Raw genomic sequence first — 48,665 nt, 5'->3', positions numbered from 1 at the left:
GCACCCTGGTCGACGACGACAATCCGCTCAACGCCGGCTGCCTGGAGCCGCTACAGATCCTGACCCGCGAGGGCTCGAAGCTGGCGCCGCTCTATCCAGCCGCCGTGGTCGCCGGCAATGTCGAGACCAGCCAGCACGAGGTCGACGCGCTCTATGCCGCGCTGGGGGTCATGGCCACCGCCCAGGGCTCGATGAATAACTGCACCTTCGGCGACGAGACCCGCCAGTACTACGAGACCATCTGCGGCGGGGCCGGCGCCACCGCGCTCCAGGCCGGAACCAGCGCCGTCCACACCCACATGACCAATTCCCGGCTGACCGACCCTGAGATCCTCGAGCGCCGCTTCCCGGTGCGGGTCGAGGCCTTCGCCATCCGGCGAGGATCGGGCGGCGCCGGCGCCCAGCCGGGCGGCGAAGGCGCCTATCGCCGGGTGCGGTTCCTGGCCCCCATGGAGGCGGCCCTGCTCTCCACCCGCCGCGAGCACGCCCCGCAAGGTCTGGCGGGCGGCGGGCCGGCCTTGCCTGGCGCTCAGCGTTTGATTGCGGCCAATGGCGCGGTAAAGGAACTCCCCGGCTGCTTTTCGCTTAATGTCGCGGCTGGCGATATCATCGAGATCGAAACTCCCGGAGGCGGGGGATTCGGCCCGGCCACCCGATCATAATTCCGAGGTTCTATGTCCGCGCTTCTCTTTGCTCTCGCTCTTCTCGCGCAAGATCCAGCCGCCGCCACGGACGGCGCGGCGCCCACGCCCGCGCCTGAGGCCGCCGAATTGCCGTATCCGGCCGGCGCGCCGCGCGACGACTACGGCCTGGTCTCCTGGTGCCACGGCGCCCTGACCGGCTATGTCGAGCTGCACGACCGGGTGATGCCCGAAGTGAAGCGGATCGAGACCACCTATCGCGCGCCGGGCTCTTCGCTGGCGGCCGACATGAAGGTCTATGCCGACATGAACAAGCAGGCCCAGAAAGATCTGAAGCTGTTCGCCAACGCCATGGAAGCGGCCGAACGCGCCAGCATCAAGCCGCTCAACACCATTGGCGCGGCCGCCGTGCAGCGCGGACGTGGAAGCTGGTCGGCGGCGGCGAACCTGCCGCCCGCCCGCGTCGCCCAGGAATGGATGAGCTGGACCCCCCCGGCCCGCTGCGCGCCCACGGCTCAGCGACTGGAGAAGAACGCCAAGCTGCTCGGCGCGGCGTTCGATCCCGGCGCGGAAATGGCCCCTGCCGATCCGATGGCGGTCACCGCCGTGACGAGCGAAACCCCCGTCAATCCCTGATCGGACGCCTTTCGGCCATAGAGCCGACAGACCACCTCGATAGTCCGGTCGCGGGCGGGTAAGGTTACCGGCCCGCCGCCGCGGCTTGAAAAGAGACCTGATTGCCAACCGTCGCGTTTGTTAATCCGAAGGGCGGCGCGGGCAAGACCACCGCGGCGCTGCTGCTTGCCCTGGGCTTGAGCGAGATGGGCCTGCGGGTGGCCATGATCGACTCCGATCCCAACAAGCCCCTGGTCCATTGGGCTTCCCTGCCCGGCCGACCGGAGAAGATCAGCGTCCACCCGGCGCCGATGATGGAAGACATGCGCGACGCCCTGCGCGAGGCGCAGCGCAAACAGCCCGACTGGCTGATCCTCGACACCGAGGGCTCGATCCGCGGGGCCATGGCCTTCACCACCCTGCGGCTGGACCTGGTGGTCACCCCGCTGGCCGCCTCCCAGCTTGAGGCGATCCAGGCGATCAAGGCCGCCGAGATGGTGCTGCAGTTCGGCCGCCGCGCCGGCCAGCCCCTGGCGCACCGCGCGCTGCTGACCCGCGTTCCAGCCGCCCTGCGTCCGCGCTCCCTGAAGGAAGTGGTCGAGCAGCTGCGGACCAACGACATCGAGATCCTTTCGATCCCGCTGATCGAGAAAGAAGCCTTCCGCGTCCTGTTCTCGGTGGGCGGCGGCTTCGATCAATTGGCCCGCAGCGGGGTCAGCGGCGTGCCCGCCGCCCGCGCCAACGCCGACGCCTATCTGCAGGCGATTCTGGACCTGCTCCAGAAACCTACCCAAGCCTGAATTTCCGCCCCGGAAAACTTACAGGGTAAACGATAGGATTCGTTCAGAATCCCGTTCTGAGACGACAAGGGCCGCCGTACCCAGTCGTTGAAAGTCATTTCCGCGCCCCGTGACCCGAAAGCGACACTTTTGCGCGTTGCGTCAATTTGACAGTCGCGACGAAAACAAACCCTGAAAAATAAAGACAAATTCGTCTGTTTTTTGAGTCTGCGGTACGTTTTCCAGAAACAAAACGCCGCCAATCCAAAGTCAATTCACCATCACAGCAAAATCGACTTCAAACACCGTCGCTTTTTGAGGCCGTTAGAAAAAATGCGCTTGTGTACGCGACGTCACCCTGCATTTTCCGCCGCATATTCCATGACGATTCCAATTGATAACATGGTTATACATTAGGAGAACGTATGCTGCATTGTAGATACCTCGCTGGAGCCTCCCCCCTCGCGCTCCTGGCGGTTCTAGGTTTCGCGGCCCCGGCCAACGCGCAAGATTCAGAAGTCGCTGAAGTCATCGTCACCGGCTCGTTCATCGCCGGCACGCCCGAAGACGCCGCCCTGCCGGTCAACGTGATCGGCGCCGACGAAGTCCAGAAGCAGGGCTCGCCCTCCACCGTCGATCTGATCAAGTCGATCCCCGCCGTCTCCGGCGCCATCGGCGAGTCCAACCAGTTCGCCGCCGGCCAGACCACGGGCGCGGGCAACGTCAACCTGCGCGGCCTGGGCGCCGAACGCACGCTGGTGCTGTTCAACGGCCGCCGGATGACGATCTCCCCCGGTGCGATCTATGTGGACACCAACCTGATCCCCTCGGCCGCTATTGGCCGGATCGAAGTGCTGAAGGATGGCGCGGCCGCCACCTACGGCTCGGACGCCGTCGCCGGCGTGGTCAACTTCATCACCCGCAAGAACCTCAGCGGCCTGGAAGTCTCGGCCGGCTACTCGCTGATCGACGGCTCGAACGGCGACTATAATGTCAGCGCCGCCTATGGCTGGCAGGGCGAACGCGGCGACGTGCTGCTGACCGCCGGCTACCGCAAGCGTTCGGAGCTGCCCGTGACGGAGCGCGACTTCGCGCTGCGTCCGTTCGCGGACAACCCCCAGGGCGGTTGGTCCACCTTCGGCAATCCGGGCCTCTACCTGTCCAGCGCTGACGGCGGCACGTCCTTCCGGTCGCCCGTCCTCGACCCCGCCTGCGGGGCGATCTCCGGCCCGGTTTCGGCCTCCGGCTGCCAATTCCAGTTCATCGGCTTCAACAACCTGACCGAAGAAGAAGATCACTGGCAGCTCTATGGTGAGATCAACTTCGATCTGACCGAGAACACCAAGTTCCACGCCGAAGTGCTCTACTCCGGCCACGCGGTCTCGGCCGAGAACTCCTCTCCGTCCTATCCGCCGAACAACTTCCCCAGCTCGGACCTGACCACCAAGGGCCAGGGCTACGGCTTCTTCATCCCCAACACGAACCCTGGCCTCCAGGCCCTGATCGCCTCGGGCGGCCTGACCCCGGCCCAGGCGGCGACTGCGTCGGCCAACGGCCTGTTCACCTCCCTCGCCTGGCGTCCGCTCGGCGTCGGCGGCAACCCGCTGTTCGGCGGCAAGGGCAAGGAAGACAAGCGCGAGTTCGACGCCTACCGCGTGTCGGCCGGCCTCAAGGGCAAGTTCGACGTGATGGGCGGCATCGGCTGGGACGCCGCGCTGACCTACATGGACAACAACAGCGACATCTCCACCCCCGACATCCTGGTGGGTAAGATGCAAATGGCGATGCGCGGCCTGGGCGGTGACAACTGCACCGGCGGCGTCCCCGGCCAGAGCCGCTGCCTGTGGTTCAATCCCTTCTCGTCGGGCACCGCGGCCAATGCGGTCGATGGCCGGACGAACCCGAACTACAACGCCGCGACCGCCAACAGCCTGGAAGTCCTCGACTACATCTTCGACGAGTACGCCTATAAGATCCGCTCGCAGATGTTCACCGCCGACCTGGTGTTCAACGGGCAGTTGCCGATCGACTTCGGCGCCGGCCAACTTGGCTGGGCCGTGGGCGGTCAGTATCGCTGGAGCGGCGTCTCGAGCCGCAATAGCAACAACACCAACATCGCGATCAGCCCGTGCGCCGACTCCTCGGTGACCCCGGGCGCCACCTGCGCCGAGCAGAACGGTCCGTTCAGCTTCTTCGGCGGCCTGGCCGACTACGACCTCGACCAGTCGGTCGGCGCGGCCTTCGCCGAATTCCAGATGCCGTTCACCGACGCCCTGACCGGCACCTTCGCGGTCCGCTACGAGGACTACGGCGGCAACATCGGTTCGACCACCAACCCCAAGGTCGCTCTGAAGTGGCAGGCTGTTGACTGGCTGGCGTTCCGCGCCTCGGCCGGCTCGACCTTCCGCGCTCCGCCGACCACCCAGGTCGCCAACACGACGGTCACCAGCCTGGCCTACACCACGGCAGCCGGCGGCTATCGCGCCTATGACCGCTCGGGTAACGCCGATCTGAAGCCGGAAAAAGCCAACACCTTCAATGTCGGCGCCCTGTTCGAAATGGGTGACTTCCGCGCGACGCTCGACTACTGGCGCTTCGACTTCAAGGGTCCGATCGACTACGAACGCGGCGCGAGCATCGTCAACGCGATCTTCCCGAACGGCTCGTCGACGACGCTTCCGAACAACTGCGCCAACCCCGCCTATGCCGGCCTGGTGTCACGCGTCAGCTTCATCGGCGGCTGCGCTCCGGCGAACATCAACCGGGTCAGCACCAACTACATCAACAGCTCGGACATCAAGACCAGCGGCATCGACTTCGCCGCGAACTACAAGATGCGCGATGTCTACAGCGGCGATCTGAGCTTCGGTCTCGATATGACCTACGTGCTCGAATACGTGGTTGATGAGACCACCCTCGAAGGCGTCGTGGTCGCGCCGGAGCGGGACTACACCGGCACCATGGACTACCTCGGCTATGGTTCGCAGCCGCAGTGGAAGGCCACCGCCTTCGCTGAATACAGCCGCGAGAACCACAACCTGCGTTGGACCGTCCGCTACGTCGACAACATGATCGACACGCGCGGTAACACCACGACCTTCGCGACCAACCAAAACGGCCGCAAGATCGACGCCTCCATCACCCATGACCTGAGCTACCGCGTCTTCCTGCCTTGGGAGACGACGCTCACCGCCGCGGTGATCAACGTGTTCGACAAGGATCCGCCGTTCGCTCGACTGGACCTCAGCTACGACCCCTTCACGGCTAATCCGCTGGGTCGCTACTACAAGCTGGGTCTCACCAAGAAGTTCTAGAGGTCTTCCCCCTCAGAGAACGACAACTGGGCGGCTTCCTCGGAAGCCGCCCTTTTTTATGCCTCGCGGCAGGGTCCGGCGCCGCCCCTGAAAGACCTGCGATCGCCCAAACCGGGGCGAGAATCTCTTTACGCGGGCAAACATCGCGGCGGCTCGCCGCGTTTCGGGCCCAAAACTGCCACTGCATGAGGCAGATCGGCACATTTTTGCGCGCCGTGGCACAAACGCGACACGGTTGAACAAACCCCTAATATTACCGGTATCGCTAAAAACACCGACTGAATTCTATAGATAAAATGAGCACATTTTCGCCCGTCGGGTTTGTTTTCACCATTTTCCACGCCTTGTAAGAAAATAGTTTCCCCGATTTCACCGCGAACGCAGGTCAAATATCCGCGTTTTTCAGTTGTGCCTGGAAAATAGGCTTGCGTTGCTAGCCTTTGACCTCAATGTGCCGGCCGCATTCTGTCGCAATTCCGATAGATAACGCAGTAATATTAGGGGAAACGAATGCTGCATTGTAGATACCTCGCCGGAGCCTCATCCCTCGCGCTCCTGGCGGCTCTGGGCTTCGCCGCCCCGGCCAACGCTCAAGACGACGCCTCGGAAGTCTCCGAAATCGTGGTCACCGGCTCTTTCATCGCCGGCTCGCCTGAAGACGCCGCCATGCCGATCAACGTGATCGGCTCTGATGAAATGCAGAAGCAGGGCTCGCCGAGCACTGTGGACCTGCTCAAGGCGATCCCGGCTGTCTCGGGCGTCCTGGGTGAAGCCAACCAATACGCCGCCGCTCAATCGACCGGCTCCGGCAACGTGAACCTGCGCGGCCTGGGCGCCGAGCGGACCCTCGTGCTGATGAACGGCCGTCGGATGACGATCTCGCCCGGCGCGATCTATGTCGACACCAACATGATCCCGACGGCCGCCATCGGCCGCATCGAAGTCCTGAAGGATGGCGCGGCCGCCACCTACGGCTCGGACGCCGTCGCCGGCGTGGTCAACTTCATCACCCGTCGCAACCTGTCGGGCCTGGAAGTCTCGGGCAACTATTCGGCCATCCCCGGTTCGGACGGCGACTACGGCGTCAGCGCCGCCTACGGCTGGCAAGGCGACAACGCCGACATCCTGCTGAGCGCCGGCTATCGCAAGCGCACGCAACTGCCGGTCACCGAGCGCGACTTCGCCATCCGTTCGTTCGCCGACAATCCGCAAGGCGGCTGGTCCGGCTTCGGCAACCCCGGCATCTATCGCTCGAGCGCGACCACCGACTTCACGACGACGAGCACCTTCGTCGATCCGGGCTGCTCGGCGATCTCCGGCCCGCTCAACGCCGCCGGCTGCCAAATGCAGTTCATCGGGTTCAACAACCTGATCGAGGACGAGGATCACTACCAACTCTACGGTGAGATCAATGTCGACCTGACCGAGAAGACGAAGTTCCACGCCGAAGTCCTTTACGCGGCCCACGAAGTCGCCAACGAGCACTCCTCGCCGTCCTACCCGCCGAACAACATCCCCACCTCGGCGCTGACGACCAAGAACCAAAGCGGCTTCTACATCCCGGGCTCCAACCCCGGCCTCCAAGCCCTGATCTCCTCGGGTCAGATCGGCGGAACCCAAGCGGCCAACGCGACCGCCAACGGCCTGCTGACCACCATCGCCTGGCGCCCGATCGGCGTTGGCGGCAACGACCTGTTCGGCGGCGGCGCCAAGCATGACCGGCGCTACTTCGACACCTATCGCGTGTCGGCCGGCCTGAAGGGCGAGTTCGACTTCGCTGGCGGCATCGGCTGGGACGCCGCTGTCACCTACATGGACTCCAACGCCGAGATCGCCACCCCGGACATCCTGGTCGGCAAGCTGCAGATGGCCCTACGCGGCCTGGGCGGCGACAACTGCGCTGGTAACACTCCCGGTCAGAACGGCTGCCTGTGGTTCAACCCGTTCTCCTCGGGCGTCCAACAGAACGTCATCGATGGCCGCGTGAACCCGAACTACAACGCCGCCACCGCCAACAGCCGTGAAGTCCTCGACTACATCTACGGCGACTACGGCTACAAGCTGCGCTCGCGCATGTTCACCGCCGACCTGGTGTTCAACGGGCAACTGCCGATCGACTTCGGCGCGGGCCAACTGGCCTGGGCCGCCGGCGCGCAATACCGTTGGAACGGCGTCGAGCGTCAGAACAACGACCAGACCAACATCGCGGTCAGCCCCTGCCCCGACTCCTCGGTGCTCCCGGGCGCCACCTGCGGCGCTCAGAACGGTCCGTTCAGCTTCTTCGGCGCCCTGGCCGACTATGACCTCGACCAATCGGTCGGCGCGGCCTTCGCCGAATTCCAGATGCCGTTCACCGACACCCTGACCGGCACCTTCGCGATCCGCTACGAGGATTACGGCGGCAACATCGGGTCGACCACCAACCCGAAGATCGCTCTGAAGTGGCAGGCCACCGACTGGCTGGCGTTCCGCGCCTCGGCCGGTTCGACCTTCCGCGCTCCGCCGACCACCCAGGTCGCCAACACCGTCACCACCAACCTGTCCTATACGACGGCGGCCGGCGGCTATCGCGCCTTCGACCTCTGGGGCAATCCGGACCTGGATCCTGAAAAGGCCAAGACCCTCAACCTCGGCGTTCTGTTCGAACAAGGCGACTTCCGCGCCTCGCTCGACTACTGGGCGTTCGACTTCGAAGGTCCGATCAAGAGCGAAAGCGGCTCGCAGATCCTCAACAAGATCTTCCCGAACGGTCCGACCGGCGCCAACAACTGCGGCCTCGCGGCCTATGCGGCTCTGCAATCGCGGATCAGCTTCGCTGGCGACGGCTCCTGCTCGGCTGGCAACATCAACCGCATCCGCCACTACTTCGTGAACGGCCCGGACATCAAGACCAGCGGTCTCGACTTCTCGGCCAACTACAAGCAGCGTGACGTCTTCGGCGGCGACATGAACTTCGGCGTCGACCTCACCTACGTGCTCGAATACGTGGTCGCCGAAACCACCATCGAAGGCGTCGTGACCGCCGGCGAAACCGACTATGTCGGCAAGATGGACTACCTCGGCTACGGCTCGCAGCCGCAGTGGAAGGGCAGCGCCTTCGCCGAATACAACCGCGGTGAGCACAACGTCCGTTGGACCGTGCGCTACGTCGACAACATGATCGACACCCGTGGCGGCACCTCGACCTTCGCGACCAACCAAGCCGGCCGCAAGATCGACGCCTTCGTCACCAACGACATCAGCTACCGCGTGTTCCTGCCTTGGGAAACGACGCTGACCGCCGCGGTGATCAACGTGTTCGACCAGGACCCGGGCTTCGCCCGTCTGGACCTCAGCTACGACCCCTTCACGGCCAATCCGCTCGGCCGTTACTACAAGCTGGGCATCACCAAGAAGTTCTAGAGGCCTTCCGCCTCCAGAACGACAGAAGCTGGGCGGCTCCCTTGGGGGCCGCCCTTTTTTTGTTCGTAGGCGTCCAGGTGCGCATAGCAGACGTCCCAGTAGGGCGCGCCGCCGAACCGCTCGATCAGGAGCTCCGTCAGCGCCCGAACCTTGCCCGGCATATGCCCGGCCGGCGGCGGCCGGACCACGTACAGCCCGCCCTCCGGCATCGGGAAGTCCAGCAGCAGCGGCACCAGTTCGCCCCGCTCGATCGCCGGCCCCGCCAGGAAGGTCGGCAGCATCGCCACCCCCAGCCCGGCCGTCGCAGCCGCCAGCAGCGCCTGGCCGTTGTCGGCCTTGAACCGGCCTTCGGGGCGCAGGGTGATGGTCTTGCGCCCGTCCTGAAACCGCCAGACCTCGGAGCCCTGCATCAGGGCCTCGCAGCCGCTCAGGTCCTCCGGGCGCCGCGGCGAGCCATGGGCCGCCAGGTAGGCGGGGCTAGCCACCACCGCGACCTTGATCGGAGCAATCTTGCGGGCGACCAGGCTGGAGTCCTCGAGCGTCCCTAGCCGCACCGCCACGTCATAACGCTCGCCGATCAGGTCGACATAGCGGTCGCTATAGGAGGCGTCGATCTGCAGCTTCGGGTGACGCACGGCCAGTTCGGCCAACACCGGCGCCAGGTGGCTCATGCCGAACGACAGCGGCGCGGCCACCCGCAGGCTCCCAACGATCTCATCGCCCCGCTGGGCCAAGGCGTCACGCGCGGCGTCCAGTTCAGCCAGCACCCGCTCGGCGTGCTCCTTGAACTCCACCCCGGCCTCGGTGACCGCCACCCCACGCGTCGTGCGGCTCAGCAGTTGCGCGCCCAGCTCGGCTTCCAGCCGCGCGACCCGGCGACTGACCATCGACTTCGACAGCCCCAGCCGCGTCCCGGCCCGCCCGAACCCGCCGGCCTCGGCCACCTCGACAAAAGCCCTGATGTCATCCAGCTCCACGGCGGCGTTCCCCATACTGCAACAATCTGGTGCCGGATATGGGGCTACTGTTGCAGGATTGGAACCCTCACCTTCCAGCTGTCATTCAACAGCGACCCCTGGAGGGGTGCCATGTCCAACATTCTCGTTCTCAACAGCAGCGTCAGCGGCGAGGCCTCGGTTTCGCGTCTTTTGGTCGCCGACGCCGTCACCGAACTGACCCAGCGCGACCCGTCCGCCAAGCTGGTCTTCCGCGACCTCGCCGCCAACCCGATCCCGCACCTGACGCCGCAAACCGTCGCCGGGGTGCGCGCCCAGGCCACCACGCCGGCCGAGCAAGCCGCCCGCGCCCTGTCGGATGAGTTGATCGCCGAACTGCGCACCGCCGACACCATCGTCATCGGCGCCCCGATGTACAATTTCAGCATCCCCACCACCCTGCGCAGCTGGTTCGACCACGTGCTGCGGGCCGGCGAGACCTTCAGCTATTCCGAAGCCGGCCCCAAGGGTCTGCTGGAGGGCAAGAAGGTGATCGTGGTCGAGTCCCGCGGCGGCCTCTACAGCGAAGGTCCTGGCCAAGCGATCGACTTCCAGGAGCCCTATCTGCGCCAGCTCCTCGGCTTCATCGGCCTCGCCGACGACCTCACCTTCATCCGCGCCGAGAAGATCGGCTACGGCCCCGACGCCCGCGACCAGGCCCTCGCCGACAGCCGCGCCGAACTCGCCAAGCTGCCGGCCTGAGGCGGGCGCGGTTCCCCTCTCAGATCGTCATCCCCGGGCTCTTGTCCCGGGGATCCATAAACACAATCGCTACAGGCAAGTCTCCAACCTCGGAGTCTATGGATGGCCGGCTCAAGAGGCCGGCCATGACGAGCGGGGGGGGGAGAGGAACGCTCCCTAGACCTCCCGCCGCATGAACACCCGAGCGCTCTCATCCAGACCGCGCGCCTCATGCTCGGCCCGGATTTGCGCCATGCCGGCCGTCAACGCCTCGACGTCGGCGAACCCCAGCCGCCGATAATAGGGCGCGTTGAACGGCACGTCCGTGAAGGTCGAGAGCGTCAGCGCCGGCCAACCCCGCGCGCGCGCAACCTCCGCCACCGCCTCGATCAACCACGCCCCGATCCCGCGCCGCGCGTGCGAGGGCAGGACGTCGATCTGTTCGATGTAGCCGCAGCCCTCGACCTCCCGGAACATCACGAAGGCCAGCGCCTCTCCGCCCGCCTCAGCGACCAGCAGGCCGCCGGCCGCGATCCGCCGCGCCAGGGTCTTCGCGTCGGTCGGCTCGTCATCGGCCAGCGCCGCGCGCGCCGTGCCGAGGAACCGGCTGGCCGAAGCGCGCTCGATTTGGCGCACCCGTTCGATTTCAGAGGTCATAGCCGCCCGCAGGCGCAGGTCGTCGGTCATCGGAAGTATCCGGAATTGGAATGGATCCCCAGGGCGGCCTATCGCCGCCCGCTCAAAGCGCTCGCGCAGTCGCGGTTCAGGCTTTCAAGGATCGTGAACTCCGGAGGCTCGCCGAATTTGTCGGCTGCACTTACATAGTGCCGCAAACAGCCTCGCGCCAAGCAGCCAGGATCGCCCCGATGGAAACCCCCCGACTGATCTATTTCGCCGATCCCATGTGCTCGTGGTGCTACGGCTTTTCCCCCGTCATCCAACAGATCCGCGAGACCTTCGGCCGCGCCCTGCCGATCCAGGTGGTGATGGGCGGCCTGCGCCCTGGAACCGACACCCCCACCACCGACGCAGCCAAGGCCGAGCTGAAGACCCATTGGGGCCACGTCCACGAAGCCACCGGCCTGCCCTTCGACGGCGCCGTGCTCGACCGCGAGGGCTTCCTCTACGACACCGATCCGGCCGCCCGCGCCGTGGTCCGGGTTCGGCGCCACGACGGCGAAAAGGCGGTGAGCTTCCTGCGCCGCCTGCACCACGCCTTCTATGCGCAGAACCAGAACGTCACCGATCCGCAGGTCCTCGCCACCCTGGCCGCCGAGTTCGGCGTCGAGCGCGAGGCGTTCCTCGCCGACTTCGACACCGACGATCTGAAGCACGAAACCTGGAACGACTACGCCACCGCCCAGCGCGCCGGCGTCACTGGCTTCCCGACCCTGGTCGGCGGTCCCAATGAGGAAGGCGCATACGGCGTCGTCAATCGCGGCTTCCAACCGGGCGATCAGGTGCTGGCCGTTTTGCACCAGTGGCTGGGCACGGACGCCTGAGCATGGCCAAGGCGCCGGGCTTCCTCAACCCAAGGCCTCAGATCTCGAGGTCGTAGCCGGCCTCGCGCCAGGCCTTCATGCCGCCGTCCAGCGCCACGGCCCGGCCATAGCCGAGATCGCGCAAGGTGGCCGCCGCCAGGGTCGAGATCTTGCCGAACTCGCAGCAGGTGACGATCCGCACCGTCGGGTCGGGCAGTTCGGTGTTCACCCGCAGTTCCAGTTGCCCGCGCGGCAGGTTCACCGCCCCGGGAACATGGCCGGCCTCGAAGGCGTCCTTCTCGCGCACGTCCAACACCACCAGGTCGCGGCTATTGCCCCCGGTTCGCGCTTGTAGTTCGGCCATCGACATGAAGGGCGCCTTGGCCGAGGCCTCGGCCAGCAACTGCGCGACGGTCTTGCCGCCGCTCATATTGGTCCGCAGCGCCTCGGTCAGGTGGGTCGGCGCCGACAGATCCAGGCTTTGCATCATCTCCACGAACGCCGCCCGCTCGGTTTTCCGCAGGCGCGGATTGTCGGCGATCTCGGCGGCCAGCGTCGAGTGCGAGCGGCCTTTGTAGTCATGGGCTGGGAACACCATCAGCTCCGGCGGCAGCTTGAGCAGCTTGTCGAACAGGCTCTCGTGCAGCGCATGCGGATCGCCGCTCGGCAGGTCGGTCCGCCCGGCGCCCCCGATCAGCAAGGTGTCGCCGGTGAACACCCGGTCGGCCATCACCAGGCACATCGAGTCCCGCGTATGGCCCGGCGTGTGCAGGGCCTGCAGCCGCAGGTCTCCCACGATCAGCATGTCGCCGTCGTCGAGCCGGATGTCGGCGAACGGCGCGGGGCTCAAGCGGTGCATCACCACCGGCGCCCCCAGCGCCTTGGCCAGTTCGCGGCTGGCGGAGAAATGGTCGGCGTGGGTGTGGGTGTCGATCACATAGCGGACATGCAGTCCAAGCTGGCTGACCAGTCCCAAATAGCGGTCGATCTGGCTGAACTCCGGATCGATCAGCGCCGCCGCCCGCGTCGCCTCGCAGCCCACGAGGTAGGATTGGCAACCGCCGGTGACAATCTGCTCGAAGATCATGCGTCTGACCCTGAAAATTCGCGCCAAAGGCTCGCGCCGATCGCCGCGCGCGGCAAGCCTCTATTGGAGCCTACTGCGGCGTCGCGGCGCTGACCGTGCCAGCGGCTGCGTCGCTCATCCCGTCAAGCTGATGGCCCAGGCTCTCGCGGGTCGCGGGGTCCACGAGCGCTATCGGCGTGCTGATGATCACGCCGGCGGCGGAGCCGACGAACTTGGTCGCCCCGATCGCCAGCGCGCTGACATGATCGCCGATCCCCACGCGGGAATCGGTCAGGGGCTGACCCTCGATCAGCCGCTGACCGATCAGCTTCACGACATCGGGGCTCTCGGCGAACTTCGAATGGTTCAGCCGGTCGCCGGTCCGCAGCTTGGACATGTCGATCACCGTCACGCCGGAATTCTCCAGCATCGAGAGATAGGGTTCCCGGCTCGGATTGATCGAGCCCAGCCGCCCGACATTGCCGGCGATCAGCCGCGACAGTCGCAGCGCGCGGTCGTCGTTGGAGACGAAGATCGTAAACTTGGGCCGCTCGGGTCCCAGCATCTGAAACTGCCGGACAAAGACGTCGATATCCAGGTCCGGCGAGGCCAGGATCACATTGGTGACCTTGGCCGGCACGCGGCCCTCGCGGATCGCCGACTGCCGCAACGCCTCCATCGCCAACCACGCCCCCATCGAGTGAGCCAGGACGGTGATTTCCTTGACCTTGTCGTTGTGCGCGGCCCGCAGCAACCCGGCCTCCAAGGCGTCCCTGGAGAAGTTCGTGCTCTCGCGATCATAGTTGTAGGAATAGATCCCGCCGCGCGAGGGCCAGGTGAACAGCACCGGCGCCACGGGCGCGCCGCTGTCCTTGATGATCTGGGCGTATCGGAACACCGCCACGCCAAAGCGGGTGTTGAAGCCGTGGATAAAGATCATCAGGCGCCCATCGACGCCCGCCTGCTTCTCGAACCACTCATCGATCTGGTCCAAGTTCCGGCGCTGGACCGAGAGCACGGCGAATTCCTTGGTGGGATCAGGCGTGGAGGTTCGCGGCCATTGCACCTGTCCCGGCGTCCGAGCGCTGGCGGGCGGCAAGGACACCGCCACCTCGTCGATCAAATAGTCAAAGCCTCGCTCCCCCGTGAACAGCACGTTCGGATCGGTGGAAGGCTTGCGGGTCGTCACCACCAGCATATCGACCCGGCTGCCGCCCTCCGGGGCACTGGTCGGCGTCATGTAACCCGTGGGACCGCTGGAGCAGGCCTGCAGCCCTATCAGCAGGCAGGCGGCCAGCGGCGACGTCCACCGTCGGCGTCCTTGTGGCGATCTCGACCGCAATCCACCCATGACTGACGCTGATGCTCCACTCGGCCAGCAAGGCGTGGCTCGGCCGCCGAAAGCCAGGGTATCGGGAAAAGCCCCGATGGGCGAGCCGGCCCTAGGGAAAGACGAAATTCGCCGGCGAGGCGGGCGCCCTCAACCTTGGCGATTGTTTATTGCCAATACAGGCCATCGCCTCCAAGCTCGCGGCTCCCATAGCCGAGCGGTGAACATGACCCTTTCAATCTCGACGCCGCGCCGCGTTTCGCTCTCGCTCTGCTTGGCCGCGGCCGTGCTGGCCAGCCCCTTGAGCGCGCAATCCGCCGCCCCGCGCACCGCCCGCGACGAGTTGGTCGCCTTCCCCCCGGCGCCCGCCGGCCAGGTGCGCAGCGTCATCTTCCTGCCGCCCCAGCGCGACGAGAACGCCCTGCGGGTCGGGGTGATCGTCGGCCGCACCCTGATGGTCGACTGCAATCGCCAGATGTTCAGCGCCACGCTCGAAGAGCGCACCGTCGAGGGCTGGGGCTACACCTACTTCGTGGTCACCAATGTCGGACCGCCGGCCAGCACGATGATGGCCTGCCCGACCAACGCCCGGACACGCCAGTTCGTCCGCAGCTCGGACGAGCCGCTATTGCGCTACAACAGCCGCCTGCCGCTGGTGATCTTCGCGCCCGCCGATGTCGAGGTTCGCTATCGGATCTGGCGCGCCGGCCGCGAAGTCGTCGCCCCATAGGCTCGGCGCGCCTCTATTCCAGGGTGAAACCGACTTTCAAGGTCACTTGGAAGTGGGCGATCTTGCCGCCCTCCACATGGCCTCGCGTGCTCAGCACCTCGAACCATCCAATGCCGCGCAGCGTTGCGCTGGCCTTGGTGATCGCGGTCTGGATCGCGTCCTCGATGCTGGTCGTCGACGAGCCGGTGAGCTCGAGGATCTTGTAGACATTGTCCGCGGACATGGCGGCCTCCCTTGGGATCATCCCTGCCAAGGGAACGGGCCGCTCGCCGCGAAGTTGCCGGACGCCGAGGGGGAGCTCGGCGCCCGGCCCTCACGCCTAGCCCGGAACCTGATCCAGGAACCCGGTGACGACCTTCAGCCGCCCGTCCTCGACCTGGACGAAGTCAGTGCCCTTGATCGGCGCGTCGGCCCCGACCGGCCCCAACCCCCAGGAGAAGCGGACATTCTCGCCGTGCCCGTCGGCCTGCCCGATCAGTTCGAAGCGGAACCCCGGAAAGCGCTCCTGCACGCCGGCGATCAGGGCGTCGAGACCGTCATGGCCTTCGACCGCGGCCATCGGGTCGACGTAGGTCGCATCGGCGGTCCAGGTGTCAGCGATCATCGCCCGGCGGGCCTTGGCGTCGGTCTCGTTCCAGGCGGCGATGTAGGTTTCGGCGATGTCGGCTGCGTGGGTCATGTCGGCTGCTCCGTGTTGATGAGCCACCATCGCCCCCGCCGCGAGGCCGCGCGATTACCTGCTGGGTAAAGCCACGCCCTAGCTCGGGAAGAACCGCACGAAGCCCTGGCTCATGATCTTCCGCAGGTGGCCGTTGTACTCGCCGTACTGCGGGTGGTCGGGGCCGATGCGGCCAAAGGCCGGCGCGGTCACCCGGCCCAGGTTGATCAGAGCGATCGCCGTCGCCGCCGGCGTCAGATGCGCGCCCTGCCCGACTTGCAGGGTGCAGAGCATGCCGTAAAGCTCGCCGGTGATGGTCGGGCGCCCCAACACCGCCATCCGATGCTGGCCGTGGTCGTTGGTCACCAGATAGATGTGGCCCGACTGGTTCGGCAGCGACACCGCCCCGCTCTGGGTGAAGGCCCCGTCCATCCGCGAGGATTCGCGGAACACCAGATGCGAGGCGCCCTCGTCCCAACCGATGGCGGTGCAATAGGCGTAGACCGCCTCGCCGCCCTCGAACGACGGGCGCAGGGTCAGGTACTCGCCCTCCAGCCACTGCGTCGCGGCCCGCGAATAGGCGCCCAGATGGTCCGGCGCCAGGCCAGGACTGGCGCCGACCACCGCCGCCTTGGCCCCGCGCAGCGAGATGTCCAGCGCCTGCTCCAGGCGGATCGTCGTGGCCAAGGTGAAGGAGCGCTTCCCCGACAGCGCCTTTTCCAAGGTCGAGATGCTGATCTTGGCGTCGTCGGCCAGCTTCTGGCGCGACATCCGCCGACGGGCCAGTTCCTCGCGGATCATCCCGGCCACGGCCTGGCTCTGGTCGCTGGGTAGGTCCACCTCGCCGCTCACGCCCCACCCCTCACAAATCCGCACAGACCCTCACATAGCCGCACCCGCCCGTGCGCCGCAAGCGGGCCGGTGCGGAGCCTGGCGGTGATCGCCAGATCATGACGCTCACCGTGCGCACGCCCTTGCGCGGACAAGGAGACGAGCCCGTTTCCGGGCCGTGGAGAGGTGACATGAACGCGCTACCGGCGATGTTGACGAAGGCCCTGGGCGCCGGCGGCCCCGGCGATATCTGGATCCAGCGAGGCCTGCGCCTTGCCTTGCCGCTGCTGGCCGCCCTGTTGATGCTGGCGGCCCTGGCCGGCCAGGTCAGCGCCCAGAACGATGACGGCGCCGAGGACGGCGTGCAGTCCGGATCCCTGCTGGTCCAGGGCAAGGACGGCGCCCCGCTGGAGGCCATCCGGCTCGGGACCGACGTCGACCTGACCGTCAGCGGCCCGACGGTCCGAGGCAAGATCACCCAGGCTTTCCGCAACCCGACCAAGCAGTGGGTCGAGGCGGTCTACCTCTATCCGATGCCGGAAGACGGCGCCGTCGACAGCCTGAAGCTGGTGGTCGGCGACCGCGTCATCGTCGGCGAGATCAAGCAGAAGGCGGAGGCCCGCGAGATCTACGAGACCGCCAAGGCCGGCGGTCAGAAGGCCGGCCTGATCGAGCAGCAGCGCCCGAACATGTTCACCACCGCCGTCGCCAATGTCGGCCCTGGCGAGACCGTCCTGGTCCAGATCGAATACCAGGCGCCGGTGCGCCAATCCTCGGGTGTCTATTCCCTGCGCGTGCCGCTGGTTGTCGCCCCCCGCTACAATCCCGGCGTCCGCGCCGACGGCTCCGATCCCGTCCCCGGCCGCGCCGCGCTGGAAGCCCCCGTCACCCTGGACCCGCGCGTCCACGGCAAGACCAACCCGGTCTCGATCACCGTCCACCTGCAACCTGGCTTCTCGCTGGGCGACGTTTCCAGCAGCTTCCACGCGATCAACAACGCCAGCGACGGCGCCGGCGGCCGGACCGTCACGCTGAAGTCGGGCGATGTTCCCGCCGACCGCGACTTCGAACTGACCTGGAAGCCCTCGCTGTTCGCCGCCCCCCAGGCCAGCCTGTTCCGCGAGACCATCAACGGCGAAGACTATGTGCTCGCCTTCCTGACCCCGCCCTCGAAGGCCGCCAGCAGCCGCCAACCGGCCCGCGAGATCGTCTTCGTGATCGACAATTCCGGCTCCATGGGCGGCGAGTCCATGCGCCAGGCCAAGGCCAGCCTCGTCTACGCTCTCGGCCGCCTGAAGCCCGCCGACCGCTTCAACGTCGTGCGCTTCGACGACACCATGGAAACCCTGTTCGCCGACACCGTCTCGGCCGACGGCGGCAATGTGAAAACCGCCCAGGACTTCGTCAAAGGCCTGGAAGCCAGCGGCGGCACCGAGATGCTGCCGGCGATGAAGGCCGCCCTGGCCGATCCGCGCGCCGCCGACGAACGCTATATCCGCCAGGTCGTCTTCCTGACCGATGGCGAGATCGGCAATGATCAGGAGCTGCTGGAGGCCGTCGGCCAAGGCAAGGGCCGCTCGCGGGTGTTCATGGTCGGCATCGGCTCGGCGCCCAACAGCTTCCTGATGACCCGGGCCTCGGAGATCGGCCGTGGGACCTTCACCCACATCGGCTCCACCGCCCAGGTCGAGACCCGGATGCGCGAGCTGTTCACCAAGCTGGAGCAACCCGTCGCCATCGAACTGACCGCCACCCTGAACGGCGTGACCTCCGACATCACCCCCGCCGTCCTGCCCGACCTCTATCGCGGCGAACCGGTGGTGGTCGCCGCCAAGGTCAGCGAACTGAAAGGCGCCATGACCATCGCCGGTCTCATCGACGGCAAGCCGTGGAGCGTCGACCTGCCCCTCGCCAAGGCCGTCCCCGGCCAAGGCATCTCCAAGCTCTGGGCCCGCCGCGAGATCACCGACGCCGAGGTCGCCCGGACCCTGCGCCAGCTCAGCGACGAGCACGCCGACGCCCGCATCCTGGAGGTCGCCCTGGCCCACAAGCTGGTCAGCAGCCAGACCAGCCTGGTCGCCGTCGATCGCACGCCTAGCCGCCCCGAGGGTACGCCCCTGGTCCGCGCCGACCTGCCGCTGAACTTGCCGGCCGGCTGGGACTTCGACGCCCTGTTCGGCGACACCGTTCGGCACGCCAAGGCTGGCGGCGCGGAATTGGCCGAGAACGGCCTGGCTCTGCCGCAGACCGCCACCGACGCCGAGCTGCGCCTGTGGAGCGGTCTGGCCCTGGCCATCCTCGGCTCGGCCCTGATGGCCTTGGTCCTCCGCCGCCGGCGTGGAGCGGCCGCGTGAACGCTCAGCCCACGAAAGGAGCCGCCGCCAGGCGGCTCCCGATCGCCGTCCTCGGCGCGACAATCCTGCTGATCGGCCTGGTGATGATGGGCCAAGGTCTCTGGATCCATGCCAAGGCCACCCTCGCCCAAGTCCTTCTGGAACGCGCCTTCGCCCAGTCGGTCGAGACGGGCGCGCCGGTTAAGCCCTGGGCCTGGGCCGACACCTGGCCGGTCGCCAAGATCGAGGTCCCCCGCCTCAAAGCCAGCGCCATCGTGCTGGAAGGCGCCAGCGGCCAGGCCCTAGCCTTCGGCCCCGGCCATCTCAGCGGCACGCCCAAGGCCGGCGAGCGCGGCGCGGCGGTCTACGCCGCCCACCGCGACACCCACTTCGCCTTCCTGGCCAAGGTCCGCCCCGGCGACGAGATCCGGGTGACCCGCGCCGACGGCCAGGTCGTCCGCTTCGAAGTCACCGGCGGCCAAGTGGTGCGCTGGGACGCCTCCGGCGTCGACCCTCACGCCCAGGGGACCAAGCTGGTCCTGGCCACCTGCTGGCCGCTGGACGCCAAGGTCTCCGGGCCGCTCCGCTACGTGGTCCGCGCGCAGGCGATCACTTGAGTTCACGCCGCGCCCAGCCGACAGTTTCGCAAGCGCATCGCTCAAGGGAACCGCCGTCATGATCAAGCTGACCTTCGCCCTGGTGCGGCGGCCCGAATTCACCCGCGAGAGCTTTCAGGACTACTGGTTCAACACCCACGCCCCGCTGGTCGCCAGCGTGCGCGAGGCGCTGCGCATCCGCCGCTATGTCCAACTCCACAGCCTGCCGCCTGAGATCTCCGATAGCCCGCGGGCCGTGCGCGGCGGGCCGGAAGGCTATGACGGCGTGGCCCAGCTCTGGTGGGACAGTTTCGAGGACATGGCCGGGGCGAACGACGAGGCGGCCAAGGCCGCCGGCCGGCTGCTGCTGGAGGACGAACAACGCTTCATCGACCTCTCCCGCTCGCCCCTCTGGTGGGGCCAGGAGCGGGTGATTTTCTAGCGGCCGCCGCTGCTCACTTGAACTGACGATAGAGGCGCGCGACCGCCTCTTCGGCGACCAGCATCGTCACCACCACGAGGATCAGCGCCGGCATTCCATGGAACATGCCAGTGAACATGACGCGATCTCCGAACACCATGGAGAGCGCCTCCAGGATCACGAACTTTGAGCCGAACAGCACCAGCCAGGCGAAGAAGAAGCGCAGGAAGACCATCGTGCGGCCGCTCCGCGCCTTGAAGAACTTGCCGACCCGGTGCTCCACCTCGATCGTCAGCTTCAGCAGGAACTGAAACAGCACCGCCGCCAACAACGATATCGAGAACGAGTCGATCGTCACCCGGTCGGAGAACTCATCGAACAGGTTGAGAACCACCAGGTCGATCAGGATCCCAGTGAAATACCGGACGAACATCCGTTGCTTGCCCGATGGAAAATCCGCCGTGGCCGGCATGAACTCGTCGATTCTGGCTGTCATGGCGCCGACCCCTGCGATTTCGCTCGGCCCTACCCTGCGCGCCGATCACCCGACGCGAAATCAGGTGTCTCCCCTAGAACGTGCCTAAGGGTTTTCGTCCTGAGTGTCCGGCCCTGCTATGAACGAAGGGATCTGGACTGCGCGGAGAGGCCAGCGTGCCCCAACGACAGAAATTCGACGTCGAACGGTATCTGGCTCAGGTCCGAGAAAGGCCTTGCTTCATCTGCGGTCTGGTCTCCGGCGACGACGCCTTCGCCCATCACGTGGTCTTTGAAGACGACTTCGCCATCGCCTTCCTGAACAAGCACCCGCCTCTGCTGGGCTATGTGCTCGTCTGCCCCAAGGCCCATCTCGAGCAAGTCACCGGCGACTTCAGCCCGGCGGACTATCTGCGCCTTCAGGCCGTGGTCTTCGCGGTGTCCGAGGCCCTGCGGGCGGTGCTGGATGTCGAGCGGGTCTACATCCTCTCGCTGGGCAGCCAGGACGCTAACCGCCACGTCCATTGGCATGTCGCGCCCCTGCCGCCGGGCGTGCCGCTCGAGCGCCAGCAATTCGCCGCCCTCGACGCCGAACGCGCGGGGGTCCTGGCGATGGACGAGACGGAATTGGCGAACCTCGCGGGCAGGATCGCCCAGGCGATCAGTCCACCGCCACTCTAAGCGCGCCGGACCCCCAGGCATGAAAAGGGCGCCTCCGACATGTCGGAAGCGCCCTTGCCTGTCCCCACAGGCTGACCTCGTCGCTCTGGAAGCGCCGCGTCAAAACGTGGCTGCTATATGGCGCAGTCCATCGGCCTAGCCCATTGTCATTGTTGTCGCAGGCGCCGCGCCCACCGCCCAAACGAAAGACCCCGACACTCCTTTTGGAGGGCCGGGGTCGGGTGGCGGCGACTTAGTCGGGGGGGGCGTCTTGGCCGCCGCATCTGATTAATCCACAGGCCGGCGGAGCGTTCCCAAACCCGCGAAATAATTCGCTCCGACCCGACGGCTTTCCTCCCCTGCGTAGCGGGGGAGGGGGACCGCCCGAAGGGTGGTGGAGGGGGCGAGCCTCAAGCTCAGCGCCCCGCCCCCTCCCCGTCAAAATGGACAAGGCTCCCTAACTCACCACGGCCGCATCGGCCTTCGCCGTCGCCTCCATCGCCGCGCGCTCGGCCGGCCAGCGTTCGAAGGTCATCAGCAGCTGTTGCGCGCTCGCCTCGGCGATCAGTTCTCCGTCCTCGCGTCGGAACTCGGCCCGCACGGTGATCATCTGCCGGGTCTGAGCCACGACACGGGCCTCGATCTTTAGCGGCTGGGTACGTCCGACCCGCAGGAAATTCATCTGCAGATTGAGCGTGCGGAACAGCATCTCGCCGGGCACGACGGTCATGGTCGCGAAGCTCAGCACCTGGTCGGCCAGCGCCGCGAGATAGCCCCCGAACAGCGATCCGTCGGCGGTCTTGAGCTCCGGCGCGGGGGTCCAGCTCTTGCGGACCCAGCCCTCGCCCCAGTCATCGATCAACCCCATCTTCAGCGTCTCGACGATCGGCGGCACGCTCCCCGTTCCTGCTTTCAGGACATCAAGTCGTTCGGTCGCCCAGGTCATCGCTGTCTCCAAAATCGTGAAGACCTGAGAATATGAGCAAAGCTCAGCTTCTGTTACTCAGGTTCTCGGAGCGAGATCACGCGGGAGGTTTCGAATGAAGAGCGCTGAAAAAACACGAAAAACGCCGACCCAGCCTCGGTCTCGGGCGACGCTGGACGTGATCCTCGAGGCCGCGGCTCAGCTTCTGGAGAGCGTCGGCGAGCCCGGCTTCAACACCAACGCCCTGGCCGAACGAGCCGGGGTCAGCATCGGCACCCTCTATCGCTATTTTCCCGACAAGCGCTCGATCATCAACGCCCTGGCGCTTCAGGAAAAGGCGGCGTTCGAAGCGAGGGTCGTCGCGATCCTGGCCGGCGAGACGCAGGGGCTGGCGCGCGACCGCGCGATCATCCGCGCCTTCCTGCACGCCTTCAGCGACCGGACCGAGGCCCGGCGCCTAGCCGTCACCGCCCTCTACGCCACTCACGATCCGCGGGAGTTGATGGCCGGCTTCGAGCCGGTGCAGTCGGCCTTCCTCGACGCCGAGGGCCGGCCGCTGTCGCGCGTCACCGCCTTCGTGCTGTCACGGGCGGTGCAGGGCGCGATGCGCGCGGCGGTGCTGGAAGGCGCCGACTTCCTGCTCTCGCAGGAGTTCGAGGATGAACTGGTCCACCTCGGCCGCGCCTATCTCGGACATCCGACGCGGCCAAGAGGTGGTCGAGCCTAGTCGCGGGCCTTGCCGCGCAGGCCAAAGCCGCCTTCGCCGTGGCCGCCCAGGCTGGAGAACTTGGCTTCCTCGGCCTTGTGGAAGAACTGCGAGGCCACCATCCACGACTTCACCGGCCGCAAGGCGCCCAGGCAGCCGATGATCAGGGCCGGAAACACCGTGACCATGTGCACCCACAACGGCGGGTGATAGGCGACCTCGACCCAGGTGAAGACGGCGATCACGACCATGCCGACGGCGGTCATCACGAAGAAGGCCGGGCCGTCGGCCGGATCGGCGAACGAGTAGTCCAAGCCGCAGGCGTCGCATTCCTTCGCCACGGTCAGGAAGCCGCTGAACAGCTTGCCTTCGCCGCAGCGAGGGCAGCGGCAACGGATGCCCGAGATGATGGGCTTGGGAGGATCATAGGAGGGCATCGACACGTCCTGCATACAATTGTTGTATTGATACCTACATTCTTATACCAATGTATGGACATTGACGGGGAAAGGCAACCGTGGCGCCCGAATTGACCACCGCTCGTTGGCTGCGCCGCGTCGATCGCGAGGACGGCCCGATCTATCTCGCCATCCTGCGCGCGCTTGAGACCGCCATCGGCGAGGGCGAGCTCCAACCCGGCGAACAACTGCCGCCGCAACGCACCGTGGCCGGCGTGCTCGGCGTCGATTTCACCACCGTCACCCGCGCCTACAGCGCCGCCCGCGCCAAGGGCCTGGTCGAGGGCGCGGTCGGCCGCGGCACCTTCGTCGCCGGCCGCCCAGCCGACGATGAGGTCGGGATGGTCGACCTCAGCATGAACCTGCCGCCGCCGCCCAAGGGCTTGAACTTCGCCGCCCTGCTGAAGGAGACCGCCCGCGCGGTGCTCGAACGCACCGACGCCCAGGCCCTGATGGCCTACCATCCCGGCGCCGGCTCCATCGCCCAGAAGGCCGCCGCCGCGGCCTGGCTCGCGCCCTGCCTGGGCGAGGTCTCGCCAGAGCGCATGCTGATCACGCCGGGCGCCCAGACCGCGCTGGCGACGATCCTCGGCATGACCATGCGCCGGGGCGAGGCCCTGATCGTCGAGCCCCTCACCTATCCCGGCGTCCGCGCCCTGGCGGCCCACCTGGGCCTGCGGCTGATCGCCTGCCCGGTCGACAGCCAGGGCTTCGCGCCCGAGGACCTGACCCGCCTCTGCGCCGAAGAACGTCCCAAGGCGATCTACTGCATCCCCACCCTGCAGAACCCCACCGCCACGACCATGGGACTGGAGCGCCGCCGGCAGATCGCGGCGATCGCCCGCGCCGCCGGAGTGGCGCTCATCGAGGACGACGCCTACGGCCGTCTGCCGACCGAGCCCCTGCCCGCCCTCGCCACCTTCGCGCCGGACCTGACCTGGTATGTCGCCACCACCTCGAAGTGCCTGTCGCCGGGCCTGCGCACCGCCTTCGTCGCCGCCCCCAGTCCAGCCGCCGCCCGCGACCTAGCCGAAGCGTTGCGGGCGATCTCGCTGATGGCCTCGCCGCTGACCGCCGCCATCGCCACCGCCTGGATCCGCGAGGGCGCGGCCGAACGGCTGCTGGCCGCGATCCGCGCCGAGGCCGCCGAGCGCCAGGCCATCGCCCGCGCGATCCTGCCCCAGGCCCAGGGCGAGGCGGACGGCATCCATCTCTGGCTCGATCTCCCCGACCACTGGCCGGGCGAGCGGCTGCGCGAGGTCGCCCACCTCCGAGGTTTGTCGCTGGTCACCGCCGACGCCTTCGCGGCCGGGCCGGTCCATCGAGGCGGCCTGCGGATATCACTCGGCGGTCCGGCCAAGCAGGCGGTGCTGGCGCAGGCCCTGCACGGCGTCGCCGCCATCCTCGCCGCCCCCCCGGGCGACACGCGGCTGATCGTCTAGGAAAATGGCCCGCCTCCAGCGATGGAGGCGGGCCTTTCAGTATGGGTCATGCAACCGCGAACGCGTCACGACGACGGCGGATCGCCGCGCCGGCCGCGCCGAAACCGATGATCATCATCGCCCAGGTCGCCGGTTCCGGCACCGCCGAGACCGCGCCGGTGAAGGTCGAGAGATTGCGCGTCCCGACCCAATAGCCCTCGACCTCGAAGCGGCTGATGTCGTTCGAAGCCCGCTGGAACCCGTAGAAGCCGGTTGTATGGGCCGGATCGTCGGCCGCGAAGCTTAGGCTTTCCAGCAACTTGCCGGCGCTATTGTAGGCCCGGAACGTCAACGCCGGACTGTTCGGCGCCCGCGCCCAGTTGAACTCCGCCAGAGCCGCCGACACCGGATCGGCGAAGCTGAAGCTCATGATGGCGGTTTGCAGTCCGATGGCCGCATAGGGCGTGCCCGACCAGTATCCCGAATTGGCGAAGCTATAGGTACCGGTCGCGCCGAAGACGGACGAGGCCTGCTCTCCAGCCGAGGTCTTGGCCTGGTAAGTCACGCCATCGCCGAAGGCCACCGGGTGGTTGACGTTCGGGCGGTTGGTTCCGACGATGGGTTGGGCCACGCCCTCCGGCAAGGTGGTGATGACGGCGGCGCTCGCCGGATGGGCGGCCAGGAGTAGAGCGCCCGCCAGGGCCAGGCCAGGCAGGCTGAAAGCACGCCCGCGCGGGGCGGGGCTTGTCACATGGGTCACGGGGATTTCCTCTTTGCTAATCTCTCCCCGCGGCTGTGGCGCGGCGGACTTCGCAAGCCGAGCAGCGTTCGCTCAACCCGGACACCGCCGCGACCAATCGGAATTCGCGGCGCTCAAATCACCCGCGAGGCGATCCCCACGAACATTGCGACCCCGGCGATGGTCATGATGGCCGAGATCAGCAAGGTCGGGCGGCCCAGACGGAACTCCTCGGTCCGCCGCAGCTCCTTCATCGTCGCCCAATAGCTGAATACCCCCAGCACCATCGACAGCGTCCCCATCCCGGCCAGGAACAGCCCCACGTCCTGCGGCGTGCTGGAGCGCGGCAGCATGTTCTGCTGGGCCGCGCCTTCGAGGAACTTGTAGATGGTGAAGCCGAAACTGAGCATCGACATCGAGGTGCGGGTCCAGGCCATCAGGGTCCGGTCCGCGGCCATGATCGTCCGCATCGTGCCCATGTCGGTGGGCATCGCCGGGGCGATATGCAACTTCCTAGATTCAGGGGACATCGATCGCCTCTGGGGCTATGGGAATGGCCCCCACTGTCCGACGCGCCCGCCTTCACCGCTATCAGGCATGATCAGCGGCGCAATGGGCGGAACACCTGAGAGCCAGGCCTAGGCCCCGAAGGTCAGGTAGCCCCGCTCCACCATCCGGCGCATGGCCTCATAGGCCTCGGTCAGTTCCTCATAGGCCGCGCGCATGTGCGCAAGCTTGGTGGTCTGCTCGGCGCTCAGCGGATGGGGCGTCTCGGTTAGGGCCAGGGCCTGCGCCACCCATTGCGCCCGCGCCAGGGCCGCGCCGACCGCCAGCTTCTGGAACTTCGCCGCGTCGGCCTGTCCGAGCACCTGGCCGATCACCTCGCGGTTCGAGGCGTAGACGGTGTAGTCGATCTGCTCGATCTGGCCGCGCAGACGACGCTGGGCCTGGGGATCGAGCGACGCCTCCGGCTCGAAGTGATCGCTGCTGCGGCGGATGCTGGACGTCCTCGTCACCGACATGCCGACCTCCAGGTCGCAAACGCCCTCGAAACGAGAGGGCCGATCAACTCTGCGGGCCACGAACTTAAGGCGGTGTTGACGCCGATCGTCGCGCCGAATGAACGGAATCGGCGTTCGCGCGCTTAAGCCCCCTGTAACCACTCAAAGGATGCTCTCCATGCGCTTCACCGTTCTCGCCCTCGCCTCCGTCGCCGCCCTTTCCCTGGCTGCTTGCAGCAAGCCCGCCGACAAGGTCGCCGACGCCCAAGCCGACGCCGTGGAGGCCCAGGGTGAAATGAAGGCTGACGCGCTCGAACAGAAGGCCGATGGCATCGAGGCCCGCACCGAGGGTCAAAGCGCCGCCGTCGAAGCCCAGGGCGAAAAGAGCGCCGACGCCGTGCGCGCCCAGGCCGACGCCGTCGAAAAGCAGGCCGACGCGACCGCCGAAGCCATCGAGAAGAAATAACCTCCGACGCCCTCGCCCTCACCGGCGAGGGCCATCGGCCTGGGTCGCTCGCCGATCGAGCATTGGCAATCTGGCCCAGGAACGCTAATCGGGCGACATGAGCGACGCCCAGACCCCGCCCGACCGCCTGTCCGTCAACCCGGCCAGCCCCCATCATGACGCCGCCGCGCTCGAACGCGGCGTCGGCGTGCGCTTCAAGGGCGTCGAAAAGACCAATGTCGATGAGTACTGCGTCAGCGAAGGCTGGGTGCGGCTCAGCGTCGGCAAGACCGTCGACCGCAACGGCAACGCCATGACGGTGAAGCTGCAGGGAACCGTCGAGCCCTATTTCCAAGACCTCGACCCGGCCGAGTAGCGATCGCCGCCTTAACGGCGACTGCCCTGAGGCGCCCTTTTGACGTCGCCGCGCCGGTTGAGCTTGTGACCACGCCCCGCTGATGCGATAGCCCGCACCGGGTGCTCGGCCATATCGGCCGGTCAGGTTTAACGTTGGTCGGGCCGCCAGCGCGGAGAACCGCGCCATGTCCAAACCCGCTCGCCGCCCGTCTATCCTCCGCGAGTTCCTCGACAGCGGGGCCGCGGGCGGTCTGCTCCTGATGGCTGCGGCCGTGCTGGCCCTCTTCGTCGCCAACTCACCGCTGTCAGATAGCTATTTCAAGCTTCTCCACGCCCCCTTGGGCGGGCTCGACGTGCTCCACTGGATCAACGACGGGCTGATGGCCCTGTTCTTCCTGTTTGTCGGCCTTGAGATAAAGCGCGAGTTCCTGGACGGCCAGCTCTCGACCTGGGCGAACCGCGCGCTCCCCGGGATCGCCGCGGCCGGCGGGGTGATCGTCCCTGGCCTGATCTATGCCGCCGTCAATGCCGGCCAGCCCGACACCCTGCGCGGTTGGGCCATCCCGACGGCCACCGACATCGCCTTCGCGCTAGGCGTCCTGTCCCTGCTGGGCTCGCGGGTCCCCACCAGCCTGAAGGTGTTTCTGGCCACCTTGGCCATCGTCGACGACCTGGTGGCCGTGCTGGTGATCGCCGTCTTCTATACGGCGGAGCTGAACCACGCCGCGCTCGGCGGCGCCGGCGTGGCCACCCTGCTGCTGATCGGCTTCAACCGACTGAAGATCGCCCAACTGGCGCCCTACCTCGTGATCGGCGCGGCCCTGTGGTGGCTGGTGCTGCTCTCGGGCGTGCACGCCACCGTGGCCGGCGTGGTGCTGGCTCTGACCATTCCCCTGCGCCGCTCCAAGGCGGCGCCCGACGACATGACCTCGCCTTTGCACCGGCTGGAGCATGGCTTGAACCCGTGGGTGGCGTTCTTGATCGTGCCGGTGTTCGGCTTCGCCAACGCCGGCGTCTCGTTCGCCGGGATGAGCGCCGGCGTGCTGCTCGAGCCCGTCACCCTTGGCGTGGCGCTCGGCCTGTTCGTGGGCAAGCAGGTGGGAGTCTTCGGCACAGCCGCCCTGGCGATCAAACTCCGGATCGCCGACCTTCCCGTCGCCGCCTCCTGGCCCCAGCTCTACGGCGTGGCCGTCCTGTGCGGCATCGGCTTCACCATGAGCCTGTTCATCGGCCTGCTCGCCTTCCCCGACCCAGCCCTGCAGGACGAAGTGAAGGTGGGCGTGCTGGCCGGCTCCCTGGTCTCCGCCCTCGTCGGGGCGGCCCTGCTCAGCGTGGCCAAGCGCGAGCCGCCCAAGCGCGCCGTGCAGCCAAAAGCCCCAGCCGAGTAAAGGTCGGCGCCCTTAGCGGGGTCCTTCAAGCTCCCCATCAACGACCGTCACCGGAGCATCCCAGCCGGCGCTGGCGGCTTGGCCGCCCTGCTCATGCGGCTGGCCTTGGCGGGCGGGGCGGCGACAGGTGAGGCGAACGGGCAATTCGGCGACAGGTCGCGACGGGTGACCCAGCAAGTCTGGTCACCTCGCTCGATATTGGCCCATTGATCCACCCTCTCGATAACCGTGACCTGCATCCCGCGCTTCAGGTTCTCGACGATCGCGGAGGATGGGTAGCCCTCCTCGCGGCACATGACGGACGACGGCGCGATGTAGGCGTACTCGGCGGCGAGCGCGGCCGCGGGAACCGATACGACCGCCAGCAGGCCGAGAATGGCGACTAGCCTCACCGAAATCTCCTTAGTCGAAACCCAGCGCCAGCGAGACCCCTGCGGCGCCATATCCAATCGCTTCGCGCTGGGCTTGTTCAGCGCGCGACCAAATTGCCACCGTTGCGAACGCACAGGCAAACGCCTCGACGATGCACGTCGGTGACGGCTGTTCGTAGTGTTCCTTTTATAGTGAAGCTAGATGGTGGCGAGCTCCGCCTTCCACTCAACATGAAGCCATGGCGAGCGCTGCTCCCGGCAAGGTGGTTGAGGTCCGCTTCGGCGCGGCGCGGTGATGACCGCTTTCGACCCTTAGCGGACACTTGCCTTCAAGGTCGCGCTTGGGCACAGGAGGCCATGATCAAGCACCAGGGATCCTGTCTTTGCGGCGAAGTACGCTTCGAGATCGCCGGCGACTTCGATCACTTCTTCCTCTGCCACTGTGGTCGTTGCCAGAAGGACACTGGGTCAGCGCACGCAGCCAACCTGTTCTCGTTGAGCGCGAAAATCGAGTGGCGCTCCGGAGAGACCAGGGTCAGGACGTTTCAGGTTCCTTCGACAAGGCATGTGAAGGGCTTTTGCTCGGTCTGCGGCTCGGCTGTTCCGACCGTGCAGCTGGACGGAGCGCTGCTGGTGGTTCCTGCAGGCAGCCTCGATAGCGCAATCGATGTTCGGCCTGACGCCCACGTCTGCGTCGCAAGCAGAGCAGAATGGGACCGCAGCCTCGAAGACGTTCCGCAGATCGAGGGCCTGCCTGGATGATGGCTTGGATCCAGTCTCGTCTGGAACCGCCGCTTTCCACCCCTTGCCGCCGTATGAGACGTCTGCTCTTCGGCTTGAGAGCCAATGTCCGTTCTCGGTGCCGGAGCTTACGGCCAAAATCGACCCGTTGCAGACTTTCCTCCTTCAGGTGAACTTCTTGCGTTGTCCGGAGGGCACGATGTCGGAAGATCTGCGAAAGAACCTCATCGCACTCGCTGAAAAAGACCGGCTCACTCGTAAAAGGCTGATCGCCGAGGGGGCGCTCTTTGAGGGCTATCATCCCGAAATGCAGGCGTTACACGAAAGCAACGCTGATCGGCTTGCCGAAATTATCCCGACATACGGGTGGCCCACGTCGGAGATCGTCGGACCCGATGGCGCGGAAGCAGCTTGGCTAATCGTTCAACACGCCATCAGCCGCCCGGCCTTCCAGAAGGCATGCCTGACTCATCTTCAGGAAGCAGCCGACGCCGGGAGTGCTCCTCCGTGGCAGCCAGCCATGCTGCTCGATCGCATCCGCATGTTCGAGGGGCTACCACAGATCTACGGCACCCAGTTCGACTGGGATGATGCTGGCGAAATGAGCCCAGTGCCGATTCAGGATCCCGTATCGGTCGATGACCGAAGGGCCAAGATCGGCCTGCCGAGCCTGAAGGAGTCGCTGACGAAGTATCGAGCGCGCCTTCGGCCCGAGAATCGACCTACCGACCTCGCCAGACACGCGGCGGAAAGGCAGGAGTGGCTCGTCAAAGCTGGATGGCGATCGAGCCCGAGCGACCGCTAAGCACCCTTAGCTGACGGGAGCTGGGCCCGCTCGCGATGCTAGCCCGCCATTCTAAGCGCTCGGAACAGTGTTTTTTGGGCTTCACATCCTGGGTACAACCTGGAAGCTTAGCCTTGTAAATGCACGCGGAGATGGTTCCGGTGTCCTGGGGGGGGTGGCTGAATGAATTGGTTGAGAATAGCGTTGCCTGTGATTGGCATAGCTTTGAGCGCGGGCGGGGTGGCAACAGCCCAAGTAAATGACTGCAATGCGGTGCTTCGTGGCGGTACGTTCAGCTACAGCATGATGCGAAATAACAGCTACTATCAGCAAATCGTCTACACGCGATTTCTCCAATCGACCTACGAGTCATCTAAAACGGATCAGAGTCTCGGCGCCGGCATTCCGCTTGGCGAAATGGTCATGGGTACACTGAGCTACGACCAGTCAGCTTATGAAGCCAAGAAGGCCAGCATCGACAGCACCAATTTTCAGCGCATCACGCAGATTAATGAAACGCAGACTGTCCTTGTTTCCGGTGACTCGGCAGTTCTCAACGCTTGGACGAACTGCATCAAAAACGGTGCCGGCGGACTCGCTGTGCGGTTCGAACTTCGCAATGCTCAGCTGGCGACGCTGATCATCGACTGGTTCCCTCAAGGCAACAAGTACAAGACTAAACTTTCCAGCAACATCACAATTCCGGGCGTCGACCTGCGAGCGTCCTCCGATCCTTCTTGCTTCAAGAAAGGAAAGAAAATCGTCCAAGCGGTCGGGTGTCGGTCCAATATCACACTTCCAGATGCGTGGACTCCCGCTGCGGTGACAATTGCAGCGACCGATGGCGCCGCCGACGCCTACCTCCCACCACGCATCCGCTTGATCACCGAAACTGAACCGCTGCCCCCAATTACTTGGTACAAAGAATATTTTCGCAACGGACGAAGCACTACATCACCCCAAACCTGGTTGCTTCCGCAAGCGGAGCGTGATTCAAATGGGCGATAAAGACGTCAACAGTTTCCGCGAGCGTCCATCGAGATTGGGACAACGGCCGAAGCAACACCAACTGGTGCGCAAACGCGACTGCCACTGCCACTGCTTCCCAGATCGTCTACCAATATGAGTACAATTCCGCCCAACATGGAGGAGACGGCTGGAGCTTTGGCTGTACCGCCACAGTTTTGGGCGAAAAGCAGCGAGTCCGCTGGATCGCCGACGAAGAGGCGCGCCCCACGCCAAAGGCGATGGAGGCTGAACAGTTGAAAGAGTTGAACGACCGGGAAAGGAAGGCTGGCTAACGGGCCGGTCATCTAGCGGATCTCGGAACTCGCGGGCGCGGCCGCTGGCTGGTGTCGCGAGCGAGGTCCGCTCACCACCCCTCGCAGACATCGCGAAAGGCCGCTTGCGGGCAAGGAGAATGCGGGTGGGCCGTGGGCGTGTTTCCGCTCCCGACCCAACTGAGACATCCATAATCGGCGTCAGCCGAGAGCGGCTGCTGCCAGACCGCTGTCAGCAGCCTCGGGATATGTCGTCGCAATCAACTGGAGCCGACCATGTCCGACCTCGTTTTCTACACCAACCCCATGTCGCGTGGCCGCATCATCCGCTGGATGCTCGAAGAGGTCGGTCAGCCTTATGAGACCAGAATCCTGCGCTGGGAGACCGGAGAAGCGAAGGCCGCCGACTACCTCGCCATCAATCCCATGGGCAAGGTGCCCGCCATAGTCCATGACGGGGTGGTCGTCACCGAGTGCGCCGCCATCTGCGCATACCTCGCCGACGCATTCCCCAAAGCCGGTCTCGCGCCCCCCGCGCACAGTCGGCTACGCGGTCCCTACTATCGCTGGCTGTTCTTCGGGGCTGGGCCGATCGAGCAGGCCGTGGGCGCCAAGGTGGTGAACCTGGAACCGACGAACGAGCAACGTAGCTCGTTGGGTTTCGGCTGCATGGAGGACGTCCTGGGCGCCGTCGAGGGGGCGGTCAAAGACCGCGCCCATCTCGTCGGAGACGGCTTTACGGCCGCCGACCTCTACCTCGCCTCCCACCTGTCCTGGGGGATGAACTTCGGCACAATCGAAAAGCGCCCGGCGTTCGAGACCTATGTGGAGGGCCACCTGCAGCGCCCCGCCGCCCTGCGCGCCGACGAGATCGACAACGCGCTCATCCCCGCCCAAGCACAGCCGACGCCCTGAACCAGCGCCGCCGAGACCGATCATCACGACGAGGCGGTCAAGCAAGAACGCCCGCCTAATGCGGTCCCGCGAGATGGTGCAGGTCGCAAGGTTGCGGGCCCATCGGCGTGACCGGCGCGGGTCGGTCGCGGAGCGAGGCCTTACGCGCCCGTTCGGCGAAAACCTCTTGCAGCCAGACGACCCAGCCAAAGGGAACGTCCTTATGCAACCTGTGCAGCTCTTCCATCTCCTCGCTCCTCAAAATCCGTTTCAGAAAACGGAATATCGGCGGGGCGAGGGATGATGACAAACGCGTGTTCCTGCTGCATACATAAACTCAGCTTATGCCAGACATCCTCTCATCCATCCCGCTCAACGCCATCCGGGTCTTCGAGGCGGCCGCCCGCCTGAAGAGCTTCACCCGCGCGGCCGAGGAGCTGGGGATCAGCCAGGCCGCGGTCAGTTGGCAGGTGAAGGCGCTGGAGCGCCGGCTGGACCAGGCCCTGTTCCTGCGGCTGCCGCGCGAAGTGGCCCTGACCGGCTCGGGTGAGCGGCTGTCGCATGCGGCGACCCAGGCCATGACCATCCTGCGCACCGCCCTGACCGACCTCAGCGAGACCGAGGAAGGCGTGCTGGCCATCACCTCGTTCACCACCGTCGCCAACCAGTGGCTGGCCCCCCGGATCGGCTCCTTCCAGCTCCAGCACCCGCAGATCGCCGTCCGGCTGGACACCTCCGCGCGCCTCGTCGATCTGGCCCGCGAGAACGTCGACGTCGCCCTGCGCAGCGGGTCGGGAAACTGGCCGGGCCTGGCCACCGACTACCTGTTCCCCAACATCCATACCCCGGTCTGCACGCCGGCCATGCGCGAGCGGCTGGGCGGCCTGACCCGGCCTGAGGACCTCCTGAGCGCCCCGCTGATCGGCGTGCCGGAGGAATGGGAGGTCTGGTTCGCCGCCGCCGGCGTCGGGCCGCGACGGGAGAACGCCGCGCCCCCGCGCCTGACCGGCGACAGCCAGACCCTGGAGGTCGCCTCGGCCATCGGCGGCCAGGGGATCGCCCTGGCCTGCCCGTTCTTCTTCGCCGGCGACATCGCCGCCGGCCGGATCGTCACGCCGTTCGAGATCTACGCCCACTACGACGACGGCTATTGGCTGGCCTATCCAGCCGACCGCGCCCGCGCGCCGAAGATCAGGGCCTTCCGCGACTGGCTGCTGGCCTGCGTCGCCGACGACCCGGCGCTAGCGCCCTATACGCGCCGCCAGGTCTGAGCCTGCCTTAGGACGCCACGCAGGTCGAAAGGTTCACCGGACCGGTGGCCAGCCGCTTCCACGCGCCGCCGACCTTCTGGAACTCCGACGTGCTCGAGGCCGAGCGGTATTCCGCGCGCTTGGGGTCCCAGCCTTCCCAGCCCATGGCCACCGCCACCTTGGCGGTCATGCCCTGGGCCGCCTCGTCCGACGTGATCGGCCGCTCGCCCTTGCAGGCCACCGCGAAGCCCTGGCACTGCTGGCCTTCCGACCGGTCCTTGCACTGGGCGTCGGTCGCCTTGATCTGTGCGTGCCAAGTCTTGATGGCGCCGTCGAGCCCGGCATAGGGGTCGCCGCCCTGGGCTCCGCCCGCGCTCTTCTCGCCCGGCTGGCAGGCCGCCAGCCCCAGCGCCGCCACCAGGATCGCCATGGGAAGTTTGATCACGAAGCACTCCATCAAGGTCGCCCAAATGCGGGGCGCGCCATTAGCGAGACCCGTATGGCGCCATCAAGGCGCGCCGATGACACGGCGGGGAGGAAGGTGGTTTCCTCGCCTTTTTCAGCTTTTCAGGCCCATTCAGCCTGCATTCAGCCTGACATTGAGAAAGTGTCTCCTGAACCCCGGCCATCCTCATCTGGACAAAGCCGGAAGGAGGTCAGCATGAACAAGATACTTACTGCAGCAGTGGCGGCCCTAACGATCGCCGGTAGCGTCGCGGCCGTCGCCGGCCCGGCCCAGGCCGAGCCTTACCGCTATTCCAACCGCCACAAGAGCAACAACAACGACGCCGGCATAGCCATCGCCGCCGGGATTGTCGGCTTGGCGATCGGGGCGGCCGTCGCCAGCTCCAACAGCAACAAGCGCAACTCGTCCTACTATTACGACAACGGCTATCAACAGCAGGGCTACCCCGGCGCCTACGGCAACAGCTACTACGGCAACGGCTATCAGCAGCCCTACTATGGCGGCGGCGGGTACGCCGCTCCCTACGGCTATGGCCAAGATCGCTACGCCTACGCCCCGCGGGTCTGCACCAGCCGCGAACGCGTCTACGACCGCTACAGCGGCCGGCCCTCGACCATCACCCGTCAGTACGCCTGCTAGCGTAGCGACGGCTTAGGGCAGGACGCGGCCTCGTCGATCGGCGGGGCCGTCGTTCTATTTCGGTCCATTCATCAGCGCGTCGCGGACCACCGCCTGGAAGTCGAAGATCGACATGCTCTGGCCCGAGACCCGCGTCGGCTTGCCGGCGCAGACCTTGTCCAGCAGGTCGAAGCGGTCGTCGCCCGGGTTCACGGTCTGCCACTCGCCCGGCGTCTCCACCGCGCGCAGCGTCACCCCGGCCGGGGACACGAACCGGCGCGAGATATCGCGCGTGCGCCCCATGTCGCAGCCAAATTCCCGATAGGTCGCCACCATGCTCGCCCCGTCCATCGGCGTGCGGACGATCTGATAGACCCAGGCGTGGGCGTTGATCCCGTCGCGTGTGACGCTGCCGACATCATAGACCAGGGCGCTCTCGCCCTTGCGGAAGCTGATCGCATCGAACGGCGCGGCTTGCGCGCCAGGGCCGCCGATCAGGGCCAGGCCCAATGCGGCCACGGCCGCGGTTCGCATCCTGAAATTCACGCCACAGCCCTCCAAGTCAGGGTCCCGGCGCACGACATGCGTGCAGTGCTGGGACACCTAACGTTCTGACCGGCTCCAAGGTTCACGTTCGGCGCCAATGCGCCTCATGCGCCGCCAAATGCGATGATCACCCCCGCCAAGGCGACGATCGTCACCGCCTTGAAGAGCGCGCGCAGCGCCAGGGCCGCGCTCCGCACCGGCGACAGACCGTAATTGACCGAGAACCACACAGCCTGGACGCTCGCATACCAGGCGAAGGCCGCCGCCATGATCACCCAGCCGACGGCCCCGATTGTCGGCATCCGCGCCACGATGGAGGCGATGCTCAGCAACAGGGTCAGGAGCGAGCCGACGTAGCACTGGCCGAAGAAGGGCGTGCGCAGGCTCTGGCGGGTCAGCGGCTGGCCGCTCAGCGCCACCTGCTCGGCGGCCAACATCAGCGGGAACAGCGCGAACAGCAGCGAACGAAAGATCAGCAGGTTCTGGTCGGACGCCATCAGCTGGCCGAACGGCCCCGCCAGGTCCGACGGCAGCCGCACATGCGCGGCCATCTCGATCAGGTGCGCGATGCTGAGGGTCAGCATCAGGAACAGCGGCGGGCTCACCGTGTCGGTGTACTGCTCGTCCTGTATCTCCCGCTCTTCGGAGACCGTGTACTGCAGCGAGCGAATCGGATGGGCGGCCACCATCCACAGCGTGCGCGGGTAGAACAGGATCCAGGCCAGGACCTCGTAGAGGAACTCCTCCAGCGACCTGACGAATTTTATGAAGTCCATCGATCCCCCCTGCCGCCGCCTCGCCGCGACGAAGCCTGCACCGCCTTGACCTCGCCTGTCACGGCCGATCAGGCGGCCCTACAGCCAAGCTACGCCCACAATCCGCCCTCTTCGGACCCGATGGAGTCGCTCCTTGAGGGAATAACTACGGTTCGAATGAACCCAATTGGAGGGACTTCTCATGCTGCTGAACATGCCGAAATTTGCGATCACCGGAGCGATCTTGTTGGGCGCCGCCAGCCTGGCGGGCTGCGCCACCAAGGATTTTGTCAACGAGCAGGTGGGAGTGGTCTCCGCCCGCGTCGACGGCCATGAAACCCGCATCCAGGGCGTCGACGCCACGGCGCGCGAGGCGCTGCAACGCGCCGACGCCGCCGGCAAGCTGGCGCAGGGCAAGTTCGTCTATGCCCCGATGCTGTCGGACGACAGCATCAAGTTCGCCGCCGGCAAGGCGACCTTGTCGCCCGAGGCACAGGCCCGGCTCGACGCCTTCGTCAGCAAGCTGAAGGGCGACAACCGCAACGTCTATATCGAGGTCCAGGGCCACACTGACGCGGCCGAAGGCAAGGCCGGCGCCTATCGCCTGGGCGAGGCCCGCGCCGAGGCGGTGCGTCGCTATCTGAGCAAGCAGGGCGTGGCGCTCAACCGTATCGCCACCATCTCCTACGGCGCCGACTCGCCGGCCGGCGAAGGCGCCGGCAAGGCCGGCCGCGAGGCCAACCGCCGCGTCGTCCTGATCGTCCTGGCCTAGCGGCGCCTGTCGGACGCGCGCCGTGAGCGACCCTCTAAGCTTCACGGCGCGAACCCGCCGCGTGCTCGCGAAACGGCGCCGTCCCCTGACCGCGGCGGCCAGCCTCGCAGGCCACGGGCTGATCGTGCTGGCGCTGCTCAACGCAGCGCCATCGCCGCCGATGGCCGTGGTCTCCGAGCCGATGTTGGTGGAGCTGGTGGCCCCACGCTTCCTGGTCCCGCCCCCGGCTCCGGTCCCGATCCCCGTCCCGGCGCCTGATCCGGCGCCAGAGCCGCCCGCCCCCGTCACGCCTACGCCGCCGGTCCCCGAGCCGACGCCGCCCAAGCGCAGCCCGGTCAAGGCCCGCAAGGCGCTTCTGCCGGCCCCGCCCGACGTCAAGCCGCTGCCAGCCGCCGAGGCCCCCGCCGCCGACACCGCCGTCGAGGTCAGCGAGGCCCAGCTGGCCGGGGCGGCGACCGCTGGCTCCGGTTCAGGCGGCGGTTCTGGCGCGGGCTCAGGCCAAGCCGGCGGCGATTGCGACATGCTGGCGCGGCTGCAACGGGCGCTGCGCAAGGACCCGATGGTCCAGAGCGCGGTCACCCAGGTCCATCGCGGCAAGGCGATCATGGTCTGGAACGGCGGCTGGGTCCGTCACCCGGGCCAGGAGGGCGGCGGCCTGGCCGCGGTCCGCGAGGCGATGATGTGGGAGATCGGCTTCGCGCCGGAGGCCTGCCGCAAGGAGCGGGTGCGCGGCCTCGTCGTGGTCTCGCTCAAGGACGGCTCCGGCTCGGCCCGGCTGGTGCTCGGCGAAAACGACTGGCGCTGGTCGGACCTGCTGTTCGTGAAAGGAACCGCCGGCGCCTCGCAGCGATAGGCGCGGCCGGTAGATCGCCCAGCAACATGCGCTAAGCTCAGCCATGCTCTCGCCCGCTCCCACCGTGCTCTTGGATCTCGACGGCACGCTCATCGATTCAGAACCGGGCATCCTGTCCAGCTGCCATGCGGCGCTCCGCGCCCTGGGGCATGCGCCCGAGCCCTTTGGCGACCTGTCTGCGCTCATCGGCCCGCCGATCGAGGACGTCATGCGGTGGCTGCTGGAACGGTACGGGGACGATCGGGTGACCGAGGCGGTGGCCGCCTATCGCGCCGATTACGGGCAGCGCGGGCTGTTCGCCAGCCTGCCCTACCCTGGCGTCGCTGAGGCGTTGCGCGCCCTGCGGGACGCCGGAGCCCAGCTTATCCTGGCGACGTCAAAACGTCGGGAGTTCGCCCAGCGCATTCTCGAACATATCGGCCTCGATGACGCCTTCAGCGCCATCCATGGCTCGGAGCCTGGCGGCGCCCTGGACCACAAGCCTGAGCTTATCGCTCACATCGTCGAACGCCATGGGCTGGCGCCGAGCCGTTGCGTGATGGTCGGCGACCGCGGCTTCGACGTCACGGGAGCGCATGCGAACAAGATGCGCGCCCTCGGCGTCCTCTGGGGTTACGGGACCCAGGAGGAACTGGAGGCCGCCGGCGCCGACGGCCTGGTGTTCGAACCGGCCAGTCTCGCGGCGGCCGCCCTGGCCATGGCGACCGCCTAGGCGCCAGCTCGGGGCCACATCGTTCGGCTTCCTATTGTCAACGATGGCGCCGCTGGGTGATCGTGCGGCTGTTCGGAGTTCGCCGATGACCATCACCATCACCGCCTTCGAAACTTCACCTGATCGCGGCCGGGGGCTAGCGCGCGACATGGGGGTTCGCTGGGCGCTCGAGGAGGTGGGCCAAGCCTACGACGTCCGGCTCCTGTCGTTCGCCGCGATGAAGGAGCCGGCCCACCGTGCGCTTCATCCGTTCGGCCAGATCCCGACCTATGAAGACGGCGATCTCGTCCTCTTCGAGTCCGGCGCGATCGTCCTCCACATCGCCCAGCACCATGCCGGCCTGCTGCCCGGCGACGCGAACGCCCGGGCGCGCGCCGTCACCTGGATGTTCGCCGCGCTCAGCACGGTCGAACCGCCTATCGTCGAGCGCTCCATGGCCACGCTCATCGAGCGCGACAAGCCCTGGTACAATGAGCGCCTGCCGATCATCGAGGGGCGCGTGCGCGTCCAACTGGACCAGCTCTCCAGTCGGCTTGGCGACACCGACTGGCTTGACGATGAGTTCAGCGCCGGCGATCTGCTGATGGTGACCGTGCTGCGCCGATTGGCCGGGTCGGGTCTGCTGGAGGAACGCCCGAACCTCTGCGCCTACATCGCCCGCGGCGAAGCACGTCCCGCCTACCAGCGCGCCTTCGACGCGCAACTCGCGGTCTTCACCGGCCGCCCATCGACCGGCTGATCGCCCGGCCCTGGACCGCCACGAACTTCCGGCCGAGCCCGCGTCCGGAACGCGGCGGCGCCTTAACCGCGCCGCGCCGCGTCGATCGCCGCGACGTCGATCTTGGTCATGTTCATCATGGCTTCAAACGCGCGCCTGGCTTCGTCGCCGCCCGCCGCCATCGCCTCGGTCAGGACGCGCGGGGTGATTTGCCAGGAAAGCCCCCAGCGGTCCTTGCACCACCCGCAGGCGCTCTCCTGGCCGCCATTGTCGACGATGGCGTTCCAGTAACGGTCGGTCTCCTCCTGATCGTCGGTGGCGATCTGGAACGAGAAGGCTTCGTCATGCTTGAAGGCCGGTCCGCCATTCAGGCCAAGGCAAGGAATGCCGGCGACCGTGAACTCGACGGTCAGCACGTCGCCCTTCTTGCCGGACGGATAGTCGCTTGGCGCGCGCCGCACGGCGCTGACCGCGCTGTCCGGAAAGGTCTCGGCGTAGAATCGGGCGGCCGCCTCGGCGTCGTTGTCGAACCAGAGACAGATCGTGTTCTTCGCCATTGCGCGTTCCTTTCGTTTCGAAGCCGGCGTGTGGTCTTGTTCCCGATCCACAACCTACGGAACTCGGAACGATGCACATCGCTCCCCCCGGCAAATCGCGGCTCGCCTCGCAACCTCTCTGAGCGCCATCGCAAACGCCCCCTCAACCATGAGGCCAGGGCCCGATTATCGACGCCAGCCCAACAGCCGCTTCCGACCCCTCAGCGGACATTATGCTTGGCTGATCGTGGGCTTGGCTGTCGTGATCGCCTACGCTGGCGATGGTCGGCCGAAGCGCCGGCTATGTGGAGACCGCGCGTGGATTCCTATCGGTCCGCTAGGGACTGGCAGGACGGGATCACCTCCCCGAGCAGGAAGTAGCGATAGACCTCCCGCAACGCCTTAAAGAGCCATATCGCGTGACTGTGCGTCACCGGCACGTAGGGCGCCGAGCCGTATCGGCTCAAGGGGTGTTGGGCCATGACCCGATCGGAGTAGTAGTCATTGAAGTAGGCCTCTCCCGTGGCCGGCTCTGAGAACACCTGCTCGAACCGCCTGGCGACATCCTTCGATGAAGGATTGGGGTGGCCCTCGGCCTCCATCTGCCGGCGGAACAAGGAGTGGCTCGCGTCCAGCGCGACGTGGAGCGGATAGATGGCCTCTTCCGCGTAGAGGGGATGGGTGGAAAGCATTTGAGCCCGCAGAAGCGTGCGCAGGCCGCGAGTGATGAGGTGGTCGTCAAGATCGACGGCGTCGAACAGGCGCCTTTGGAGAGCGGTCGGTGCCGCATCAGACCTGAAGTCGTAAGCGCCGGGCGGGTAGGGCGGATAAGGGCCCTCATGTCTGAACGACTGCATTTGCCATTGCCCGACCAGCGCGCGTCGGACCTCGTCCTGAACTGAAGGTCGATCCAGCGCCAGGTCGTCTGTCTCTATCAGGAGCGTGGACGATAGGGGCTGCAACCGCACGAGCCCATCGTCATAGTCGACCGCCAGCGCGAGCGCCGCCAAAAGGCGAAACTCCTCCACCGACGGGTGATCGAACTCGCTGTAGGGGGCATCACCGTGCCGGAATGGCTCGACCCTGCAAGCGGTGAGGATCACCTCGTCGCTGGGAAGGTAGGCGGCGGTCGGCGTCACCAGGGGCGTGCGCCAATAGACCCCGGGCGCGGCATAGCCTCTGACGACATATCCCGTGCGTATCGGTCTCATCCCAGCCGCCCGCTCGCCGTGAGCACCAAGTGGATGAAGGCGAAGAGGCGCAGGAAGACGTAGTCGACCTGGAAAGACGTCTCCAACGGTTCCTGGCTTACTTCCGAATGGCGGATGCGATGGGTGTTTCCGATATCGGTTAGCGCCTTGGCCTCGATAGCCAGCACTACCCTAAGCTTGGAGCCTGGCCGAGCGGCGCGATCCAGCAGCGCATCGGCCGACGCGCGCTTGTCGTTACTGTCCAAAGTCTTGATGCGCTCGAAGGCGTCCAAGAGCTTCTCCAGGCCATCGCGACGATCCTCCTGCCGCGGTGCCAGGAACCGCCGGCGCGCGTCCTCGAGTAGCGCGTCGGTGTGAGCTTCCCCCGTTCGGAAGGCGGCGGTCGTCAACAACTGCCCCAGATGCGGCGGAAGAAGACGCTGAGCCTGGCCTGTGGTGCTGAGCTCGAAGGCCACCCCGTTGCGGGCGAGGATCAGGTTCACGTCGTCCACGAAACGCGCCAAGCCAGGGTGCCGGTCCCAGGTCAGGTGGTAGTGGCGCATATAGTCGTGCCAGCTGCCCTTCGCCGGCTCGCCAACCGCTTTGGCGCAAAACTCCAGCAGGTCGACGATATCGATCGTTTCAGGGAGCGTGTGCGCCTCGAGCGGCAGGTCCAGGTTCGGGATCTCGCCCGCCAGTCTAGTCGCAAAGGCGCGAATGTCCGTTCCGCACCCAAGGGTCGGCGAATCCGAACAGGACAGTGGGAAACGATAACCGAACGAGCCGTCCTCAATGCCGGTCTCGATGAGGCTGTGCAGCGCCGCCCACGTCCTGGCGTCGATGATCTCTGAGGTGCGCGCCCTGGCGCCGCGCTCATGATCGCTGAAGTAGTCGAACATGCCGCGCCTCCGCCCGCTGGGTCGATATCGTGCAAAGCTTCGCCGCAGCCGCCAAGAGCTAGTCTCGACCAAATCGCGTTTAGCGCGAGTGGACCCGCGCCCTGCCCCTCGCGGCGGGCCTCGTTCTCGGCCCCGACGCCCGCGTCCGCAAACCACCCGTCTCAGACTTTCCATGAGTCCGGTCTGCGGCAGTCTCCCTCCCCCATGAATACGGGGAAGGGCGGACCTGCCTGGGCGATAGGGGCGGCGCCGGTTAGCGCCCCTGGAAGTCGGCCGGCCGCTTTTCCAGGAACGAGGTCATCCCCTCCTTGAAATCGCTGGTCCGGATCAGTTGCAGGAACTGCAGATAGACGTGGTGGACATGGTCGTTGAACGTCTCGGTCAGGCCCATCCGCATCAGCCGCTTGGCCGACTGCACCGCCAGCGGCGCATTGGCCGCCATCTCCAGGGCGATTTCACGGGTCTTGGCGGCCAGTTCGGCGTCGGGAACCACATGGCTCACCAAGCCCAGCTCCAGGCTCTCGCGCGCCGACAGCGTGCGGCCGGTGAAGATCAGCTCGGCGGCCTTCGACCAGCCCAGCAGCCGCGGCAGGATCCAGGTCCCGCCGGACTCCGGCACCACCCCGCGCTTGACGAAGGCGGCGGCCATCTTGGCGCTCTCGCCGGCGATGCGGATGTCGCAGCCCATCGCCGTGTCCAGGCCATAGCCGGCCGCCGAGCCGTTCAGCGAGCAGATGGTCGGCTTGTCGCAGGCGAACAGCACCGTCGGCGGGGTGTTGCGCAGGTCGAGGTTCACCGACACCGTCGAGACCTGCTTGTCCGAGCCGATGCCCGAGCCTTGGGTGGCGTCCACCAGGTCGAGCCCGGCGCAGAAGGCGCGGCCCGTGCCGGTCAGCACGATGACCCGCACCTCCGGGTCCTCATTGGCCTTGATCAGCAGTTGGGTCAGCCGGGCCAGCATCGGCCCCGAGATGGTGTTCAACCGCTCGGGGCGATTGAGGGTCAGGGTCGCGATCGCGTCGGACACCTCGTACAGAACCTCGTCCGAACGATCCTTCGCCGGCATCGAATCCACCGCTGCGCTCATCGGCTTTCCATCCCTTTATGTTGTAAACTTACCCGACCCTAGGCTCAGGCCTGGCGTCGGGCAAGCTTGGCTGGGACTCAGAAGATCAGCTTGCGCACCGTCAGCCGCACCGAGCGGCCGACCGGGTCCATGATGTCGGGCTGGTAGCTGATCGGGGTGATCCCGGCCGGGGTGCGGACGTCCTGGCGGCTGTCGAACAGGTTGGTGATGGACAGCGTCGCGCGGGCGCCGCGCAGCCACCTGTGCTCGCGGGCGATGGGCTGCTGGCCGAGGTCGGCGAACAGCCGCAGGTTCACCGTGGCGAAGTCCTCGAACTCCAGGTCCTCGGACGCCGTCCCGCCGTCGACATGGGTGGCGCTCTGCCACTTGGCGTTCATCGCCACGCCGAGCCCGGCCCGGGTGTAGTTGGTCTGCAAGTCGATCTGGTGGCGGGGCGAACCGCCGCCCGCGCCCAGCGCGCCCCCGTCCAGCAGGTCGAGCTTCGGCAGGCCTGGCCGGATCAGCACGTCGTCGCGGAACGCCAGCGTGTGATAGAGGCCGACCTGGAACACCCCGCCGCGCGGACCACCGCCGCCGAAGCCTCCGAACCCACCCCCGCCGCCACGCCCGCCGCCACCCGGACCTCCGGAAAACCCGCCTGGCCCAGCACCGCCGGCCGACGGAGGAGGAGGACCGCCGCCCTCGCGCGGCGGCCGCTCGCCCGTTGGCGGCTGGCCCTCGCGCGGCGGCTGGCCTGGCGTCGTCGCCGCGCCCTGGCCGCCGGCGGCCTCAGCGCGCGCCCGGCGCATGGCCGAGATCTGCTCCGGCGTCGGGGTCGGCCCCACGGGCCGCGAATAGGTGAAGCCCCAGCGCAGTTCGTCCCGCGACTGCCGCGCGAAGTTCACCGGCCGGGCGTCGACCTGCACCAGCACCCCGTCGGCGTCGCGCCGGAAGCGCTCGGGGAAGGCGGCCTCCACCTGGGTCGAGGCCGAGGGGAACGCCACCACCGCGTCCTCGGTCCGCGTCGAGACGTAGTTGGCCTGGAAGTTCAGATTGGTCTTCTCGAACGGCTTGTAGCTGAAGCCCAGCTTCAGGACGTCCCGCTGGCCGCCGTCCAGGTCGCGCGAACCGCCGGTGACCCGGATCACCTCGACGGTCTCGCCGCGCGCGAAGTCGAACACCCGCACGCCCGGCGTCGCCGTCACCGGGTCACCCAGCTGGTTCATGGTCGGCGCCTGGTCGGTGCGGCTGAACGAGCCCATCACCCGCAGCGGCTTCACCGGCGTCCAGTTCAGCCCGCCGCCCACCGTCGCCAGGTCGCCGAAGTCCGACAGGTTCTGCAGGCCCAGATTGAGGTTGCCCGACACCTTGCCGATCTTCTCGCCCAGCCCCTCGCCGGCCCGGGTCAGCGGCACGTCGAAGCTGGCCTGCACCTGGCCGATGTTGCGCGTCAGATCGCTCGATTGGGTCAAGCCCGCCCGCAGCGCGTCGCTCTCCAACTCCATCGTCGAGAGCCGCCCCGTCAGGGTCGAGCTGATCTGCCCGGCCGGCAAGTCCCCGAACGCGCGGTTCAGGACGATGTCGGTCTGGGCCGAGGTGGTCACCGCCCGCGTCCAGTCGGTATAGGCCAGGGCCGCCAGCGCCCGGTCGGTGTTCGACTTCGACACATCGCGCGAGACCTCGGCGGTGGTCGACCACTGCCAGCCGGCATAGGCGCCGCTCAGCACCCCGGCCAGGCGGCCGTCCTCGACCTGCGATTTGCGGATCAGCGGCTCGCCGGTGGCCGACGACTGGCCGAGCCGCGACTTGGTGTCAGTCGACTGGAACGTCCCGTTGACCGTGCCTTGCACGCCCCGGCCCAGCGGCTGGGCCAGCACGGCGTTCAGCGTCACGTCGGTGGAGCCCGGCGCCAGGGTGCGGAACGCGCCCTCGCCGTCCACCACGTCGCGCTCGCTCTCCAGGATCGGTTCGACCTGCGTGACCTTGGCGTCGAGCGTCAGCCGCCGCCCCTTCTCGATCTTCAGCAGCCCGCCATGCGCCGCCACGCTCTGGCCGCCGCCGGACTGGGTCGGCGCCTGACCGATCCCCTCGGCCAGCCAGGCGCGGAAACGCTGGCGCAGCACGATGTTCACCACCTTCTGCTCGGCGGGATAGCCGTATTTCAGCGAGACCTCCTCGGGCAGGATATCCACCCGCGCGATGGCCTCGGTCGGCAGGTCGCGGATCTCGGAGAAGCCGGAGGTCCGCGCCCCGTTGATCAGCACCACCGGCCGCCCGCCGCCCTGGCCGCTGGTCGTCTGCGGCGCCAAGGCGTCCAGCAGCTCGGTCACCGTGCCCGCCCCATAGGCGCGGATCTCGCGCGGCGAGATGCTCAGTTCCGGAGCGATATCGCCGATCACCGCGCCCGGCAGGTTGCGCGTGCCGCTGACCACGAACTCCTCGACCTCGGTGTCCTCGTCATGCTCGGTGGTCTGGGCCTGGGCCGCCCCCGCCATCAGGGCCAGCGACGCCGCGCCGGCGAGCAGACGAAGGATCAGGCCGGCCGGGGCGCGGCCGTGGTTGGGAACGGAACTCAAAACGGCAATCCTGGACTCTGGAAGATCGGGAGGGGGGAGAAGCAGCTTGGCCACGAGGGCTATAGTAAAACGGATGAACGGCGACCTTCCGTCGCTGTCATGCCGCCAATTTTTCACCCTGTCGCCGACCTGAAATCTGGCCGCCGCCTTCACGCCCCGATTGGCCGCTCCACCTCGTTCCCGTCCTGGTCGGTGAACTGCGGCCCACCCTCGACATCGGCGAACCGCTGGATCAGCACCGTGAACGGTTGTAGCCCCGCCGCGCCCGCGCCCTCCCCCGCCTCGGGCTCCAGCGCCCGGCGCGTCCCGTACTTCTTGGGCGCCAGCATCGCGGTGTGCCAGCGCAGGGTCTCGATCCGCAGCCGGTCCGACCGCACGCTGGCCTCGGTCGCCTCCATGGCGATCTCGCGGCTCAGGTCGAACAACAGGTCGGCGGCCATGTCCTTGGCCCGCAGGTACATCTCGCGGAAATCGTCGTCGCGCCGCGCCCAGTTATAGATGGTCACGCTGCACGGCATGGCCGGATCGGCCCCGATCGCCAGCACGCTCTCCCCGCCCGCGATCCGCAGGCAGATCGCCTCCCCCAGCTCCGGCGTATAGGGCGACACGCTGCCGCCCCGCCGCCCCTGCCGGGTCAGCATCTTGCGCCACAGCCGCGGCTGGTCGGCCTGCCGATCCAGGGCGATGCGCCGCGCCCGTCCGACCAGCTTGGCCGCCTCATAGGCCGCCCCGAACTCAGGCTCGCGCGCCGCCCAGTCACCAAAGGTCCGCCGCGACGGCATCCCCGGCTCGCGCGCCAGGGCGTGCTGGCTCTCGCCCGCCGCCAGCCGCCGACAGATCTCCCGCCCCAGCTCAGGTGAATAACGCACAGCGGCCCGAACGCCGGCCCGTCCCAACGGTGGAAAATTGGCAGGCATCCAGACCCCATCAGACCGCGACAGGCTCAAAGCCTCTCACGAGCTTTCTAGATCGTCAAGAACAAAACCAGAACATCACGGCCCCGGCGGCCGACGTCCCGCCCAGGGCCTGGCCCGCTCCAACTGCCCGGCCAACCGGAACAGCGTCGCCTCGTCCCCCATCCTGCCGACGAACTGCAGCCCGATCGGCAGCCCCTCCTCGCTCCAGGCCAGCGGCATGCTCATCGCCGGTTGGCCGGTCAGGTTGAAGATCCGCGTATTGGGCATGAACGCCCGCCGCGCCACCCCGCCCGCGCCCGGCGCCACGCCCTGCAAGGCCCCGATGCGGATCGGCGCCGACCCCAGGGTCGAGGTCAGCAGCACGTCGAACCGCGTGAACATCGCCGCGACCTGACGGCCATAGGCGTGCACCGTCCGCAGCCCACGCACATAGTCCGCGGCGCTGGCCGAGCGGCTATGCTCATAGCGCGCGAGGGTCATCGGCTCGACATCCCCGGCCCCGATGGCCCGTCCGATCTGCTGGGCGCGGTCGTCCAGGTCGGCGGCGATATGGCCCGCCATCACCAGGCCCGAGGCCGCGACCGCCTCGCCCAACCCGTCAGGCATCGCGGCCTCCTCGACCTCGTGCCCCAGCCCCTCCAGCAAGCGCGCGACATCCATCACCGCCGCGCGGCAGCTCTCCGAAATCTCGCCCGCCTCGAAAGCCCCGGTCGTGAACGCCACCCGCAGCCGCCCCGGCGCCCGCGCCACCTCGTCCAGATAGGGCCGCTCGGGCGCCGGCGCGTGATAGGGATCGCCCGCCAACGGCCCGCACACCGCGTCCAGCAAGGCGGCGGAATCGCGCACTGAACGGGTCACCGCATGCTGCACGTCGAACCCGGCCAGCCCGTCGCTGACCGGCGCGAACGACACCCGCCCCCGCGCCGGCTTGAACCCGAACAGCCCGCAGCACGCGGCCGGGATGCGGATCGATCCTCCGGCGTCGCTGGCATGGGCGGCCGGCACGATCCCCGCCGCCACCGCCGCCGCCGAGCCGCCCGAAGATCCCCCCGCCGTCCGCGACAGGTCCCAGGGATTGCGCGTCGGCCCGTGCAGGTCCGGCTCGGTCGTCGCGTCCAGCCCCAGCTCGGGCAGATTGGTCTTGCCGAAAATCACCAGCCCCGCCCGGCGATAGGCCGCCACGATCGGCGCGTCGCCCCCGGCGACATCATCTGCAAACAACTGCGACCCGGCCGAGGTCGGCCAACCCTTCACATGGGCGGCATAGTCCTTCACCAGCATCGGAACCCCGGCCAGCGGCCCGGCGCCCTTGGGCCGCGCCGCGTCCGCCCGCGCCTCGGCCGCGTTCGAATAGACCACCGCGTTGATCGCCGGATTAACAGCGGCCATCCGCGCCAAGGCCGCCTCCAGCACCTCGCCCGCACTGACCTCGCGCCGCGCGATCAGCCCGGCCAGCCCCACCGCATCGAACTCCAGATAGTCAGACTGATCCAAGACCGCTTCCCCGACATGCCACCAGGCGGTTCTTAGCCGCGCTCCGTGGCGGAAGGGAAACGGCCCGCGACCGACCAGGGGAGCCAGACCGCCCGAGCAGGCGTTTCGGGCGTAGGCTCAATCAGAAGCAGAAGGCTCCAGCACCATGGACAGCGTGTTTCGACTGGACGGCGAAGTCGCCCTGGTGACCGGCGCCGCCGCCGGCATCGGCCGAGCGATCGCCGAAACCTTCGCCCAGGCGGGCGCCGCCGTCGTGGTGACCGACCTCAAATTGGATCAGGCCGAAGAGGCGGCCAGCGTCATCAACCAGGCGGGCGGCCGGGCCATCGGCCTGGAATGCAACGTGACCGACGAAGCCCACCGCGCGGCCGCCATCGAGGCGGCGGTGCGAACCTTCGGCAAGCTGTCGATCCTGGTGAACAACGCCGGCGGCGGCGGACCCAAGCCGTTCGACATGCCGATGAGCGACTTCGAGTGGGCCTACCAGCTCAACGTCTTCGCCGCCTTCCGCCTCATGCAGCTCGCCGCGCCGCACATGCAGCAGGCCGGCGGCGGCGCGATCCTCAACATCTCGTCGATGGCCGGCGAGAACAAGAACACCAGGATGGCCGCCTACGGCTCGTCGAAAGCCGCGGTCACTCACGTGACCCGCAACGTCGCCTTCGACCTGGGCGCCGCCGACATCCGCGTCAACGCCATCGCGCCGGGCGCCATCAAGACCGGCGCCCTGGCCAAGGTCCTGACCCCGGAAATCGAAGCCGCCATGCTGAAACACACGCC

The 48,665-nt window shown here is 67.0% G+C and carries 53 protein-coding genes; 28 read left to right on the top strand and 25 right to left on the bottom strand.

Going from position 1 to position 48,665, the window contains the following annotated elements:
- The 5 genes from Q7T84_RS07630 to Q7T84_RS07610 form a co-directional block, all read left to right on the top strand.
- A partial coding sequence (locus tag Q7T84_RS07630) for a hydantoinase B/oxoprolinase family protein (protein WP_304807362.1) occupies window positions 1-662 on the top strand: 662 nt, incomplete at its 5' end.
- Window positions 663-674: 12 nt separating this feature from the next.
- Window positions 675-1,277: a hypothetical protein gene (locus tag Q7T84_RS07625; protein WP_304807360.1), complete on the top strand. Its 603-nt coding sequence runs from the start codon at window positions 675-677 to the stop codon at window positions 1,275-1,277.
- Between the two features lie 101 nt (window positions 1,278-1,378).
- Window positions 1,379-2,056: a ParA family protein gene (locus tag Q7T84_RS07620; protein ID WP_304807358.1), complete on the top strand. Its 678-nt coding sequence runs from the start codon at window positions 1,379-1,381 to the stop codon at window positions 2,054-2,056.
- A gap of 404 nt (window positions 2,057-2,460) precedes the next feature.
- On the top strand, window positions 2,461-5,349 hold the full coding sequence (locus tag Q7T84_RS07615) for a TonB-dependent receptor (protein WP_304807356.1): 2,889 nt from the start codon (window positions 2,461-2,463) through the stop codon (window positions 5,347-5,349).
- Window positions 5,350-5,859: 510 nt separating this feature from the next.
- Window positions 5,860-8,751 (top strand): TonB-dependent receptor, encoded by a 2,892-nt coding sequence (locus tag Q7T84_RS07610; RefSeq protein WP_304807354.1) that lies wholly within the window; start codon window positions 5,860-5,862, stop codon window positions 8,749-8,751.
- Here Q7T84_RS07610 and Q7T84_RS07605 read toward each other — a convergent pair.
- Window positions 8,748-9,728, bottom strand: coding sequence for a LysR family transcriptional regulator (locus Q7T84_RS07605; protein ID WP_304807352.1), 981 nt, complete (start codon window positions 9,726-9,728; stop codon window positions 8,748-8,750). The two genes, Q7T84_RS07610 and Q7T84_RS07605, sit on opposite strands and share 4 nt — an antisense overlap.
- Window positions 9,729-9,839: 111 nt before the next feature.
- Between Q7T84_RS07605 and Q7T84_RS07600 the strand changes: the two genes are divergently transcribed.
- Window positions 9,840-10,448, top strand: a complete 609-nt coding sequence (locus Q7T84_RS07600; RefSeq protein WP_304807350.1) for an FMN-dependent NADH-azoreductase — start codon at window positions 9,840-9,842, stop codon at window positions 10,446-10,448.
- Window positions 10,449-10,604: 156 nt separating this feature from the next.
- Here the strand turns inward: Q7T84_RS07600 and Q7T84_RS07595 are convergent, their stop codons facing one another.
- Window positions 10,605-11,114: a GNAT family N-acetyltransferase gene (locus tag Q7T84_RS07595; protein ID WP_304807348.1), complete on the bottom strand. Its 510-nt coding sequence runs from the start codon at window positions 11,112-11,114 to the stop codon at window positions 10,605-10,607.
- A 179-nt stretch (window positions 11,115-11,293) separates the two neighbouring features.
- On the opposite strand from Q7T84_RS07595, the gene Q7T84_RS07590 reads away from it, so the two are divergent.
- Window positions 11,294-11,929: a DsbA family protein gene (locus Q7T84_RS07590; protein ID WP_304807346.1), complete on the top strand. Its 636-nt coding sequence runs from the start codon at window positions 11,294-11,296 to the stop codon at window positions 11,927-11,929.
- Window positions 11,930-11,966: 37 nt separating this feature from the next.
- Here Q7T84_RS07590 and Q7T84_RS07585 read toward each other — a convergent pair whose 3' ends face one another.
- Both Q7T84_RS07585 and Q7T84_RS07580 read right to left on the bottom strand, forming a co-directional pair.
- Window positions 11,967-12,995: an MBL fold metallo-hydrolase gene (locus tag Q7T84_RS07585; protein ID WP_304807344.1), complete on the bottom strand. Its 1,029-nt coding sequence runs from the start codon at window positions 12,993-12,995 to the stop codon at window positions 11,967-11,969.
- Between the two features lie 70 nt (window positions 12,996-13,065).
- Window positions 13,066-14,214 carry an alpha/beta hydrolase gene (locus tag Q7T84_RS07580; RefSeq protein ID WP_304807342.1) on the bottom strand — a complete coding sequence of 383 codons (1,149 nt, stop codon included), beginning with the start codon at window positions 14,212-14,214 and terminating at the stop codon, window positions 13,066-13,068.
- Window positions 14,215-14,530: 316 nt separating this feature from the next.
- Here Q7T84_RS07580 and eco point away from each other — a divergent pair, with 316 nt between their 5' ends.
- A complete protein-coding gene (eco, locus tag Q7T84_RS07575) occupies window positions 14,531-15,034 on the top strand; it encodes a serine protease inhibitor ecotin (protein ID WP_304807340.1) in 504 nt (167 codons plus the stop codon).
- A gap of 13 nt (window positions 15,035-15,047) precedes the next feature.
- Here the strand turns inward: eco and Q7T84_RS07570 are convergent, their stop codons facing one another.
- The 3 genes from Q7T84_RS07570 to Q7T84_RS07560 form a co-directional block, all read right to left on the bottom strand.
- A complete protein-coding gene (locus tag Q7T84_RS07570) occupies window positions 15,048-15,257 on the bottom strand; it encodes a dodecin (RefSeq protein WP_304807338.1) in 210 nt (69 codons plus the stop codon).
- 96 nt (window positions 15,258-15,353) lie between these two features.
- The gene (locus tag Q7T84_RS07565; protein WP_304807336.1) at window positions 15,354-15,713 is read right to left on the bottom strand and encodes a nuclear transport factor 2 family protein; all 360 of its coding nucleotides are present in this window, start codon (window positions 15,711-15,713) and stop codon (window positions 15,354-15,356) included.
- A gap of 78 nt (window positions 15,714-15,791) precedes the next feature.
- A complete protein-coding gene (locus Q7T84_RS07560; RefSeq protein ID WP_304807334.1) occupies window positions 15,792-16,544 on the bottom strand; it encodes a helix-turn-helix transcriptional regulator in 753 nt (250 codons plus the stop codon).
- Window positions 16,545-16,714: 170 nt separating this feature from the next.
- Between Q7T84_RS07560 and Q7T84_RS07555 the strand changes: the two genes are divergently transcribed.
- Genes Q7T84_RS07555 through Q7T84_RS07545 form a run of 3 tightly spaced genes read left to right on the top strand, consistent with a single transcriptional unit; the run spans window position 16,715 to window position 19,894 of the window.
- Window positions 16,715-18,877, top strand: a complete 2,163-nt coding sequence (locus tag Q7T84_RS07555) for a marine proteobacterial sortase target protein (protein ID WP_304807332.1) — start codon at window positions 16,715-16,717, stop codon at window positions 18,875-18,877.
- The gene (locus tag Q7T84_RS07550; protein WP_304807330.1) at window positions 18,874-19,473 is read left to right on the top strand and encodes a class GN sortase; all 600 of its coding nucleotides are present in this window, start codon (window positions 18,874-18,876) and stop codon (window positions 19,471-19,473) included. Before Q7T84_RS07555 ends, Q7T84_RS07550 begins: the two co-directional genes overlap by 4 nt.
- A 58-nt stretch (window positions 19,474-19,531) precedes the next feature.
- Window positions 19,532-19,894: an EthD domain-containing protein gene (locus tag Q7T84_RS07545; RefSeq protein WP_304807328.1), complete on the top strand. Its 363-nt coding sequence runs from the start codon at window positions 19,532-19,534 to the stop codon at window positions 19,892-19,894.
- 13 nt (window positions 19,895-19,907) lie between these two features.
- Here Q7T84_RS07545 and Q7T84_RS07540 read toward each other — a convergent pair whose 3' ends face one another.
- Window positions 19,908-20,369, bottom strand: coding sequence for a hypothetical protein (locus tag Q7T84_RS07540; RefSeq protein WP_304807326.1), 462 nt, complete (start codon window positions 20,367-20,369; stop codon window positions 19,908-19,910).
- 155 nt (window positions 20,370-20,524) lie between these two features.
- On the opposite strand from Q7T84_RS07540, the gene Q7T84_RS07535 reads away from it, so the two are divergent.
- Window positions 20,525-21,028, top strand: a complete 504-nt coding sequence (locus tag Q7T84_RS07535; RefSeq protein WP_304807324.1) for an HIT family protein — start codon at window positions 20,525-20,527, stop codon at window positions 21,026-21,028.
- A 436-nt stretch (window positions 21,029-21,464) separates the two neighbouring features.
- Here the strand turns inward: Q7T84_RS07535 and Q7T84_RS07530 are convergent, their stop codons facing one another.
- Complete coding sequence (locus Q7T84_RS07530) at window positions 21,465-21,953, bottom strand: PaaI family thioesterase (RefSeq protein ID WP_304807323.1); 489 nt, start codon at window positions 21,951-21,953, stop codon at window positions 21,465-21,467.
- A 94-nt stretch (window positions 21,954-22,047) separates the two neighbouring features.
- Here Q7T84_RS07530 and Q7T84_RS07525 point away from each other — a divergent pair, with 94 nt between their 5' ends.
- A complete protein-coding gene (locus Q7T84_RS07525) occupies window positions 22,048-22,659 on the top strand; it encodes a TetR/AcrR family transcriptional regulator (protein ID WP_304807322.1) in 612 nt (203 codons plus the stop codon).
- Here Q7T84_RS07525 and Q7T84_RS07520 read toward each other — a convergent pair.
- On the bottom strand, window positions 22,656-23,075 hold the full coding sequence (locus Q7T84_RS07520; RefSeq protein WP_304807320.1) for a DUF983 domain-containing protein: 420 nt from the start codon (window positions 23,073-23,075) through the stop codon (window positions 22,656-22,658). The two genes, Q7T84_RS07525 and Q7T84_RS07520, sit on opposite strands and share 4 nt — an antisense overlap.
- Window positions 23,076-23,155: 80 nt before the next feature.
- Here Q7T84_RS07520 and Q7T84_RS07515 point away from each other — a divergent pair, with 80 nt between their 5' ends.
- A complete protein-coding gene (locus Q7T84_RS07515) occupies window positions 23,156-24,538 on the top strand; it encodes a PLP-dependent aminotransferase family protein (protein ID WP_304807318.1) in 1,383 nt (460 codons plus the stop codon).
- A 46-nt stretch (window positions 24,539-24,584) separates the two neighbouring features.
- Here the strand turns inward: Q7T84_RS07515 and Q7T84_RS07510 are convergent, their stop codons facing one another.
- The 3 genes from Q7T84_RS07510 to Q7T84_RS07500 form a co-directional block, all read right to left on the bottom strand.
- Window positions 24,585-25,277, bottom strand: a complete 693-nt coding sequence (locus Q7T84_RS07510; protein ID WP_304807316.1) for a PEPxxWA-CTERM sorting domain-containing protein — start codon at window positions 25,275-25,277, stop codon at window positions 24,585-24,587.
- A gap of 113 nt (window positions 25,278-25,390) precedes the next feature.
- Window positions 25,391-25,786 carry a YidH family protein gene (locus tag Q7T84_RS07505; RefSeq protein ID WP_304807314.1) on the bottom strand — a complete coding sequence of 132 codons (396 nt, stop codon included), beginning with the start codon at window positions 25,784-25,786 and terminating at the stop codon, window positions 25,391-25,393.
- Window positions 25,787-25,894: 108 nt separating this feature from the next.
- The gene (locus Q7T84_RS07500) at window positions 25,895-26,278 is read right to left on the bottom strand and encodes a hypothetical protein (RefSeq protein ID WP_304807311.1); all 384 of its coding nucleotides are present in this window, start codon (window positions 26,276-26,278) and stop codon (window positions 25,895-25,897) included.
- A gap of 157 nt (window positions 26,279-26,435) precedes the next feature.
- Between Q7T84_RS07500 and Q7T84_RS07495 the strand changes: the two genes are divergently transcribed.
- The 3 genes from Q7T84_RS07495 (at window position 26,436) to nhaA (ending at window position 28,447) form a co-directional block, all read left to right on the top strand.
- On the top strand, window positions 26,436-26,723 hold the full coding sequence (locus tag Q7T84_RS07495) for a hypothetical protein (RefSeq protein ID WP_304807309.1): 288 nt from the start codon (window positions 26,436-26,438) through the stop codon (window positions 26,721-26,723).
- Window positions 26,724-26,820: 97 nt separating this feature from the next.
- Window positions 26,821-27,078: a DUF3297 family protein gene (locus Q7T84_RS07490; RefSeq protein WP_304807307.1), complete on the top strand. Its 258-nt coding sequence runs from the start codon at window positions 26,821-26,823 to the stop codon at window positions 27,076-27,078.
- A gap of 166 nt (window positions 27,079-27,244) precedes the next feature.
- Entirely contained in the window at window positions 27,245-28,447 is a 1,203-nt protein-coding gene (gene nhaA / locus Q7T84_RS07485; protein ID WP_304807304.1) for a Na+/H+ antiporter NhaA, read from the top strand.
- A gap of 47 nt (window positions 28,448-28,494) precedes the next feature.
- Here the strand turns inward: nhaA and Q7T84_RS07480 are convergent, their stop codons facing one another.
- Window positions 28,495-28,839 carry a hypothetical protein gene (locus Q7T84_RS07480; protein ID WP_304807302.1) on the bottom strand — a complete coding sequence of 115 codons (345 nt, stop codon included), beginning with the start codon at window positions 28,837-28,839 and terminating at the stop codon, window positions 28,495-28,497.
- A gap of 336 nt (window positions 28,840-29,175) precedes the next feature.
- Between Q7T84_RS07480 and Q7T84_RS07475 the strand changes: the two genes are divergently transcribed.
- The 4 genes from Q7T84_RS07475 to Q7T84_RS07460 all read left to right on the top strand — a co-directional run bounded on the left by Q7T84_RS07475 (window position 29,176) and on the right by Q7T84_RS07460 (window position 32,538).
- Window positions 29,176-29,580: a GFA family protein gene (locus Q7T84_RS07475; protein ID WP_304807300.1), complete on the top strand. Its 405-nt coding sequence runs from the start codon at window positions 29,176-29,178 to the stop codon at window positions 29,578-29,580.
- A 4-nt stretch (window positions 29,581-29,584) separates the two neighbouring features.
- Complete coding sequence (locus Q7T84_RS07470; protein ID WP_304807299.1) at window positions 29,585-30,364, top strand: DUF6624 domain-containing protein; 780 nt, start codon at window positions 29,585-29,587, stop codon at window positions 30,362-30,364.
- A 162-nt stretch (window positions 30,365-30,526) separates the two neighbouring features.
- Window positions 30,527-31,351 carry a hypothetical protein gene (locus tag Q7T84_RS07465; protein WP_304807297.1) on the top strand — a complete coding sequence of 275 codons (825 nt, stop codon included), beginning with the start codon at window positions 30,527-30,529 and terminating at the stop codon, window positions 31,349-31,351.
- A gap of 548 nt (window positions 31,352-31,899) precedes the next feature.
- On the top strand, window positions 31,900-32,538 hold the full coding sequence (locus tag Q7T84_RS07460) for a glutathione S-transferase family protein (protein ID WP_304807294.1): 639 nt from the start codon (window positions 31,900-31,902) through the stop codon (window positions 32,536-32,538).
- A 55-nt stretch (window positions 32,539-32,593) separates the two neighbouring features.
- On the opposite strand, the gene Q7T84_RS07455 is transcribed toward Q7T84_RS07460, so the two are convergent.
- Window positions 32,594-32,764: a hypothetical protein gene (locus Q7T84_RS07455; RefSeq protein WP_304807291.1), complete on the bottom strand. Its 171-nt coding sequence runs from the start codon at window positions 32,762-32,764 to the stop codon at window positions 32,594-32,596.
- A 97-nt stretch (window positions 32,765-32,861) separates the two neighbouring features.
- On the opposite strand from Q7T84_RS07455, the gene Q7T84_RS07450 reads away from it, so the two are divergent.
- On the top strand, window positions 32,862-33,788 hold the full coding sequence (locus Q7T84_RS07450; protein WP_304807289.1) for a LysR substrate-binding domain-containing protein: 927 nt from the start codon (window positions 32,862-32,864) through the stop codon (window positions 33,786-33,788).
- Window positions 33,789-33,795: 7 nt separating this feature from the next.
- Here the strand turns inward: Q7T84_RS07450 and Q7T84_RS07445 are convergent, their stop codons facing one another.
- Entirely contained in the window at window positions 33,796-34,212 is a 417-nt protein-coding gene (locus tag Q7T84_RS07445; protein ID WP_304807286.1) for a hypothetical protein, read from the bottom strand.
- A 216-nt stretch (window positions 34,213-34,428) separates the two neighbouring features.
- Here Q7T84_RS07445 and Q7T84_RS07440 point away from each other — a divergent pair, with 216 nt between their 5' ends.
- Window positions 34,429-34,872, top strand: a complete 444-nt coding sequence (locus Q7T84_RS07440) for a hypothetical protein (RefSeq protein ID WP_304807284.1) — start codon at window positions 34,429-34,431, stop codon at window positions 34,870-34,872.
- 54 nt (window positions 34,873-34,926) lie between these two features.
- On the opposite strand, the gene Q7T84_RS07435 is transcribed toward Q7T84_RS07440, so the two are convergent.
- Together Q7T84_RS07435 and Q7T84_RS07430 are read right to left on the bottom strand one after the other, a co-directional pair.
- On the bottom strand, window positions 34,927-35,397 hold the full coding sequence (locus Q7T84_RS07435; RefSeq protein WP_304807282.1) for a surface-adhesin E family protein: 471 nt from the start codon (window positions 35,395-35,397) through the stop codon (window positions 34,927-34,929).
- A 104-nt stretch (window positions 35,398-35,501) separates the two neighbouring features.
- Window positions 35,502-36,173, bottom strand: coding sequence for a hypothetical protein (locus Q7T84_RS07430; RefSeq protein WP_304807280.1), 672 nt, complete (start codon window positions 36,171-36,173; stop codon window positions 35,502-35,504).
- Window positions 36,174-36,354: 181 nt separating this feature from the next.
- Here Q7T84_RS07430 and Q7T84_RS07425 point away from each other — a divergent pair, with 181 nt between their 5' ends.
- From Q7T84_RS07425 to Q7T84_RS07410, 4 genes are all read left to right on the top strand, one after another.
- The gene (locus tag Q7T84_RS07425; RefSeq protein ID WP_304807278.1) at window positions 36,355-36,924 is read left to right on the top strand and encodes an OmpA family protein; all 570 of its coding nucleotides are present in this window, start codon (window positions 36,355-36,357) and stop codon (window positions 36,922-36,924) included.
- 22 nt (window positions 36,925-36,946) lie between these two features.
- On the top strand, window positions 36,947-37,777 hold the full coding sequence (locus Q7T84_RS07420; protein WP_304807276.1) for a hypothetical protein: 831 nt from the start codon (window positions 36,947-36,949) through the stop codon (window positions 37,775-37,777).
- 43 nt (window positions 37,778-37,820) lie between these two features.
- Window positions 37,821-38,489: an HAD family hydrolase gene (locus Q7T84_RS07415; RefSeq protein WP_304807274.1), complete on the top strand. Its 669-nt coding sequence runs from the start codon at window positions 37,821-37,823 to the stop codon at window positions 38,487-38,489.
- Window positions 38,490-38,574: 85 nt separating this feature from the next.
- Window positions 38,575-39,228: a glutathione S-transferase family protein gene (locus Q7T84_RS07410; RefSeq protein WP_304807272.1), complete on the top strand. Its 654-nt coding sequence runs from the start codon at window positions 38,575-38,577 to the stop codon at window positions 39,226-39,228.
- A 62-nt stretch (window positions 39,229-39,290) separates the two neighbouring features.
- On the opposite strand, the gene Q7T84_RS07405 is transcribed toward Q7T84_RS07410, so the two are convergent.
- The 7 genes from Q7T84_RS07405 to Q7T84_RS07375 all read right to left on the bottom strand — a co-directional run bounded on the left by Q7T84_RS07405 (window position 39,291) and on the right by Q7T84_RS07375 (window position 47,885).
- Window positions 39,291-39,764: a VOC family protein gene (locus tag Q7T84_RS07405; RefSeq protein ID WP_304807270.1), complete on the bottom strand. Its 474-nt coding sequence runs from the start codon at window positions 39,762-39,764 to the stop codon at window positions 39,291-39,293.
- 305 nt (window positions 39,765-40,069) lie between these two features.
- On the bottom strand, window positions 40,070-40,882 hold the full coding sequence (locus Q7T84_RS07400) for a hypothetical protein (protein ID WP_304807268.1): 813 nt from the start codon (window positions 40,880-40,882) through the stop codon (window positions 40,070-40,072).
- 68 nt (window positions 40,883-40,950) lie between these two features.
- Complete coding sequence (locus Q7T84_RS07395) at window positions 40,951-41,832, bottom strand: hypothetical protein (protein ID WP_304807267.1); 882 nt, start codon at window positions 41,830-41,832, stop codon at window positions 40,951-40,953.
- 253 nt (window positions 41,833-42,085) lie between these two features.
- The gene (locus Q7T84_RS07390) at window positions 42,086-42,919 is read right to left on the bottom strand and encodes an enoyl-CoA hydratase/isomerase family protein (RefSeq protein WP_304807266.1); all 834 of its coding nucleotides are present in this window, start codon (window positions 42,917-42,919) and stop codon (window positions 42,086-42,088) included.
- Between the two features lie 77 nt (window positions 42,920-42,996).
- Window positions 42,997-45,474, bottom strand: coding sequence for a TonB-dependent receptor (locus Q7T84_RS07385; RefSeq protein ID WP_304807264.1), 2,478 nt, complete (start codon window positions 45,472-45,474; stop codon window positions 42,997-42,999).
- Between the two features lie 149 nt (window positions 45,475-45,623).
- Window positions 45,624-46,343 carry a hypothetical protein gene (locus Q7T84_RS07380; protein ID WP_304807261.1) on the bottom strand — a complete coding sequence of 240 codons (720 nt, stop codon included), beginning with the start codon at window positions 46,341-46,343 and terminating at the stop codon, window positions 45,624-45,626.
- A gap of 123 nt (window positions 46,344-46,466) precedes the next feature.
- Complete coding sequence (locus Q7T84_RS07375; RefSeq protein ID WP_304807259.1) at window positions 46,467-47,885, bottom strand: amidase; 1,419 nt, start codon at window positions 47,883-47,885, stop codon at window positions 46,467-46,469.
- A 145-nt stretch (window positions 47,886-48,030) separates the two neighbouring features.
- Between Q7T84_RS07375 and Q7T84_RS07370 the strand changes: the two genes are divergently transcribed.
- On the top strand, window positions 48,031-48,665 hold a 635-nt coding region (locus Q7T84_RS07370), incomplete at its 3' end, for an SDR family NAD(P)-dependent oxidoreductase (RefSeq protein ID WP_304807257.1).

Source organism: Phenylobacterium sp. (assembly GCF_030654915.1).
Classification (GTDB): Bacteria; Pseudomonadota; Alphaproteobacteria; order Caulobacterales; family Caulobacteraceae; genus Phenylobacterium.
Note: the sequence above shows the minus strand (reverse complement) of the source record. Positions and strands in the feature narration are given on the sequence as shown.

Bases quoted from the DNA above. Each gene is read 5' to 3' on its own strand.
- Q7T84_RS07590 (WP_304807346.1), top strand. From the start codon at position 11,294: ATGGAAACCCCCCGACTGATCTATTTCGCCGATCCCATGTGCTCGTGG.
- Q7T84_RS07405 (WP_304807270.1), bottom strand. From the start codon at position 39,764: ATGGCGAAGAACACGATCTGTCTCTGGTTCGACAACGACGCCGAGGCG.
- nhaA (WP_304807304.1), top strand. From the start codon at position 27,245: ATGTCCAAACCCGCTCGCCGCCCGTCTATCCTCCGCGAGTTCCTCGAC.
- Q7T84_RS07570 (WP_304807338.1), bottom strand. From the start codon at position 15,257: ATGTCCGCGGACAATGTCTACAAGATCCTCGAGCTCACCGGCTCGTCG.
- Q7T84_RS07500 (WP_304807311.1), bottom strand. From the start codon at position 26,278: ATGTCGGTGACGAGGACGTCCAGCATCCGCCGCAGCAGCGATCACTTC.
- Q7T84_RS07430 (WP_304807280.1), bottom strand. From the start codon at position 36,173: ATGGACTTCATAAAATTCGTCAGGTCGCTGGAGGAGTTCCTCTACGAG.
- Q7T84_RS07580 (WP_304807342.1), bottom strand. From the start codon at position 14,214: ATGACGCCGACCAGTGCCCCGGAGGGCGGCAGCCGGGTCGATATGCTG.
- Q7T84_RS07475 (WP_304807300.1), top strand. From the start codon at position 29,176: ATGATCAAGCACCAGGGATCCTGTCTTTGCGGCGAAGTACGCTTCGAG.
- eco (WP_304807340.1), top strand. From the start codon at position 14,531: ATGACCCTTTCAATCTCGACGCCGCGCCGCGTTTCGCTCTCGCTCTGC.
- Q7T84_RS07540 (WP_304807326.1), bottom strand. From the start codon at position 20,369: ATGACAGCCAGAATCGACGAGTTCATGCCGGCCACGGCGGATTTTCCA.
- Q7T84_RS07520 (WP_304807320.1), bottom strand. From the start codon at position 23,075: ATGCCCTCCTATGATCCTCCCAAGCCCATCATCTCGGGCATCCGTTGC.
- Q7T84_RS07585 (WP_304807344.1), bottom strand. From the start codon at position 12,995: ATGATCTTCGAGCAGATTGTCACCGGCGGTTGCCAATCCTACCTCGTG.
- Q7T84_RS07530 (WP_304807323.1), bottom strand. From the start codon at position 21,953: ATGACCTGGGCGACCGAACGACTTGATGTCCTGAAAGCAGGAACGGGG.
- Q7T84_RS07415 (WP_304807274.1), top strand. From the start codon at position 37,821: ATGCTCTCGCCCGCTCCCACCGTGCTCTTGGATCTCGACGGCACGCTC.
- Q7T84_RS07525 (WP_304807322.1), top strand. From the start codon at position 22,048: ATGAAGAGCGCTGAAAAAACACGAAAAACGCCGACCCAGCCTCGGTCT.
- Q7T84_RS07495 (WP_304807309.1), top strand. From the start codon at position 26,436: ATGCGCTTCACCGTTCTCGCCCTCGCCTCCGTCGCCGCCCTTTCCCTG.
- Q7T84_RS07545 (WP_304807328.1), top strand. From the start codon at position 19,532: ATGATCAAGCTGACCTTCGCCCTGGTGCGGCGGCCCGAATTCACCCGC.
- Q7T84_RS07425 (WP_304807278.1), top strand. From the start codon at position 36,355: ATGCTGCTGAACATGCCGAAATTTGCGATCACCGGAGCGATCTTGTTG.
- Q7T84_RS07610 (WP_304807354.1), top strand. From the start codon at position 5,860: ATGCTGCATTGTAGATACCTCGCCGGAGCCTCATCCCTCGCGCTCCTG.
- Q7T84_RS07390 (WP_304807266.1), bottom strand. From the start codon at position 42,919: ATGAGCGCAGCGGTGGATTCGATGCCGGCGAAGGATCGTTCGGACGAG.
- Q7T84_RS07395 (WP_304807267.1), bottom strand. From the start codon at position 41,832: ATGTTCGACTACTTCAGCGATCATGAGCGCGGCGCCAGGGCGCGCACC.
- Q7T84_RS07460 (WP_304807294.1), top strand. From the start codon at position 31,900: ATGTCCGACCTCGTTTTCTACACCAACCCCATGTCGCGTGGCCGCATC.
- Q7T84_RS07615 (WP_304807356.1), top strand. From the start codon at position 2,461: ATGCTGCATTGTAGATACCTCGCTGGAGCCTCCCCCCTCGCGCTCCTG.
- Q7T84_RS07490 (WP_304807307.1), top strand. From the start codon at position 26,821: ATGAGCGACGCCCAGACCCCGCCCGACCGCCTGTCCGTCAACCCGGCC.
- Q7T84_RS07505 (WP_304807314.1), bottom strand. From the start codon at position 25,786: ATGTCCCCTGAATCTAGGAAGTTGCATATCGCCCCGGCGATGCCCACC.
- Q7T84_RS07450 (WP_304807289.1), top strand. From the start codon at position 32,862: ATGCCAGACATCCTCTCATCCATCCCGCTCAACGCCATCCGGGTCTTC.
- Q7T84_RS07410 (WP_304807272.1), top strand. From the start codon at position 38,575: ATGACCATCACCATCACCGCCTTCGAAACTTCACCTGATCGCGGCCGG.
- Q7T84_RS07565 (WP_304807336.1), bottom strand. From the start codon at position 15,713: ATGACCCACGCAGCCGACATCGCCGAAACCTACATCGCCGCCTGGAAC.
- Q7T84_RS07600 (WP_304807350.1), top strand. From the start codon at position 9,840: ATGTCCAACATTCTCGTTCTCAACAGCAGCGTCAGCGGCGAGGCCTCG.
- Q7T84_RS07595 (WP_304807348.1), bottom strand. From the start codon at position 11,114: ATGACCGACGACCTGCGCCTGCGGGCGGCTATGACCTCTGAAATCGAA.
- Q7T84_RS07455 (WP_304807291.1), bottom strand. From the start codon at position 32,764: ATGGAAGAGCTGCACAGGTTGCATAAGGACGTTCCCTTTGGCTGGGTC.
- Q7T84_RS07555 (WP_304807332.1), top strand. From the start codon at position 16,715: ATGAACGCGCTACCGGCGATGTTGACGAAGGCCCTGGGCGCCGGCGGC.
- Q7T84_RS07465 (WP_304807297.1), top strand. From the start codon at position 30,527: ATGAATTGGTTGAGAATAGCGTTGCCTGTGATTGGCATAGCTTTGAGC.
- Q7T84_RS07625 (WP_304807360.1), top strand. From the start codon at position 675: ATGTCCGCGCTTCTCTTTGCTCTCGCTCTTCTCGCGCAAGATCCAGCC.
- Q7T84_RS07440 (WP_304807284.1), top strand. From the start codon at position 34,429: ATGAACAAGATACTTACTGCAGCAGTGGCGGCCCTAACGATCGCCGGT.